We start from the raw sequence: 57,671 nt of genomic DNA, 5'->3' as shown, positions 1-57,671 counted from the left end.
GTCGCGGAACCCGACCACGTGCACCATCCCGTCGCCGTCGAACGGGTGATACTCGGCGATCGCTGGGTGCACGGGGTTCTCGGTGTTGCGCAGATAGACGCCGTCGAGATCGGCGGGCAGCTCGCCGACGACATCGAGATCGGTCGCGGCGCGTTCGACGGTCTGCGGGCGCCAGGGGCCGGTGCGGTAGGGATGGTCGTCGTCGCTGGGCAAGGTGCTCAGCGCGCGACCGAGGATCTCGACGTCCACAGTCCCCCCATCCTTGCCTGGGCCGTGAATTCGAGACTACAACTACACGGGGTCCACCAGGGAGGTGTGGATGAACGAGGTCTATGTGTTGGACTACGTCCGCACCGCGCGCGGACGGGGTACCAGCACCGGAGGGCTGCACCAGCTCAGCGCGTTGGACCTGGTCACAGGCCTGCAGCGGGCGCTGGTCGAGCGGGGCGGGTTCGACCCGGGCACGGTCGAGGACGTGGTGGTCGGCTGCGCGTCGCAGGTGGGCGAGCAGGGCGGCAACCTGGCCAGGACAGCCACGCTGCTCGCGGGCTGGGGCGACCACGTGCCGGGGATCACGGTCAACCGGTTCTGCGCGTCGGGGATCGACGCGGTGGCCCAGGTCGCAGCCAGGGTCAAGGTCGGCGAACTCGGCCTTGCGGTGGCGGGCGGGGTCGAGAGCGTCTCCCGCGTCCCCATGTTCAGCGACCGCGCTCCACTGTGGATAGACGCGGAGGTGGTGGCCAGGACCGGGTCCGTCCACATGGGAATAGCCGCTGATCTCAACGCCACCATCGACGGCTTCACCCGCGACGATCTCGACGCCTTCGCCTTGGAGTCACACCACAAAGCGGCCGCGGCGTGGCGGGCCGACGCGTTCGACCGGTCGCTGGTCCCCCTCGGCGGACTGACCCGCGACGAGTTGGTCCGACCCCGCACCTCGCGCACGACGCTGGCCGCGCTGCCGCCCGCCTTCGCCGCGATCGGCGCGGACGGACAGGACGAACTCGCGCTGTCGAGCCGGGCGTGGCCGGACCGGATCGAGCACCGGCACACCGTGGCCACCTCCCCCGCCACCGCCGACGGCGCCGCCCTGCTGCTGATCGGCGACGCGCGGGCGGCCCGGCGATTAGGCATGACCCCGCGGGCGCGGCTGGTGTCCTCGGCGGTGGTCGCCCACGACCCGGTCACCATGCTCACCGCGGGACAGGCGGCGATGTCGGCGGCCATGCGCCGGGCGAGCGTGCTGCCCGGCGAGGTCGCGGTGTTCCAGTTCGCCGAGGCCTTCGCCGCGCTCTGCCTGCGCCTGCGCCGCGACTTCGACGCCGGACCGGAGCGGCTCAACCCCAGCGGCGGCACCATCGCCACCGGCCACGCCTTCGGCGCCACCGGCGCGATCATGGTCGGCGACTGCGTCGAGGAACTGGAGCGGCGGTCCGGCCGGGTCGGGGTGGCCGGGGTGAGCGGAGCCGCCGGACTCGGCGTGGCGGTCGTGGTCGACCGGGCTATGTGATCACTAGCACTAAGTAGGCGAGCGCCTTCGGTTCCCGCGGTGGCGGCGGGCCGATCCGCCTGGTCAGCCACGTGCCGCCGAGCGCACCACCCGGCGAAATTGGCGTACCGCAGGCCGCCCTGACGACGGGCGATCTCGGCCCGCCGTGTCCCGACCCCGGCCAGGAGAACGTCGACGGGTCGCCGTCGCGGCACGTCGTCGGCCCGGCCGTGAGGGCGTTGTCCGTGGTGAAGGCGTCGGCAGCAACCGCGCGGGCGCCGACCATAACGCCCCGGTCATCGCACCGGACTCGGTAACGAGCTATCCAGACTGCACCGGCCGAACCGTGCGAGTGTTCGACTTCCCCGATTGCTGGGACGGCCGCCCCACCGACAGCCCTGACCGACCACGCGCACCTCGTCAGCGCGCGCTCCGAGGCGCGGATCGCGGCCGTGGTCGACTGCCTCAACGCCAACCGGACCTGCTGACTCAGTTCCAGTTGTCGATCTTGACGTCGTGCGGATCCGGCGCGCCTGTCCCGGTCTCGACCAGCGATTTCAGGCTCATCAGGAAGACCGCCCACTTGGTGCTGCAGTGGTGCATGAACTCCACCGGCTCCTTCCAGCCTCGGTGATGGAAGAGCACGACGGTGTGGTCGTCCACCTGATCGAGGTTCCAGGCCACCTCGGTGCCGATCCACTCCTCGGGCCCGTCGACCACCTCCCACAGCACGCGCTTGCCCGGGTCGAGGTCGAGGACCTTCATGTCGAATCCGCCCGCCCCGAACCGGAACCGGAGCACGCCGCCGAGATCGTCGCCGTCGCCTTGGGTGTCGGTCGTCCACCAGCCCGCGAGCCCCTCGACGGTGGTCAGGGCCGCGTAGACCTCGGCCACCGGCGATTTGATTCCTACCCTGTGCAGGATGTCCACCATTTGACTCTTCCTTCCATGTGCGTTCACTGGTCTTTCCCGCGCTGAATGGCCTCGGCGATCCGCTTGATCCGGCGGAGCCGGGCGTCCCACGCCGCCCCCACCGACGAGAGCTGCGCGACCGCGCGGGCGAGTTGCGCCTCGTCCACCCGGTACCTCCGCTCGCGCCCGGCGGGCGCGGCGTGCACCAGGCCGACGCGGTCGAGCACGCCGAGATGCTTCGCGACGGCCTGCCGGGTCACGGGCAGCCGTTCACTGAGACTGGTGGCGGTGCCGTCGCCGTCGGCCAGGAGCAGGTCGAGCATCCGCCGACGGGTCGGATCCCCGATCGCGGACCACAGGTCGTCGTCGACGGCGGCGGTCATGGAGTCGACACCAGCCGCGCGAGGTACTCGCCGAGCCGGGGAACGAAGGTGTCCCAACCGACACTGTGTTCGCGGTACTGCTCCGCCACCTTCGCCGCCGTCCAGCCCATCTCCCGGAACCCGGTCTCGGTAAGCCGGATCCTGGTGCCCGCGCCCGCCGGGGTGAGCTCGAAGGTGATCAGCAGCGACTGGGCGGCGTCGACCCTGCCATCGGGATGGCACCAGCGGAACGAGAACAACCGAGGCGGCTCAACGTTCACCACCTTGATCGGGACGACGTTGACCCGGTCGCCCCAGACCAGCTCACCCACCGCGCCGGGGGTGGCTTCGACCTCGGCGTCGTCGGTCCACCACTGCGAGATGTGCTCGGGGCGGCTGACGACCTCGAAGACCACCTCCGGCGCGGCGTCGACGTGGATCTCCCGTTCGATGCTGCCGTACTCCATGCTCACACTCTCCTCAATGTGCAACGTTTGGTTGCACATCAAGCTAGCCGACCACGTCGCATCGCGCAACCGTTGGTTGCTAGTCCTGGGACTCGGCCAGCGGGCGCAGCCTGCGGGGCCCCGCGTCCGGCCGGGTGGGCGGCGGGCCGACCTTGGCGTGTCCGCCCGACACATAGGCGCCCGCGGCCGAGGCCAGGATCGGCTCCACCGTGAGGATCCGGACCTCCGGCAGGTCCTCGGCGAGCGCGGCGACCCGCAGCACCAGGTCCTCCAACGCTTTGAGGTCGGCGGGCTCACCGCCGCCGTAGCCCGCCAGCAACGGTGCCGCGCGCGGCGCGCGGACGATCGAGGCGGCGTCGGCGTCGGTGAGTGGGACGGCCCGGTAGGCGCGGTCGCCGAGCAGGTCGCTGATCACGCCCGCCAGCCCGAAGGACAGCAGGGAGCCGAACGACGGGTCGTCCTGCAGCCCGATCGTGCACGAGATCCCCTTGGGCGCCATCCGCTGCACGTACACCGTGTCCACACCGGACACTTCGCGCAGCTGGGCGTGCGCGGCGCGGATGGCGTCCTCCGCGGTCAGGTCCAGGCGCACGCCGACCAGGTCGTTGCGGCGGCGGAACCGGGGGTCGGCGGTCTTCATCACCACCGGCAGCCCAAGGTCCATGCCCGCCGCCACAGCTTCGTCGGCGCTCTCGACCACGCGATACGGCATCACGTCGATGCCGTAGGCGCCCAGCAGCGCGCGGGTCTGCTCGTCGGTCAAGTCCACTTCGGACCCTTCGACGGCCGCCGCGGCCACGACGGCGGCCCCGGCCGCGGCGTCGATCCCTTCTGGCCGCTGGTATTCGCCGAGTGGAGCCGAAGCCCACCGGGCGTACCGGGTGGCGCGGGCCAACGCCGCCACAGCCCGCTCCGGGCTCGGATACGACGGGATCGAGCCCCGGCCCGGACCGCCGCCCGGGCCCGCCACGACCAGTTCGGCGGGGACGCCCTCCACCGCGAGGAACGTCGACACGATCGGCTTTGTCCCCGCCTCGGCGACGTCGGCGGCGGCCTCGCGCAGGGCGCGGGCGAACGCCGTGCCGGGGATGGCCAGCGGGGGCACGAACACCACGATCAGCGAGTCCACGTCGTCGCGGCGCAGTGCGTCGGCGACCGCGGCGGCGAACACCTCGGGCCCGGCCTGCGCGCCGACGTCCACCGGGTCGCCCGCCAGCACGAGGTCCTGGGCCAGCGCGGCGTCAGCGGCGAGCACGCCGATGGCCGACGAGTTGCCGACGACCGCGACCCGCTCCCCCGGTGGCAGCGGCTGATGGGCCAGCAGGAGCGCGGTGTCGAACAGCTGCGCGATCGACTCGACCCGGATCACGCCCGCCTGCTCGAACAGCGCCTGCACGCTGGCGTCGTCGATCGTGACACCGGTCGCGGCCAGCGCGGGCAGCACCGCGTTGCGGCCGGACTTGACCGCCACGATCGGCTTGCTGCGGCCCAGCCTGCGCGCCAGCCGGGCGAACTTGCGCGGGTTGCCGAACGACTCCAGGTAGAGCAGCACGACGTCGGTCGCGGGATCGGTCTCCCAGTACTGCAGCATGTCGTTGCCCGACACGTCGGCCCGGTTGCCCGCCGAGACGAACGTCGACAGACCGAGCCCGCGCGCGGCGGCGTCGGCCAGGATCGCCGTGCCCAGCGCGCCGGACTGACAGAAGAACCCGGTCCGCCCGCGCGCGGGCAGCGTCGGCGCGAGACTGGCGTTGAGCCGCACCTTCGGGTCCAGGTTGATCACCCCGAGCGCGTTCGGGCCGACCACCCGCATGCCGTGCGCGCGGGCCTCGTCGACGAGCCTGCGCTCGGCGTTGGGGCCGGTCTCGGCGTAGCCGGAGGTCACCACGACGAGGGCTTGGACACCCTTGGCCATACACGCGTCCATGACATCGTCGACCCGGGACGCGGGCACGGCGACGACGGCGAGATCGACCGGGTCGGGGATATCGAGGACAGTCGGGTAGGCCCGGACCCCGCGCACGGACCGGTGCTCGGCGTTGACCGGGAACACTGGACCCGCGAACCCAGCGGCGAGCAGGTTCCGCAGGACGGCGTACCCGATCTTGGTCTCGTCGGTCGAGGCGCCGATCACCGCGACGGCGCGTGGGTTGAGCAGGTTGTGCACACTGCGCGCCTCGGCGGCCTGCTCGCGCGACCACGCCACCCGCACCGAGTCCTCGGTCGGGTCGATGTCGAACTCCAGGTGCGCCACGCCCTCCTCGAACTCGCGGCTGACCTGGTACCCGGCGTCGCGGAACACCCGGATCATCTGCGCGTTCTCGGCCAGCACCTCCGCCTCGAACCGGCGCAGCCCCCGCTCCCGCGCGGCGGCGGCCAGGTGCTCCAGCAGGATCGACCCGAGCCCCCGCCGCTGGTGCTCGTCCTCGACCACGAACGCCACCTCGGCCGAGTCCTGGTCCTTCAGGCGCTCGTACCGCCCGACGGCGACGATGTCGTCCCCCAGCAGGGCGATGAAAGCCACCCGATCGTGGTGGTCGACGGTGCTGAATCGGACCAGGTCCTTGGCCGGGATCCGCGGGTACGGCGCGAAGTAGCGGAAGTAGCGGGTGCGGTCGGAGAGCCTGCCATGGAAGGCGAGCAGCGCGTCGGCGTCGCTGGGGACGATGGGCCGCAGATGGACGGTGCGACCGTCGGCGGCCACGACATCGGCTTCCCAGTCGCGCGGATACGCGTAGGGATCGGGCGCGTCAGCTGAATCGGCCACGTCGGTTCCTCGGTCGTCCAGATCGGGCGCGGACTCGGCCCACGCGGTAAGAGCGAACCAGATCGGTCCCACCTTCGCGCGGAGGCGTCAGTCCCGGGGGTCGTCCGGGTCGAGGCCGTGCAGCGGGAACACCGCGCGCCGCACATCGCGGATCACGGCGTCGACGGGCTGGTCGAGCCCGCCGTCCCAGGGTTCGAAGGCGGTGTCCCGGCCGTCGCTCATGGTCAGCGGCAGGTCGGCGTTCGGCGCGATCTTGCGCACCGAGGCGGTCCACTGCGCGGGCACCCGGGTCTCGGGGGCGACGTCGCGGTCGAGCACGGTGGCGATCAGGTGGGTCCACGAGCGAGGCACCACCCGCAGCAGCTGATAGCCACCGCCGCCGGTCGCCAGCCACTTGCCACCCGCGTACCGATCGGCCAAGTCGCGCAGCGTCCGGTAGATCGCGCGGTGGCCGTCGACAGACAGGGCGAGGTCGGCGAGCGGGTCCTCCTCATGGGTGTCGACGCCACACTGGGTGACCAGAATCTGCGGCCGGAACGCCTTGAGCAGCGACGGCACCACCCCGGTGAACGCGCGCAGCCACGCCGCGTCCCGGGTGTACGGCGCCAGCGGGATGTTGACCGCCGACCCCTGCGCGCCCCGGCCGCCGAGTTCGTTGACGAAACCGGTGCCCGGCCACAGCGTCATCGGACTCTGGTGCAGCGACACGGTCAGCACCCGCGGATCGTCATAGAACGCCGCCTGCACCCCGTCGCCGTGGTGGACGTCGACGTCCAGGTACGCGACGCGGTCGAACCCGTTGTCGAGCAACCACGAGATCGCCACAGCGCAGTCGTTGTACACACAGAACCCGGACGCGTGGTCCCGCATCGCGTGGTGCAGACCGCCCGCGATGCTCACCGCCCGGTCGACCGTGCCCTCCGCGATGTGCCTGGCACCCAACAACGACCCGCCGACGACCAACGCCGACGCGGTGTGCATGCGGTCGAACACCGGGTTGTCGGCCGAGCCAAGCCCATGCCCCACATCCCACCCGACCGTCGGCGCCCGCTGCACGGCCCGCACGTAGTCGAGCTCGTGCACGCGCTCGATATCGGACTCGGCGGCGGGCTCCGGGACCTGCAGGGTCACCCCGTCCAACACCCCGAGCGCCGCGGCCAGGCGCATGGTCAGTTCGAGCCGGATCGGGTTGAACGGGTGCTCACCACCCAGGTCGTACCCGAGCAGGGAGGCGTCCCAGACGACGGTGGCTCGATCACCCATGTGTCGACCCTAGTGCTGTGTCCACGAACGTTGCCAGGCTCTCGACGGCCCAGCTTCCCGCCGGCCGCACCGCCGAAACGCCCAAGTACACCCAGTACGAGCGGCATTCCGGCGGCACGCCCAGCGGAAACCTGGATCCGCCGATAGCCCGACAACGTTCATGGACACAGCACTAGTGGGACCGGTTCCCTACCGCGACAACCCCGGTTGGCAGGGTCACGACCCCTGGACCTACGGCCGGGTCGGGCAGGATTAACCGGCTAGGGCTGGTCGCCGGTCGCCACTGGCCTGCCCTGGTCCACGCACCAGTGCGACCACGAACCCGCGTACAGCGCGGCGGGCCGCTCTGGCGTCGTCACCCCGGCCACTTCAAGCGCCAGCACCACCGACGACGCCGTGACGCCGGAGCCGCAGTAGGCGCCGACCGGTTCGCCCGCGCGCACCCCGATCTCGGCGAACCGCTCGGCGAGCGCGCCCGCCCGCTTCCACCGGCCGTCTTCGCCGAGGTGGCCCGCGAACGGCGCGTTGACCGCGCCCGGCACGTGCCCGGCCCGCGGGTCGATCGGCTCCACGTCGCCCCGGTACCGCTCCGGCGCCCGCGCGTCGAGCAGGATCCCGTCGCGCGCCATCGCCGCCGCGTCCCCGGCGTCGAGGACCGGCATCCCGCCAGGACGCACCTCGATGTCACCCGGTCGCGGCACCACCACGGCCGTGTCCACCGGCCCGCCATGCGCGACCCACGCCGCGTAGCCGCCGTCGAGCACCGCCACGTCCTGGTGCCCGGCCCACCGCAGCAGCCACCAGACCCGCGCCGCGACCGACCCGTTGTCGGCGTCGTAGGCCACCACCGGCCGGTCCGCCCGCACGCCCGCGGCCCGCAGGACCCGCTCCAGGTCGGCAGGGTCGGGCAGCGGGTGCCTGCCGCCCTCCCCCGGCTCGGCGGCCAGATCGGTGTCCAAGTCCAGGTAGACGGCACCGGGGAGGTGGCCCGCTGCGTAGTCCTCCCGCCCGGACGGGCCACCGAGCCGCCACCGCACATCGACCAGGACCGGCGCGTTGGGACTGTCGATGGCGGACAGCAGGTCGGCTGTGGAGACGATGGGCTGCGTGAGTGCGGTCACCCCGCCATCCTGCCCGAGCCCCGATCGAGATCATCGACCACCATCGTGTCGCTGTCCTGTCATCCCCAGCGACTACCATGGGAACCGACGTAAGGGGAACGGCGTGAACGATCTCATCGACACCACCGAGATGTACCTCCGCACCATCTACGAGCTGGAGGAGGAGGGCGTCGTCCCCCTGCGTGCCCGCATCGCCGAACGCCTCGGCCAGAGCGGTCCCACGGTGAGCCAGACCGTGGGCCGCATGGAGCGCGACGGCTTGGTCGTGGTCGCGGGCGACCGGCACCTGGAGCTGACCGACCACGGTCGGTCCCTGGCCATCGCGGTCATGCGCAAGCACCGCCTCGCCGAGCGCCTGCTGGTCGACGTCATCGGCCTGGAGTGGGAACACGTGCACAGCGAGGCCTGCCGCTGGGAGCACGTGATGAGCGAGGCCGTCGAGCGCAAGCTGGTGAAGCTGCTCGGCCACCCCACCACCTCGCCGTACGGCAACCCGATCCCCGGTCTCGACCAGCTCGGCGAGGGCGAGCCCGCGCCGCCGGTCGAGGCGGGCCTGGTCCGGGTCGACGAGGTCGCCCGCCGCGGCGGCGGCAGCGTCGAGGTCCGGCGGATCGCCGAGCACGTCCAGCTAGACCCGCACCTGATGGCCGAGCTCAAGCACGTCGGGGTGCTGCCCGGCGAGATGATCGACGTCGCCGCGTCGAAGGGCGACGGCAGCAACATCGCCATCACCGGCGCGGGCAACACCGCCGAGCTGGCCCCGATCGTCCTGCACGCTGTGCTGGCCCGTTCGACGTGAGCCCGGCGGTTCAGGCAGCCGCCGAATTCCGGCGGCTGCACGAACGCGCCCCCGAGGGAGTCTGGTCGGCCCCCGGCCGGGTCAACCTGATCGGCGAGCACACCGACTACAACGACGGCTACGTCCTGCCCTTCGCGCTGCGCCACCGCATCGCCGTCGCCGCGTCGCCCAGAGCCGATGGCGTCCTCACCGCCGTGACGATCGGCTCGGACGGCAACGCCCAGTGGGCCATCCCGACCTCGGTCGCCGACCTCGCTCCCGACCGCACCGGCGGCTGGGCCGCCTACCCGTTCGGCGTGGCGTGGGTGTTGCGCCAACACGGTTTCGCCGACGGCGCCGATCTCGTCATCACCGGCGACGTGCCCACCGGCGCGGGCCTGTCTTCGTCGCACGCCCTGCAGTGCGCGGTGGCGTTGGCCCTGCTCGGCCTCGCGGACGCCACGGTGCCGCTGCCGGAACTGGCCAGGTGGATCCAGCGCTCGGAGAACGACTTCGTCGGCGTGCCCACCGGTCTGTTGGATCAAACAGCCTCCCTTTGCTGCGTCGACTCGCATGTGTTGTTCGTGGACGTGCGCTCCGACGAGCAGGAGCAGATCCCGTTCGACCCAGCCGCCCACGGCCTGGGCGTGCTGGCCATCGACACCCGTGTGCGGCACTCCCTGGCCGACTCGGCCTACGGCGACCGGCGCACGGCCTGCGAACGCGCCGCCGACCTGCTCGGCGTGCCGTCGCTGCGCGACGCGACCGACATCAGCGGCCTCCCCGAGGACCTGTTGCCCTTGGCCCGCCACGTCGTCACCGAGAACGCACGGGTGCTTCGCACGGTGGACTGCCTGCGCGCGGGCAGCCTCCCGCTCATAGGCGCGGCGCTCACCGAGTCCCACGTGTCTCTGCGCGACGACTACCTGGTGTCCTGCCCCGAACTCGACGTCGCGGTGGAGTCGGCCGTCGGCGCGGGCGCGCTTGGTGCCAGGATGACCGGAGGCGGTTTCGGCGGCACGGCCATCGCCCTCGTCCCGGTCGACCGGGACGAGCAGGTACGCGCGGCGGTGACGTCGGCGTTCGCCGAACGCTCGTTCACCGCGCCGCGGATGTTCACCGCGGTGCCGTCCCCAGGCGCGGGACGCGACTACTAGGGCCACCCGGGTGGCCACGCGAAGCAGGAAGGCGAGGACCACGGTGAAGCTGCTGGTGACCGGTGGAGCGGGGTATGTCGGCAGTGTGTGTGCCGCCAGGCTGGTGGAGACCGGACACGAGGTGACCGTTGTCGACGACCTGACGACCGGCCACGCCGACGCGGTGCCTGAAGGCGCCCGCTTCGTCGAGGGCGACCTGGCCGAGGTCGCCCCGGTGCTGCTGGCCGACGGTTTCGACGGCGTGCTGCACTTCGCGGCCAAGTCACTCGTCGGCGAGTCCATGCAGGACCCCGGCAAGTACTGGAACGGCAACGTACTGACCTCCCTTCAGCTGTTGGACGCCATGCGTGAGCACGGCACCCCCCGACTCGTGTTCTCCTCCACCGCCGCGACTTACGGCGAGCCCGAGCAGGTGCCCATCCTCGAGACGGCACCGACCCGCCCCACGAACACCTACGGCGCGACCAAGCTCGCCATCGACCTCGCCATCACCTCCTACGCCAAGGCCCACGGCCTGGCCGCGGTGAGCCTGCGCTACTTCAACGTCGCGGGCGCCTACGGCCGCTACGGCGAGCGGCACACCACCGAGACCCACCTCATCCCGATCGTCCTGCAGGTCGCCATGGGCACCCGCGAGTCCTTGTCCATCTACGGGGACGACTACCCCACCGCGGACGGCACCTGCGTCCGCGACTACATCCACGTCCTCGACCTGGCCGAGGCACACCTGCTGGCCCTGAGCCACACCGTCGAGGGCGAACACCAGATCTACAACCTCGGCACCGGCACCGGGTTCTCCAACCGCGAGGTCGTCGAGACCTGCCGCCAGGTCACCGGCCACCCCATCCCCGCCACCTTCGCCCCGCGCCGCCCCGGCGACCCGGCCACCCTGGTCGCCTCCGCCGACGCCGCCGCCGAGAACCTCGGCTGGAAGCCGGAACGCACCGACCTCCACACCATCGTCACCGACGCCTGGGAGTTCACCCGCGACCGCGGGTAGGAGGACCGCGCAGTACCCGTCAGTCCGATTTGGACAGATCCCGTCCTGGCCAGGCCTGCCTGCCTGGCAGGCAGGCAGGCAGGCAGGCAGGCACCAAGCCCGTTTCGGCCTGTCCACGTCGTAGGTCGAGCGCCGTACGCCTGTCCCACATCGAGTGCCCGGTCCGACACCAGCGGCTTCACTCCGCCGGGGTCGGACCGGAGGCGCGAAAGTCAGCAGCGGAACACGTGCGTAGGAGCGTTCGGTCAGCCCGGTGTGGGATCGACCGGGGTCGGACGGGGTTGGTTCGGTCTGTCTCTCCTTCCGTCGTTCAGGCCGCCGGGTGTGGTCAGGCTGGGGCCGTGGCGGGGATGGGTGGGCCCTCGCGTGGGGAGGGGGTCCGGCCTGCTCGGGTCAGGATGTGGCGGAGTTCCTTCGGCGATATCGCGTGCTGTACCGCGATCTTCAGCATGCCCGCGACCTCGTGGCCGGGGTCGGCCGCCAAGGCGACATCCAAGGCCGCGTTGGCGAGCACGCCGTCGCCCCGTAGGTGGGCGCCGATCGCGAGGAGGCAGGCGGGTTCGGCGCGTTCCGGGGCTGGGGCGCTTCGGGTGAGGCGGGTCCAGAGGCGGGTGGCGGCGTCCGCGTCGGCGGAGAGGACGATCTTGAAGCATTCACCGCGGACGTCCTCCTGGGTCAGGGCGAGGGTGAGGGCGACGAGTCGGTCCTCGTCCAGATCCGGTTCGGCTCGGGTGGCCGAGGCGAACTCGGCGACGGCGGCGTGGATGAGGGCCATGTCGCGGGCGAGCGCGTTCGGGTCGCACTCGCCGTGGATCGCGGCGCGGACTTCGGCGCCCACCAACGTGTCCAACGCCCGCGCGCGCTGGTCGAGGATGTCGGGTGGGTCTGGCGCCAGGCTGGCCACGAGCGCCTCGCGGGTCGGGTAGGTGATCGCACCCTCGACGGCTCTCATCACCGCGAACGGGGTGATGTCCGGGTCGGGGACGACGCCGGAGCACTCGGGTTCGGCGTAGCACCACCACATCTCCCCCGCCGCCCCGGTCCGCACCCACAGCGGATGGTCCACGACCACACCCACCGCGTTGAGGTCGGCGATGAGTTGGTCGACGAAGTCGCGGTGGGACAACCGACCTGGCCCGCCCACGATGACCACCAGCGCCCGCCCGACCCGGTGGCGGGAGCAGGTGTCTGCGAGGTGCGCGGAGAGGCCGACCACCTCTGCCGAAGCGGGAAGGTCGGCCCGGAGGACCGGCCCCACGGCGAAGGTGTCGCCGTCGGGTTCCACCGTGACCACGACAGCGGACTCGCTGGGGTGGAAGCCGAGGAGATGGGGTACGGCGGCCACGAGGTCGCCGCCGTTGTCGAGTTCAAGGTTCATGTGTCCACTGTGCGAGGCGGTGGATCTCTTTGCCAGACAACCATTCCCGGTTGTGGATGAATCGCCCCATGTGGACAAACGGCCCGACAGAACTCGGTTCTGTCGGGCCGTCGCGCTACCCTGCTCAGCCGCAGTGCTCGAACGGGCTGGTGTAAGCCGAGGACCCGACCGACCCGCCCCACTTCACGCACTGGTTCGCGGCCGACTTCTTGACCGGCCCCGCGTAGTAGGAGAAGGACCCCGAGTCCGTCGTCCGGGTGGAGCCTTGGACTTCGAGAAAGGCCGACACCGGCGACGGCGTCCCGATCGACACCACCTTGATCGTCGCCACGCAGTTGGCCCCGGTGCCGGAGTTGTAGAGCAGGTACGTCGTCCCCTGCGACCCCAATGCCGCCGAATCGATCCGAGTGAAGCCGCTGCCGCACACCTCTTCCGGCGAGTACGGGTTGACGCCGCCGCACTTGTTCTGGCTGGTGTAGCCGCGGGTCCCCCAATAGAGGATCTGGCTGCCGTTGAACACGATCCGCTGCGGCACCCCGTTGAGCAGTTCCTCGAAGTGCAGGTGCGGCCCGCTGGACTCGCCGGTGTTGCCGACGTCGCCGATCAGCTGGCCTTGGCTGACGGTCGCGCCGACCGACACCCGCCGCACCGACAAGTGCGCGTAACGGCTGCGCCAGCCGCTGCCGTGGTCGATCTCGACCCAGTTTCCGTAGCTGGCCGCGCCCTCACTCTCCGAGCGCGTCACCCGGCCGCCGAGCGCGGCGACCACCGGGTCGCCGTCGTCGTTGGTCCGGTTGAAGTCGACCGCGTTGGCCGGGCTGTGGTTGGTCCGGGTCTGACCACTCCACACCTGACCGCAGGGGAATGGCATCTGGAAAGCCGGTGCCGCCGCGGCGACGCCCTCACCGAGAACGAGGAGCGCCGCCGCGGCGACGGTGGTGCATGCCAGGGCTGAGAACCTGTTCAACTGCCACCTCCGCGAAGATCCGATTACGTTGATCGGACCACGACAGTCAGTCGGCGGGGAAGCCTTCGGGTGTGAACAGTTTCCGCACTAGGGGTGCACCCCGGTGTCATCCCACCGACGAGCGCAGCGCCGAGTGGCCGCCCACGACCGGCAGAATCAGGCTGCTGCGCGAGAGGTCGACCGAGATCCCCGCACCCGGCTGGGGCCGCAGCGTGTAGTCGTAGTCGCTGGACATGACCACCACGCCCAGGCTGTGCCCGGCGCCCAGCACGTAGTCGTCCGGCACGAGTTCGACCTCGATGTCGTAGGCCTTGCCCGGTCGGATCGGCTGGGTGTGACCCGGCGAGTGCCGGTTCTGCGGGTCGGTCCACCCGCGCGTGATGATCGACGTCTTCCCGTCCGGTGCCCGGTCGACCAGCAGCACTGTCACGTTCGCCGCGGGCCTGCTGAACGACAGCCGCAGGTCGGCCCGCACGCCACCGCTGATGCGCAGTGGCTGCGTGGCCGGGCGCGTGGCGTACGACAGGCGGTGCTCGGAGGCGGGCGCCGCGGCCAACACCTCAGCGGTCTTCGACACGTCGTCGGTCAACGACTCGACCACCGGCCTGCCGAACGACGGGCGCGCGCTGAGTCCGCCGACAGTCGCGCCACCGACGCGCGGGAAAAGCCGCGCGGGCGCGGTGCCCACCGCGGGCCACTCGGCCTCGTCGTGCCAGGTCTTGTCCTCGCGCTGGATCGTGGCCTTCGGCTCGTCCTCGATGCCGTTGTCGATCGAGTACAGGTAGTGCGACATCCACCGGTTGAGGGTGATCAGCCACTCGGCCTGCCGCAGCCGGAAGGGATCGGCGTGGCCGGACTGGTGCAGCCAGATCTTGTGCTCGACACCCTGCCGCTTGATCGCGGAGTACCACTGGTCGACGTGGGTCATCTTGACGTTCCAGTCGTTCAGACCGTGCACCGCCAGCACCGACGCGCGGACCTTGGAGACGTCGCCCAGGTAGTTGCGCTCGTCCCAGAACCGACTGTAGTCGCCGGTGATCCGGTCCTGTCGCGCCACGATGTCGGCGATGACCGGCTTGCAGATCTCCCGGTCCGCGCGGGTGTAGACGTAGTCGGCGAGCACGTCGAGGTCCTCGCCCTGGAACGTCCCCGGCGCCACGACCGCGCCGTCGGCCCGGTAGTAGTCATACCAGCTGGAAATCGCCGCGATAGGCACGATGGTCTCCAGACCGCGGACTCCGGTGGTCGCGACGGCGTTGGGCAGGGTGCCGTTGTACGACACGCCCATCATGCCGACCTTGCCCGTCGTCCACGGCGCGTCGACCGGGTTGCCCGCGGCGTCCTTGGCGCCCGCGCGGCCGTTGAGCCAGTCGACCACCGACTTCGCGCCGATCGTCTCGTTGCGGCCACCGCTGGTCGGGCAGCCGGTCGACAGGCCCGAGCCCAGCGACTCCGCGTAGACCACCGCGAACCCGCGCGCGGTGAAGTAGGACTCGTATCGCCAGGTGATGGCCGGATTCGGGCCGACGGACGCGGCCACGCGCTCGTCACCGAGGCCGCGCGCGCCCGTGCGGCGGTCGCCGTGGCCCGGCTTGCCCGGCACGTACAGCTCCTGGTCGACGCTGTGGTTGGGCACGTCGTTGCCGCCCGCGTAGTACGGGCTGGCCTGGTAGACGACCGGCACCTTCATGCCGAGATCGGTCGCGCGGGGCCGCACGACCTCGACGTGGACCAGGTCGTCCTTGCCGTCGAAGTCGCTGTCGACAGGCGCGGTCACCCACAGCGACTGGCGCACGACATCGGCGGGGTCGAACACGGGCTGGGCCTGGCCGTCGACGAAGACCGGCGCGGGCGGGTCGGTCTGGGCCGAGGCGGGGGTGGTGAGCAGGGGAACCGCGAGCAGGGCGGCCACGGCTGCGACGGCGGATCGCGCACGTCTCATGGTTGGCTCCAATGTGCAGGATGCAGGTCGGGTCCGCACCTTTCCCCCTGGTCCGACAGTGTGTCAATGCCGCCAAAAGGGCGAAGAATCCACTGTGGACACGTGCCGGGAACCCGCGCGATGGGTAGCCTCGCGTCGTGACAAGTCCTCTGGAAGCCTCGATCGTGGCCGTGACCGTCTATCCGGGACAGGCCCGAGTCACCCGCAAGGGCGTGGTCAGCCTCGACGCGGGCGCGCGCCGGGTGCTGGTCGGCGGCCTGCCGCTGGCGCTGCACCCGGACTCGGTCCGGGTCACCGGTCGCGGCGCCGCGACCGTGCTGGGGGTCGACGTGCGCTCCGAGCACCACCCGCGCACCCCGGACGGCACCCTCGCCGAGCTGCAGGAACAGCGTGACCTGATCCGCGCCGCGCTCGACGAGATCAGCGACAAGGAAGCCGTGCTGACCGTCCAAGCCGACGTCGTCAGCGCCCTCGCCAAGCGCGTGGGAGGTACCTTCGCCCCGGCGCTTGCCCGCAACGAGACCGACCCGGCCAGGGTCGCCGACGTCAACGGCGCGCTGGCCAGACAGCTCGCCGACGTCCTGGCCGCCCAGCGCGACCTGGCGAGTCAGCGGCGCAAGACCCAGGAGCAGCACGACGAGATCGAGCGCAAGCTCAACGACCGCTACGGCCACCGCGCCCCCGACCGGATGGCCGTGGAGGTGGAGTTGGAGGTCGTCGAGGCGGGCGACCTGGAGATCGAACTGTCCTACCTGGTGCACGGCGGGCACTGGGAGTCGCGCTACGACGTGCGGCTGGCCGACGGCGCGTTGACCGTGACCTGGTACGGCCTGGTCACCCAGCACACCGGCGAGGATTGGCCGGAGTGCGATCTGCGCCTGTCGACCGCCCAGCCGACCGACGGGATCAACGTCCCCGAGCTGTCGCCGTGGTACGTCGACGTGCTGCGTCCGATCATGCCGAGAGCGGCCCGCGCGTACGGCGCGGCCGACATGGCCGCCCCCGGTGGCGCCATGCCCGCGGCGGCGCCCGCGATGGCCGCCGCGCCGGAGATGATGGAGTCGTTCGCCACCGTCGAGCAGGGCGCCACCGCCGCGACCTACCGGCCCGCGCGGCCGATCGCGGTGCCCGCCGACGGCACGGCCCACCGCACGACCGTCGCCGTGGTCGAGCTGCCAGCGGAAACCGATCACGTGACAATGCCCGTGCGCGGCCCTGAGGCTTATCTGCGCGCGACTGTCACTAACAACTCCGAACACACACTCCGGCCTGGCCGGGCCTCGATCTTCCACGACAACGAGTTCGTCGGCTCGACCGACCTCGACGCGTGGGCACCGGGAGAGGAGGTCGAGCTGACCCTGGGCGTCGACGAGCGCATCCGGGTCGAGCGCGAACTCGTCCGCCGGTCGGCTGGCAAGGCGGTGCTGGGCAGCACGCGCAGGCAGGAGGCCGCCTACCGGATCAAGGTCGGCAACTTCGGCCCGCGCGACGCGCACATCACCGTCGTCGACCAGGTGCCGGTGTCGCGCAGCGAGTCGATCGTGGTCCGCGATGTCACCCTGCGCCCGGAACCGGTCGAGAAGACCGACCTCGGCGAGATCACCTGGAAAACCGACCTGGCGCCGGGCAAGTCCGCCGAGTTCGAGTTGGGGTTCCGCCTCGACATCGCCAAGGGCGTGCAGGTCTCGGGCTGGCGAGACTAGGGAGCGAACGCGGTCAGGGCATCGTGGGCCCGGCGCATCGACTCGGCTGGGTCGGCGTCGGGTGAACCGATCTCGGGGTCGAAGTTCAGGTCGACGAACAGCTCGGTGATGCCCTGCTCGGCGAGCATGGCGAAGTCGCCGCGGATCTGGTCAAGGGTGCCCGTGAGGGTCCGCCGATCACCGTGGGTCGTCTCCCGCACCCGCACGGCGCCGCGGCAGACGAACCGCAGGGCGTCGACGTCGCGGCCTGCCTCCCGCGCGGCCTCGCGAACGATCGCGATCGACGCCCCGATCGACGGAAGATCGGCTCGGCTGCTGCTCACCCACCCGTCGCACAGCCTGCCCGCGCGGCGCAGCGCGGCCGGGGCGGTGGCGCCCAGCAAGATCGGCGGTCCCCCTGCCTGCACCGGTTTGGGATCCATCCGGATCGGCGGCACGCGGTAGAACTCGCCTTCGTGCTCGACGACGCCATCGCTCCAGAACCGGCGCAGCAGCGGCAGGTACTCCTCGGCCCGACGGCCGCGGCCCCGCTGGTCGGCGCCGACGGCGATGTACTCCTCCTCGGCCCACCCGATGCCCAGTCCCGCGTCGAGCCGTCCGCCGGACAGCACGTCCAGCGTCGCCAGTTGCTTGGCGAGCAGTGGCGGAGCGAAGAACGGCAGGTTGAGCACCGCGATCCCGAGCCGGACCCGGCTGGTCCGCGCCGCGAGGAACCCGGTGGTCGCGATCGGGTCCAGCACCGACCGGTACATCTCACCCCAACTGCCGTCCGGCGGGGACAGCAGTCGCTGGAAGGTCCACAGCGAGTGGTAGCCCAACTCCTCGGCCCGCTCCGCGACGCGCACAACATTGTCCGTGGTGGCCCAGGAACCCGACACTGGAACCGCGAATCCGATCAGCACATCCACCACGCTACGGCGCCATGAGTGCGATGGCAGACTGGCGCCCATGACCGACGACCCGTACCTGTGGCTGGAAGAAGTCACCGACGAGACCGCCCTCGAATGGGTGCGGGCCCGCAACGCCGAGACGACCGCCAAGCTGGGCGGCGAGCGGTTCGAGTCGCTGCGCGCGGGCATCCGGGAGGTGCTCGACGCCGACGACCGCATCCCCTACCCGCGCCGCCGGGGCGAGTTCCTCTACAACTTCTGGCAGGACGCGGCCAACCCGCGCGGCCTGTGGCGGCGCACGACGCTCGATCAGTACCGCACCGACGCGCCCGAGTGGGACGTCCTGCTCGACGTCGACGCGCTGGCCGAGCGCGAGGGCGAGAACTGGGTCTGGAGCGGCGCGGCGGTCCTCAAGCCCGACTACCACCTAGCGCTGATCGAACTGTCTCGCGGGGGCGCGGACGCGACCGTGGTCCGCGAGTTCGACTTGCGCACCCGCGAGTTCGTGGCCGACGGGTTCACCCTCCCGGAGGCCAAGTCCCGGGTCGGGTGGATCGACCGCGACCGGGTCTACGTGGGCACCGACTTCGGCGACGGCTCGCTGACCACGTCCGGATATCCGCGTGTGCTCAAGGAATGGCTCCGGGGCACACCCTTGGAAACCGCGACACTGGTGTTCGAGGGCAAAGCCGAGGACGTCTCGGCCTACGCCTTCCACGACTCGACCCCCGGCTTCGAGCGCGATTTCGTCGGACGGCACCCGGACTTCTTCACCTCCGAGGAGTTCCTGCGCACCCCCTCGGGCGACCTCGTGCGGATCGACGTGCCCGACGACGCCACCTCCGACGCGCACCGCGAGTGGCTGCTGGTCCTACCTCGCACCGACTGGACCGTCGCCGACACCACCTACCGCGCCGGTTCGCTGCTGGCCGCGAACTTCGACGCTTTTCTCGCGGGAGACCGTGAGCTGACAGTCCTGTTCGAGCCCGACGAGCACACCTCTCTCTCGGGGTACTCGTGGACGCGCAACCACCTGATCCTCAACGAGCTGCGTGACGTGAAGTCCCAGCTGGAGGTCCTGACCCCAGGCCCCGTGGGCTGGACCCGCGCGCCGCTGCCCGGCGTGCCGGACGTCGGCTCGGCTGACGTTATCGACACCGACCCCGACCACAGCGACGAGTACGTCCTCAACGTCAGCGGCTATCTGCAGCCCGCGACGCTGCTGCGCGGCGAGATCGGCGGCGAGGCCGAGGTGCTCAAGCAGGCGCCGTCGTTCTTCGACACCGACGGCCTGCGCGTCGACCAGCACTTCGCCACCTCCGACGATGGCACCAAGGTGCCGTACTTCGTTGTCGGCCCCGAGAACCCGACCGGTCCGACGCTGCTTTACGGCTATGGCGGGTTCGAGGTCTCCCTGACCCCGGGCTACGCGGGCGGCATGGGCCGCTCGTGGCTGAACCAGGGCGGCACGTACGTCGTGGCCAACATCCGCGGCGGCGGCGAGTACGGCCCGGCGTGGCACCGCGCGGCACTGCGCGAGAACCGGCCGAGGGCCTACGAGGACTTCGCCGCCGTGGCCCGCGACCTGGTGGCGCGCGGGATCACCACGCCCGAGCGGCTGGGCGCACAGGGCGGCAGCAACGGCGGCCTGCTCGCGGGCGTCATGCTGACCCGCTACCCCGAGCTGTTCGGCGCCGTGGTGAGCCAGGTCCCCCTGCTCGACCTCAAGCGCTACCACCTGCTGCTGGCGGGCGCGTCCTGGATGGCCGAGTGGGGCGACCCGGACGACCCTGCGGACTGGTCCTACCTCAAGGAGTTCTCGCCGTACCATAACGTCCACAGTGGACAGGCGTACCCGCCCGCGTTCTTCGTGACCTCGACCCGCGACGACCGCGTGCACCCCGGCCACGCACGCAAGATGGCCGCCAGGATGCTCGAACAGGGCCACACGCCCTACTACTACGAGAACATCGAAGGCGGCCACGGCGCGGCTGCGGACAACGAGCAGCGGGCGTTCATGTCCGCGATCGTCTACGAGTTCCTGCTGCGCACATTGGGTTAGGAGCGGATACGTGCCTGCCCGGCAACCACATATCCTGGCGACCTCCATGGGCTTCAATCGAGCACGGACGCCTTGGCGACCATCGCCCCTTTTCCGCTACGCCTTCGAGTTGGCCGAGACAACCAAACCCCGGTTGTGCTTCATATCAACCGGCACCGGCGACCGGGAAAGCAGCAGTGACGCCTTCTACGCCGCGTTTGACGACCGCGATGTTCAGACAAGCCACGTCGCCTTGTTCGACAAACCCAACGTCGCGGACATCAGGCGCGACACACTGCCGGACGGGTACGCCACGGACGCTGGCGCAGGTTTGCACTTCGCGGGCACCGAGTTGGTTACCGCGATCGCTGATCGACCCGACGCGCAGGCATACAAAGTCGTGAAATCAGCGGACGGCCGGACCGAGGAGACGGCCCTGGACTCGCTACGACTCAGGCGCTAGGACGAAAGCGTTCCATCACCATCCGCACATCGTCACGGCCGCGCCAGTTACTCAGCACGGGCATTGCCCTGCGCAGTTCACTGCGCGCCGACAGGGACACGACTCGCTCGCAGTCGTCAAGGGTGGCCAGGGACAGACGAGCCGCATCTTCCGGCAAACCTAACGCCCGTGGTGGTCTTGCCCACCCCGAAGGATCCGTTGAGCCACACGATCATGTGCCACGGTAGCGCGTCCCGACTCTGTCCGCCCCCACCTGTATGGTCCAGCGCGTGTTGGCGCTGCACTGTCTGGCCACGGCCGAAGGAGAGGTGGCGCTGTGGGCTGAGGACTCGGATCTGGCGCCGAAGCGCACGGGGCGGTCCGACCGAGCCCATCCGTTCGCCGTCTCCACCGACGTCCTCACCGACCGGCTGGGCGTGGCCGCCAAGGCCCGTACCCTGCCGGTGCTGCTGCCGTCGCACCCGTCCACGCCCGTCGACTCCCCCGAGCTGGTCCGCGACCCGTTGGCCGACCACCCCAAACCACGCGGCGCGGTGACGCTGCGGCCCTGGTTGGTCCCGGTACTCGGGTGCGATCCCGGCACGCTCGCAGCGGAGCTGTCCCGGCTGATCGATCACGCCGATGACGTCCGGCCGGGGTCGAGCGTGCGGTTCGTCGCGACTGTCGCCGCGCTGGCCGAGGACCTGGTGGACCGGGGCCGGGTGCTGCCCGCGATCGTCGCCGAGCCTGACGGCCCGGCGGCCCGCTGGCGGCCGGTCCTCTCCGGCGTCGACGCGGCCCGCTTCGCCCGGCTGCGCGACAGCATGCCGCCGGTCCTGCGCGCCGAGCAGCACGAGTCCGACCTGCTCGACGGCCGCGCCGCCGACGATGTGCTGCGCGTTCTGCTCGACTCGTTGGTCGACGCGGCCGTCCGGGTCCGGCTGGTCGATCACCCGATAGCCCCGCCCGGCGGGTTCCGCGCGGTCGAGGAAGCCTCCGGCGCGCTGTTGCACGCGCTCGTCGATGACCCTCGCATCGACGCCGACGCCGGCCAGGTGGATCTGCTGACCCGTCAGCTCGACACGTGGCGGTCCGGCGCGGTGAGCGAAGCGCCGGTCCGCACCTGTCTGCGGCTGAAGTCGCCCGCGCAGGCCGAGGACTGGGAGATCGAGTTCCTCCTCCAAGCCGCCGACGATCCGAGCGTGCTCATCCCCGCCCAACAGGTCTGGGACGGTGAGAGCGTCCTGCACCGCTGGGTGAGCAGGCCGCAAGAACTCCTGATCGCCGACCTCGCCAGAGCGGGCCGGATCTTCCCCGACCTGGACACCGCCCTGCGCGACTCGCGACCACACGGGATGAAAATCGACACCGAGGGCGCGCACCGGTTCCTCAGCCACTCCCCTGCGCTCGACCAGGCCGGATTCGGGGTGCTGCTGCCGAGCTGGTGGCGCGCGTCGTCCGGCCTCGGTCTGCGGCTCACCACCACCTCGCGTGGCGCAGCGGGGACTGTCACGCGCAACACCGTGCTGGGCAAGAACGAACTGGTCGACTACCGGTGGGATCTCGCGCTGGGCGACCTCACCCTCAGCGAGCACGAGATGAAGGAACTGGCGAAGGCGAAGGTCCCGCTGGTCAAGGTGCGCGGCCAGTGGGTGCACCTCGACCAGCGCAGGCTGGCCGCGGGCCTGGCGTTCCTCGAACGGTCCGGCACCGGCCAGATGACCGCGGGCGAAGTGATCGACTTGGCCGGGATGCCCGCCGAGGACGACGCCTTTCCGGTGCCCGTGCTCGGCATCGGCGGCACCGGCTGGCTCGCCGATCTGCTCAGCGGCGCCGCCGAGGCCAAGCTGGAGCCGGTCGACCCGCCTGCCGGGTTCACCGCGCTACTGCGGCCTTATCAGCGGCGGGGCCTGGCCTGGCTGTCATTCCTCGACCGGCTCGGCCTCGGCGCCTGCCTGGCCGACGACATGGGCCTGGGCAAGACGGTCCAGTTGCTCGCGCTGGAAACCGCGTCCCGCACGACGCCCAAGCCGCCGACGCTGCTGGTGTGCCCGATGTCGGTGGTCGGCAACTGGCAGCGCGAGGCCGAGAAGTTCGCCCCGCGCCTGCGGGTGCACGTCCACCACGGCGCCGATCGGATGAGCGGCGTGGACCTGGCCGACGCCGTCGCCGACGCCGACCTGGTGATCACCACCTACGCGCTGGCCGCTCGCGACGCCGCCGAACTGGCCGAGCTGACGTGGGACCGGATCGTGCTCGACGAGGCGCAGAACATCAAGAACAGCGCGTCCCGGCAGGCCCAGGCGGTCCGGGCGCTGCCCGCCCGCCACCGGGTCGCGCTGACCGGCACGCCGGTGGAGAACCGGCTGGCCGAGCTGTGGTCGATCATGGATTTCGCCAATCCCGGCCTGCTCGGGCCGCTCGCCAAGTTCCGCGCCCGCTACGCGGTGCCCGTCGAGCGCTACGGCGACGAGGACGCCGCCGCGCGCCTGCGCCGCGTCACCGGGCCGTTCGTGTTGCGCAGGCTCAAGACCGACCCGGCGATCATCGACGACCTGCCCGACAAGATCGAGATGAAACAGCTCTGCAACCTGACCACCGAGCAGGCCACGCTCTACCGCGCGGTCGTCGACGACATGCTCACCAAGATCGACGAGAGCGAGGGCGTGCAGCGCAAGGGCTTGGTGCTGGCGACGATGACCAAGCTCAAGCAAGTGTGCAATCACCCGGCCCAGTTCCTCGGCGACGGCTCCCGCGTCGGGGGCCGATCAGGCAAGCTCGCGCGGCTCGAAGAGATCCTCGAAGAGGCCCTGGCCGAGGGCGACCGGGCGCTCTGTTTCACCCAGTTCGCCGGGTTCGGCGCGATGCTTGTCCCCTATCTCTCGGCCCGCTTCGACACCGACGTGCTGTTCCTGCACGGTGGCACGCCGAAGAAGCAGCGCGACGCGATGGTCGAGCGGTTCCAGGCGGGCGACGGCCCGTCGATCTTCCTGCTGTCACTCAAGGCGGGCGGGACCGGGCTGACGCTGACCGCCGCCAACCACGTCATCCATCTGGACCGCTGGTGGAACCCGGCCGTCGAGGACCAGGCGACCGACCGCGCCTTCCGCATCGGCCAGCGGCGCGACGTGCAGGTCCGCAAGTTCGTCTGCATCGGGACGCTGGAGGAGCGGATCGACAAGATGATCGAGCAGAAGAAGGCGCTGGCCCAGCTCGTGGTCGGCGCGGGCGAGGACTGGCTCACCGAGCTGTCCACCGCCGAGCTGCGCGAACTGGTCACGCTGTCCGCGGAGGCCATCGGTGAGTGACGAGTGGTGGCGCACCGAGCCGACCAAGACCATCCGGGTGGAGAACGGCATCCGCACGCGCAGCCAGCACGGCGAGATCGCGCGCACGTGGTGGTCCCGCCGGTTCCTGGAAGTCCTTGAGTCGCTGGGAATGGGCGGGCGGCTCGAACGCGGCAAGCGCTACGCGCGCGCTGGACAGGTGTTAAGCCTGTCGTTGTCGACCAGCATTGTCGTGGCGACGGTGCAGGGGTCGCGGCCCGAGCCCTACCGCGTGCGGATCGGCGTCAAGTCGTTCACGCCGGACCAGTGGATCGAGGTGGAGAAGGCGCTGGCCGGGCAGGCGCTGTTCATGGCGAAGCTGCTCGCGGGCGAGATGCCCGCCGACATCGAGGAAGTGTTCGACAAGGTCGGCGTCGCGCTGTTCCCGGACTCCACGCGCGAACTATCGATGGACTGCTCGTGCCCGGACTGGGAGGTGCCGTGCAAACACCTCGCCGCCGCCTGCTACCTGCTGGCCGAGTCCTTCGACGCCGACCCGTTCGAGATCCTGGCCTGGCGCGGCCGCGGTCGGCAGGAGCTGCTGGACCACCTGCGTTCGCTGCGCGACAGCACCGCACTGGAGCCCACCGACCACCGCGAGCCGCTGGCCTCGGTGCTGGACACGTTCTGGGGCAAGCCATCGCCGCGCACCGGCGACCCTCCGACAGCCGCCGACCGGCCAGACGCGCTGCTCGACCAGCTCGACCCGCTGCGGGTGATCGTGCGCGGCAAGCCGCTGGTCGAGTTCCTCCGGCCCGCGTACCGGACCATGGCGGAGGGCTCGTGAGGCTGGCGACCCGGGTGGCGACGGTCGCCGAGGAACTGTTGAGCCGCAAGAAGTACGTCGCGCCCATCGATGTGCTGGTCGGGCTTGGCTGGCTCAGTGGGCGCGTGGTCGCGTCGTGGGAGCAAGGCCGGACCGAGCGACTGGACGCGGTCGCGGCCGTGTCCGGCGACCGGGTGGCAGAGGCCGTGACAATCCTGGCGGACTGGGCCAGGGACAACGGCCTCGCCGAGTCGCAAGTGGACTATATCGCCGCGACCAGGGACCGCCGGTCGCTGCGCTTCACCGCGGGCGACGACAAGGTCTTCCGAACGCATTGGACGGACCCGGCACTGCCCGCCGCCCGGCGCGAGAAGGTGCTGGAACGGCAGCGGAAAGTGCCCGACTTGGTGGTCATCCAGCCGGACAAGCACTGGTATTGCTCGCTCTGCGGCGATACCGGCGACTTCCACTTCCTGGAGAACGACCTGCCGGTGTGCGTCGACTGCGCGGACATGGGCCACCTGGTGTTCCTCCCGTCCGGCGACACAGCACTCACGCGGCGGGCCCGCAAAGCCAGCGGACTCGCGGCCGTAGTGGTCAAGTGGAACAAGTCGCGCAAACGCTTTCTGCGGTGTGGGCTGCTGGTCGAGCACGCGGCGCTGGAGACAGCCGAGGAACAGTGCTTCGCCGACGAGGAGGTGCGCGAGCGGCGCAAGGCCCGCGACCGCGTCCGCCGCGCGGCCCAGGACGTCGAGTTCCAGGCGGCGTTCGCGGACCGGATCGTGGCCCTGTTCCCCAGGCTCGCGGCCGACCGCGCGCAGGCCATCGCCGAGCACGCCGGTACCCGCAGCAGCGGACGCGTCGGCCGTTCCGCGGCAGGGCAGGCGTTGGACGAGGGCGCGGTGACCCTGGCCGTGGTCGCGGCGATCCGCCACGAGGAGACCGACTACGACGCCATGCTCATGTCGGGCGTCCCGCGCGCACAGGCCCGCGAACGAATCCGCGACGACATCGAACGCGTCTTGGCCGAGTGGCGCTTGCCTTAGCTACTCGACCTTGGGCGACGGCGCGGCGAAGGTGTTGCAAGACGCGCTCGACTTGCCGTCGTATCCGGCCATCGCCCACACGAGCTGGTTCTCCCGCGTGCCATGGGTGTCGGTGCCCTGCGTGTCCTCGAAGCTCTCGGCCGACTCCTCGGCGAGGTCGGCGTCGACCGATCCGCGTCCGCCGACAGCGGCCAGGAACATCCCCGCGAAGCAGTTCGCCTGCAACTCCGTGCGCCGGGAGAGCTCCAGCGTCTCGTCCTCGTCGGCCTGTCGCTCCCGCTCGTTGACCGCGCCGAGGATGCCCGCGAGGGCTTGGACGTGGTGGCCGTACTCGTGGGCCAGCACCGCCAGGTGGTAGGCGGTCTCGTCGCCCGCGTCCCGGATCAGCCGCTTGCGCGGCATATAGATGATCTTGTCGCGAGCGCAGTAGAACGCGGTGGCCTCGTCCTCACCGGGCGCGAAGCCGCACTTGCTGCGTGGGGCGTCGTCGATGTTGAGGCCGGGGCTGCGGAACGGCAGGCCCGCCGCGGTCAGCGCGGGGCGCCACGCCTGGTCCAGGCAGGCGATGCCCATCCGGTAGTACGCGTCCAGCTCGCCCGCCTCGGTGCCCAGCTCGGGCAGCGCGCAGTCGACCTGCGGCAGCGGTGCGCCCGGCGTGAGCAGCTTGTTGGCCGCGACGTCGGCCAGCGTGCCCTTGTCGGCCTTCGGGGTGTCGGCGAGGGCCTGCTCCCCCACCGCGAGCGCGTGACCCTCGATCGTGGTCCGGGTGCCGCCCGAGGTCACCTTGCCGACCACCGCGATGGAGAGCACGCCGACCAGGACGATGCTGAGCACGGCCACCAGCACGAACGGCGAGTTGCGCCGCGGCGGAGGAGCGAGGGTGACCACCGAGACCTGCGAGAGGAAGACCTCGTTGTAGTTGACCGGCAGCGTGGGCCCATGGCGCGGGTCACCGTCCGGACTGCTCAATTCCCCCACCTCGTCATCCGAGCCGCGAGTCCGGCGCCCGTGCGGGCGAACGGTCCCCCCGAACCGGCGACACAATCATAGGTGGCCGGTCAGCCGCGTTCGACAACCACTTTCGGCACCACGGTCAGGACTGCCTCAAGAACGCGTCGAAGTCGACCTTGCCGTCGGCGTGCTCAGGGGTGAGGTGATCACCGCGGCGGTAGGCGGCGAACGTGCGGCCCGGCAGCCACAGCGGCACCGTCGGCCTGCGGCTGCCCTTCGACCGCAGGTACGCCCTGGCCAGGTCAAGCGCCGTCTCGATCTTGGGCCCACCCAGGTCGTCGACCCGTCCGGCGGGCGGTGCGGAAGCCAGCTCGATGAGCCGGGCGGCCACGGTCTCGGTGTCGACGGGCTGGAACCGCAGCGCGGGCGCGAACACGACCGGCAACCGCTGCACCGACCAGATCCGCGCGAGAAGCTGGTGGAACTGCGTCGTCCGCAGGATCGTCCAGGGCAGGCCGGAGTCCTGGATCAGCCGCTCGACCGCGAGCTTGGTCTCGTAATACGGCAGCGGCACGCGATCAATGCCGACGATGGAGATGTAGACAAGATGGGCACCGTTAGCCGCGCTTATCAGGTTCTCAGTAGCACGGACGTCCCCGCTGCCCAGCGTTGTCGCGCAGTGGATAACGACGTCCACCCCGGCCATCGCGTCGGTCAGACCGTCACCGGTGAGCAGGTCGACTGAGGGCGTGCTCCGGCGGCTGGCCGACCGGACCGGACGGCCCGCGTCTTCGAGTCGGCGAACCACGACGCTGCCGAGGACGCCCGCTCCGCCGGTCACAAGAATGGTCATCGTTCCTCCAGGGTTGGTGAGTCATCCCTGCAGACCGGACAGCTCCCTGGAACGTGACAGCTGCCCAGCCAGATACCCGAGCTTGTCCGGGTTCGCCTGAATCCGCAGCGCGACGACCTTCCCGTCATCGATCTGCGGCACGATGAGCCCGGCCGCGACGCCGTCGACCCAGCCGAGCACCCCGATGTCGCCGTTGACCTCGACCACCGTGAACTCGGTCGCCTTGGTGAGCCGGGTCGTGATGCCGACCAGGTACCGCGCCACCCGGTTCGCCCCGACCACCGGCCTGCGCGCGCTGTTGACCTTGCCGCCGCCGTCGGCCCACGACACCACGTCGTCGGCCAGCAGCTTCTCCAGGGCCGCGACGTCGCCGAGTTGGGCGGCCGCGAAGAACCGCTCGACCAGCGCGTGGTCCCGATCCGCCGACGCGCGCGGCCGGTGTCCGTCGAGACCCCGGCGGGCCCGGTGGTGGATCTGGCGGCTGTTGACCTCGCTGAGCCCGAGAACGCCCGCGATCTCGGCGTGCGGGTAGGCGAAGGCTTCCCGCAGGACGAACACCGCCCGTTCCACCGGACTGAGCCGCTCCATCAGCAACAACAGCGCGAACGACACCGACTCCCGCCGCTCAACGGTGTCCACCGGCCCCAACGCGCCGTCGCCGGTGGCCACCGGTTCCGGCAGCCACGGCCCGACATACCGCTCCCGGCGAGCACGGGCGGAGGTCAGCTCGGTCAGGCAGAGGTTGGTGACGACCGTCGCCAGCCACGCGCTCGGCTGCTCGACCCCGTCGGCCTGACGCCACCGCAGGTAGGCGTCCTGAACGATGTCCTCGGCCGCCACCGCCGACCCCAACATCCGGTACGCGATCCCGAACAGCCGCGCCCGCTGCGCCTCGAACTCGTCGACCTCGTTCACAACCCTGATCCTGCCCGTACGGCGGCCCGGTGAGCATCGAGTTCTGGCTGACAACCCTTGTCATAGTCATCACGCCGGGCGCCGGCATGGTCTATACAATGGCCGCGGCCCTGTCCCGCGACTCCCGCGCGAGCATCCTGGCCGCCTTCGCCGCCACCGTCGGCATCGTCCCGCACATGGTCGCCAGGTGGGTCACCGCGCGACACCTACGAGCCACTCGCGCAGCTGCTCATCATCACAAAAACTGATCAACTGCACCAATCCCCAGTTGTCACGGTGGTTCGGGGCGTCGAGCAGGTGACGCTGCCAGTCTTCCGCGTACTCCCGCAATGCATCAACCATCTCGGCGATCGCCTCGTCCAACGACGCACCATCAGCAGCAACCGGCAACCCCGGAACGAACACCGACCAGCCATCAGCCGCCGAAACAACCTCGGCGCGCGACGGAACGCTCGACACGAGAAAGCTGCGCAAGCGCTCTACAGCCACAACGGCGGTAGTAGCCGAGTCTCGCCGAACAGTAGCGACTCGCCCCTTCTCCGCGGCATCAAGCAAGTCCTTCAAATGTGCGCGAGCTTCGGTGTAGCTGTCGTAGTGAACCGCGGACATACCAGCCTCCCCGATCAGTCTCCTCCTGTGTCCCCGTCCGATCGAGAACAGACGTCGAGGAGCTGGGGCGCCAATCGGCACCCCAGCTCCTCTGATCAGCGATAACTCGCCCAGCGAGGCGCCCCGAACTCAGCTGCAGCCGGACGTCGACCCGCAGCCCTCACACAGATAGCAAGAGCCCGCCGGTCGCATCTTCGTGCCGCACGTCATGCACAGCGGTGCGTCCGCCACCTTGCCGAGGTGCAGTTCCAGCAGTTCCGTCGAGCTGTGTGCCTCCGGCTTCTCCTCCGCAGCGGCCTCGATCGTCGCCCGCGGGCTCGCGTCGACCGTAGTGCGCAGGCCCTCCAGGTCCACATCCGACTGTCCACTGTAGTCGGACGCGACCTGGGCCGAACGCTCGTCGGCGGTGAAGACGCCCAGTTGGGCGCGCTTCTCGTAGGGCAGATAGTCCAAGGCCAGCCTGCGGAACAGGTAGTCCAGGACGCTCGTGGCTATGCGCACGTCCGGGTCGTCGGTCATGCCCGCGGGCTCGAAGCGCAGGTTCTGGAACTTCGAGACGTAGAACTCCAGCGGGATCCCGTACTGCAGACCCACCGAGATCGACATGGAGAACGCGTCCATGACACCGGCCAGGGTCGAGCCCTGCTTGCCGAGCTTGACGAAGATCTCGCCGAGGCCGTCGTCCGGGTACGAACCGGCGTGCAGGTAGCCCTCGGCGCCGCCGACGGTGAACGACACCGTCTGGGACGGGCGCTTCTTCGGCAGGCGCTTGCGGACCGGGCGGTACTCGATGACCTTCTCGGGCTCCGCGGCCGCGGTCGAGCCGTTGTTGGCGCCCTTGCCCGCCGACAGCGGCTGGCCGACCTTGCAGTTGTCGCGGTAGATGGCCAGTGCCTTCAGGCCCAGCTTCCAGCCCTGGAAGTAGATCTCCTCGACATCCTCGACGGTGGCCGCCTCCGGCATGTTGACCGTCTTGGAGATCGCGCCGGAGATGAACGGCTGCACGGCCGCCATCATCCGCACGTGGCCCATCGGCGCGATGGAGCGCTCGCCCATGGCGCAGTCGAAGACCTCGTAGTGCTCCTTGCGCAGGCCAGGGGCGTCGACGACGTGGCCTTGCTCGGAGATGTACTCGACAATGGCCTCGACCTGCTCGTCCTGGTAGCCCAGGGAGCTGAGCGCGCGCGGCACCGTCTGGTTGACGATCTGCATGGAGCCGCCGCCGACCAGCTTCTTGAACTTGACCAGCGCCAGGTCGGGCTCGATGCCGGTGGTGTCGCAGTCCATCATCAGGCCGATGGTGTTGTGGCTGACGAACCCGTTGGCGACGTAGGTGACGTTGTCCGGCACTGACAGGTCGTAGGTCGGCTGCACGCCGCCGTCCTCGTTGGCCGAGACCGGCTCGAACAGATAGTCCAACGCGTGACCAAGTCGGGCGTCCCGGGTCTCCTGGAATAGCTGATGCGCCCGCATCCGAGGCACGCCGCCGGTCTTCCGCAGAGACTGCGAGATCGCGTCCCGACTATCGTGACCAGCAGGAACCAGCTCATCCCACACGGCGCGCGGTAGGTGAACGAGGTCGCGCTTGGCCGAGTGGCGCGGCTCCAAGGCGACCACGAGCTTCGCCTTGCGCTCTCCGAGGAAGCCCACAACCTCATCGAATGCCAACGCGTGATCGACATTGCGCAGCCGAACCTGGTGCACCGGACCGCCCCAACCGCTGGTCGTCTCGCGAGTGGTGCTCGCCAGCCGCAGTGCCAGCAGCAGGCCGCGCACATCCTCAGCGAACAGCGCCGAAGCGGTGCTCAAGCTTGGCACGCCCTCGGTCACGGTGCCGTCGGCCTCAAACAGCCCCCGCAGGAACGCGCCGTAGATCGCGGCGTTGTTGGTCTCGCGGATGGCGGCGGGCACCCGAGGCGTCCACCCCTTGCCGGTGTGGTCGACTCCGGGCAGGTCCTTGGCGAACCCGGCGGCGGACCACCAGCGGGCCAGCCGCACCGACTGAAGGACGACCTCCTGATACCCATCTGCCTGGTTGACGACCACCTCCAGCCCGAACAACTGCTTGCCCAGGATGCGCAGCCGCTCCACCACGTCGAGGTCGGTGTCGGCGACACACAGCCTGATGCCCTTGCTGTGCATACTGCCGTCGCCCATGAAGTAGCCGACCAGCTCAGCCAGGTCCTCATCGATGACCTCAGGCACCTGGATGTCCCGATCACCGGCGTAGTACGCCTGGTCGAGCACTGGCAGCGGTACCTGGCGCGGATCGCCGACCAATCCGCCCAACTGCAGCGGAACCACGTCGTCGGCCTGGATATCGGCCAGTCGCTTCCATTCCCAGGCCCCGGTTTCGGCGTCCACGACCTTCACCCGGTGGGCCAGCGTCCCCTGAATGGTGTAGCCGCCATCGGTCACGATTCGCCGGGTCGGTTCTTCGCCGTTGACGAAGAACTTCGTGGCGCGCTTCGGCCCCTCGTCGGTGCTGACCGTGAGTTCGATGTCCTGCCACTTGTCGCCGTACAGCTCGCCCAGCTCAGACAGCCTGGCCAGCCCACGATCCGTCGTGACGACTGTGTCACCGACCAAGCAGCCGGTCGGGGCCAACACACTCGCCTGGGCGTTGCGCCAACCAAGGCGCCCGCCGATCTCCAGCGCGGCCTGCCACTCGCGAGTCGCCACGCGCTGCACGGCGGCGTCGGTGGAGTGGTAGGTGCGGACCAGGTCGTTGGCCGCGGAGTGCTTGCGCATGACCCGCTGGTGGGCCTCGGCGTTGCGCGCGTAGCCCTCGAACGGACCGACGACGCCCGCGAGCTCGGCGGACCGGCGGTAGGCGGTGCCGGTCATCAGCGAGGTGATGGCCGCGGCCAGCGCCCGGCCGCCCTCGGAGTCGTAGGCGTGGCCGGTCGCCATCAGCAGCGCGCCGATGTTGGCGTAGCCGATGCCCAGCTGCCGGAACTTGCGGGTGGTGTCGGCGATCGGCTCGATCGGGAAGTCGGCGAAGCAGATCGATATGTCCATCGCGGTGATGACGATCTCGACGGCCTTGGCGAAGGTCTCCGCGTCGAAGGTGCCGTCGTCGCCGAGGAACTTCATCAGGTTGAGCGAGGCGAGGTTGCAGCTGGAGTTGTCCAGGTGCATGTACTCACTGCACGGGTTGGACGCGGTGATGCGGCCCGACTCCGGGCAGGTGTGCCACGCGTTGATCGTGTCGTCGTACTGGATGCCCGGGTCGGCGCACTCCCACGCGGCCTGCGCGAGCTTGCGGAACAGGGACTTGGCCCCGACGTTCTCGATGATCTCGCCGCTGGTCCGCGAACGGAGGCCGAACTCCCCGTCGGACTCCACGGCGTGCATGAACTCGTCGGACACGCGGATCGAGTTGTTCGCGTTCTGGTACTGCACCGAGGTGATGTCGGCGCCGCCAAGGTCCATGTCGAAGCCCGCGTCGCGCAGCACGCGGATCTTGGCCTCTTCACGGGCCTTGGTCTCGATGAACTCCTCGACGTCGGGGTGGTCGACGTCGAGCACGACCATCTTCGCCGCGCGCCGGGTGGCGCCGCCGGACTTGATGGTGCCCGCGGACGCGTCGGCGCCGCGCATGAACGACACCGGGCCGGACGCGGTGCCGCCGGAGGACAGCAGCTCCTTGGACGAGCGGATGCGGGAGAGGTTCAGACCCGCGCCGGACCCGCCCTTGAAGATCAGGCCCTCTTCCTTGTACCAGTTGAGGATCGAGTTCATCGTGTCGTCGACGGCCAGGATGAAACACGCTGACACCTGCTGCGGGGAACTGGTGCCGACGTTGAACCACACCGGGGAGTTGAAGCTGAACACCTGGTGCAGCAGCATCCAGGTCAGCTCGTGCTCGAAGACCTCGGAGTCGGCCGACGTGGCGAAGTAGCCGTGCTTGACCCCCGCCGCGACGTAGGTCTTCACCACGCGGTCGATGAGCTGGCGCAGCGAGTGCTCGCGCACCGCGGTGCCCACGGCGCCGCGGAAGTACTTGCTGGTCACGATGTTGGTGGCGTTGACCGACCAGAAGTCGGGGAACTCGACGCCGCGCTGCTCGAAGTTCACCGACCCGTCACGCCAGTTGGTCATCACCACGTCGCGGTGCTCCCAGGTGACCTCGTCGTAGGGATGCACCCCCTCGGTGGTGTAGACGCGCTCCACCCGCAGTCCGCGCTTCGGCGAGCCGTTGCGCTCCGCGTGCTCGCTCGCCGCGGGGGTCCCCACGGTTTCGGTCATGACAAGTCCCTCTTCCTCATCACTGGCCTGTACTGGTGTGGCCACGTCCGGGCTCCCCGTCCGATGCGGCCTGAGTTTGTGGTGGTGGTGCCTGCTCCCGCGTCCGCGAGATTGCCGTCTAGTGCTCATCGGGCGTCGATTCACCCGCCATCGCCGCGCGCAGGTCGGCGATCTCCTTCTCGAAGTCCTCGACCGAGGAGAACGACCGGTAGACGCTGGCGAAGCGCAGATAGGCGACGCCGTCGAGCTCACGCAGCGGTCCGAGGATGGCCAGGCCGACCTCGTGGCTTGGGATCTCGGCGCCGCCGGTGGCCCGGATCGTCTCCTCGACCTTCTGGGCGAGCAACTGGAGCTGGTCCTCGTCGACCGGCCGCCCCTGACAGGCCCGCCGAACACCGGTGACGACCTTGTCCCGGCTGAACGGCTCCGTCACGCCCGACCGCTTCACCACCGCGAGGATCGCCTCCTCGACCGTGGTGAACCGGCGGCTGCACTGCGCGCACGACCGACGCCTGCGGATCACCTGACCCTCGTCGACCTCGCGCGAATCAACGACCCGGGAATCGGAGTGGCGGCAGAACGGGCATCGCATGAACTCTCATCCTCCCTCTCCTGCTCCGACCATCCGAGTGGCCGCTTGACGGTCGTCCACGACCACGGCTGGTGATCAATCTGTGGATAAAGGGTGGATAACCCACCCCAACCTGTGGACGAACTACAACGGCGTAACTACTAGATGTTGGGGTCGACCGTATGCCTGGACGCCACATCATGCAACTCCGACACGCGACGGCCACCCCTACTGTCGGCGGTTCCACGTGCAGTAGTTCCAACATCACACTGCGCCGAGTTATTCACCCGTTCGGTGGATTCGTGAACTCGTCTGATCGAGCCGGTGAACAACGAAGTCCCCACACGCGAACCGCGTGCGGGGACTCGGGGCGAAGACGCGAAGGTGTGGGATACGCGACACTCGTCGCGCGCGGGGTTCAGCGGGAGAAGGGCACCGTGAGCGGTTGGCCGACCCGCACCATGGAACCGGTCAGACCATTCAGTTCGCGGATCTTGGCGACGACGGCGGTCACATCGCTGTCCGGCGCCATCCTGGCGGCCAACTCGGACAGACTCTCACCTGGTTCGACCCGGACGACCGTCGTCGTCCGCGGCACGTCGGCGCCCGCCATCGACCCCGCGAAGGCACCGAGGCCGAGGAACGCCAGCGCCACCACCGTCGCGACGCCCAGCAGCACGACGACCGGCAGCGGAGCGCGCCGCGGGGCGCATTCCGGCCCGGCGACGACATGCGCGACGTTGACCCGGCGCCTGCGCGTCGGGGGGCGGAGCCTGCCCTGGCCGATCGGCCGCGCCGGGCGCACCACGGGCAGCGGAGGTGCCACCACGTGCGCGGATCGGCTCGTCGCCGAGCCGGTGGACCGGGATGCCAGTGTCGCCGCCATCGCAACCTCCTCGAACGGCCGTTCGATCGAACGCCCGTGCGAATGTCTACCACCAGGCACCGACAAAATCGATACCCGATCGGCGTGTCGCTCGAACAGGTGTTTGATCTGCCCAGGTCGGCGGACTAACGTCGAGGTCGGAGAAGATCGAAGACGATCCACCACCGGGACACGAGCCGCTGTCCCGGTTTCGCAGGGAGGCAGCGCAGTGGCAGGCACGAGTGGTCGCAAGCCCGCAGGGGCACCGAAGCGGAAGCCCTTGTCGGGGGGCAACGTGCGCAGTTTCCCCGAGCTGGACCAAACCCCGGACGGTGCCGAGCTGCCCTTGCGGCAGCGCCAGGTGCTCGAGGTGATCCGCTCTTGGGTGCAGCGCTTCGGCTACCCGCCGAGCGTGCGGGAGATCGGCGAGGCAGTCGGCCTCACTTCGACGTCATCGGTGGCCTACCAGCTGCGCGCGCTGGAGGAGAAGGGCTATCTGCGCCGCGACCCGAACCGCCCGCGGGCGATCGGCGTGCTCCCGGCCGACGCGACGCCCGCGCAACTGCGCGGCGAGCAGATCACGCCGGTGATCATCGAACAGGCCGCCCAGGGGCCCACGCCGACGTATGTCCCGGTGGTCGGCCGCATCGCCGCCGGTGGCCCGATCCTGGCCGAGCAGGCCGTCGAGGACGTCTTCCCGCTGCCCAAGGAGCTGGTCGGCGAGGGTTCGCTGTTCATGCTCAAGGTCGCGGGCGACTCGATGATCAACGCCGCCATCGCCAACGACGACTGGGTCGTGGTCCGCCAGCAGCCGACGGCGAACAACGGCGAGATCGTGGCGGCGATGATCGACGGCGAGGCGACGGTCAAGACGTTCAAGCTGCGCGACGGACACGTGTGGCTGCTGCCGCACAACGACGCCTACGAGCCGATCCCCGGCGACGAGGCCACCATCCTGGGCAAGGTCGTCGCGGTTCTGCGCCGACTCTGACTACCCGCGTTTGGCGGATCGGCGGTGCATGTAGAGCAGTACGCCGCCGACCGCCACCACGGTCAACCCGATCGCGGGAAGCGCAGGCAGTCCACTGTCGCCGGAGCCTGACGCGGCCGCCGCCTGACCGCTCGCCTGCGTGCCGTCAGCGGAGTCGGGCTTCGGCGCCACCAGTGCGGCCGCGCCCGCCACGGTGCGCACCGGCTCGCCGACGCCCTCCGACACCGATACCAGCGTGCCGTCCGGTTCCAGCGCGATGGCCTCCCCCTGCTTCTCGTTGGGCAAGGGGATCCGCACCGGCTCGGACTTGAACGCACCCAGCAGGTCGCCGTCACGTACCGGGTACAGATAGGCGTCGGTGTAGGTGCGCAGGGCGACGACGCTGCCGTCCGGGTTGGACGCCGCGCCGGTCACCACCACTGAGCCGATGGCCGGGTTGACCGGACCGCCCTGGGTGTTCGTGCTGGTCAGCTGCACGGTGCCGACCTTCTCCAGCGTCGTGGGGCCGGGGCTGGTCAGCGCGGCGGTCGGCCGGTAGATGTCGGCGCGGCCGAACGGGTTCTTGGTGAGCAGGTACGGCGTGCCCGAACGGTCGAGGATCAGGGCCTCGGTGTCGTGGGCGCCGTCGGGATAGGTCAGCCGGTGGACCTTGGTCTTGCCGTCCGGGGTGAGCGAGATCAGCGCGATGGTCTCGCGCTTCTTGTCGTTGTCGCCGGTGTCGGCCAGCCAGAACGTGCCGTCGGCGGCGCGGGCGAGGTCCTCGACGTCGAACGGGTCGGTCGGGCCGTTGATCACCTTCTCGACCTTGCAGTCCTTGGTGAGCACGTAGACCGTCGACTTCGTGCCGCCGTCGTTGACCGCGTACCAGCGCTTCCCGTCGGCGACGAGCCCCGAGAGCTCACCCAGCCGTTTGTCAGCGGTGACGCACGCGTCGGCGGGCGCCGGTTGGGCCGACGCGACCGCCGGTCCCCATCCCAGCAGACCAGCCACGATCGCAGCGGTCACCAACACCCGCACAGGCACCTCCCAGTCGCCGACAACCCCCACCCACGGTAGCCGTCGGGAGGCACACAACAGCTAAGACGTCTCCGACCACGCCGCGTTCACCCGGACGTGCGACGGCGGCCCGGTCTCGTCCGGACCGCCGTCGTCGCTGTGCGTGTCGTGCCCTCAGGCTGAGGTGCCGTTGACGGCGAACCCTTCGAGCACCCCGGCCAGGTCAGCCTTGACCCTGGCCCGCAGCTGCGTGCCCGCCTCGGTGTGGTCCTCGAACAGGACATCACCCTCGCGGTGCACTCTGGCCACGAGTTCGCCGCGCGCGTACGGCACCAGCACGTCGATCTCCGTGCTCGGCCTGGGCAGCAGCTCGGCGACGCGCTCGCGCAGCTCGGCGATACCGGCCCCGGTGTGCGCGGAGACGAACATCGCGCCGGGCAGCAGGTGGCGCAGCCTGGCCATCGCGAACTCGCTGGTCGCGTCGACCTTGTTGACCACCACCAGCTCGGGCGGCATCTTCAGGTCGCGCCGCTCGCCGATGTCGTTGAGCACCTCGCGCACGGCCGTCACCTGCCACTCGGGCATCGGGTCGGAGCCGTCGACCACGTGCAGGACCAGGTCGGCGTCGGCCACCTCGTCCAGCGTCGTGCGGAACGCCTCGACGAGCTGGTGCGGCAGGTGCCGCACGAACCCGACCGTGTCGGTCAGCGTGTAGGTGTGGCCGTCCGGGGTCTCGGTGCGCCGCGTCGTCGCGTCGAGGGTGGCGAACAGCGAGTCATCGACGAGCACTCCCGCGCCGGTGAGCGCGTTGAGGAGACTCGACTTGCCCGCGTTCGTGTAGCCCGCGATCGCCACGCTGGGGATCTCGTTGGCCATCCGACGTCCGCGCTTGGTGTCGCGGACCGTGCTCATCGCCTTGATCTCCTTGCGCAGCTTGGAGATCTTGGCCCGGATCCGGCGCCGGTCGGTCTCGAGCTTGGTCTCACCGGGACCACGCAGACCCACACCACCGTTGCCGCCACCCGCACGGCCACCGGCCTGCCGGGACAGCGTCTCACCCCACCCTCGCAGGCGCGGCAGCAAGTACTGCAGCTGCGCGAGCTCGACCTGGGACTTGCCCTCTCGGGACCGGGCGTGCTGGGCGAAGATGTCGAGGATCAACGCGGTGCGGTCGATGACTTTGACCTTGAGCCTGGCCTCTAGCTGCTGCAGCTGGCTCGGCGAGAGCTCACCGTCGCAGATCACCGTGTCCGCGCCGGTCGCGCGCACGATGTCGCCCAGTTCGGCGACCTTGCCGGAGCCGATGTACGTCGCCGAGTCCGGCTTGTCACGGCGCTGGACGAGGCCGTCGAGCACCTCGGATCCAGCGGTTTCGGCCAGCCTGGCCAATTCCGCGAGCGATGCCTCGGATTCCAAGGCGGAGCCGTCGGTCCAGACCCCGACAAGGACGACCCGTTCGAGTCGCAGCTGCCGGTATTCGACCTCGGTGATGTCCTGGAGTTCGGTCGACAGACCGGCTACTCGGCGTAGCGACGACCGCTCTTCCCGCTCCAGGTCACCGAGGGAGAACTCAGCCGGGTCGGCCACCGCGCCGTTGATTTCCTGCTGAGTGAATTCCTCTGTCACCTGGTGAACCCGTCCTTCGTGTCGCGGGGAATCGGTCGATTCCGTCTAATCCATGGTCGCACGTCTGAGCAACCAATACGACCCGGTTATTCCCCTGGGTAGAACGCGACGTACACGGCGGTGCGCTCGGCACCGGGTTCGATGGGCCGCTGAACGTACTCGTCGAGCACCGCGCCGATGCGCTCCATCAGCTCCGCCCTGCTCGCTTCATCGACCTGGACGACCAGCCGGGTCTGCTGGAGTTTGCCCAGGCCCGCGTCGGAAACCTCGCCCAGATAGGCCTGCAGCATGGCCTGCGCCAGGTCGACCCGCTCGTCGCCGCGGAACCTCAACCCCCAGGACACACCGGTCGCCCGATACGGGATCTCCTTGGCGCCGCGATTGCCCCGCCGCACCGGCAGGGCCTCGAGAAATCCGGCCGCGACGAGCTTGCGCACGTGGTGCAGGGTGGTGGCCGGATCTTTGTCCAACCGCTCGGCTATCTCCTTGTTCGTCAGTGGCCGCTGATAGGCAAGGCGGATGATGCGCAGCCGGATCGCCGAGCCCAAGGCTTCGAGCTCGATCGGGGTGGCGTCCCGCTTCACGGTCACGGCGCAAGCCTAGATCACCGCCTGTGGACAACTGATTGACGGTTTCCAATCACTCGGGCACTCTCGAACCATGACCACCGCGCTGCACACCCACCCCGACTTCCGCCGCCTCTGGATCGGCGACACGATCGCCCAGTTCGGCACCAACATCGGCCACATCGTGCTCCCACTGCTCGCGATCGCGGTGCTCAACGCCTCGCCGTTCCAACTCGGCGTGCTGACCGCGGCCGAGACCGCCGCGTTCCTGGTCATCGGCCTTCCAGCGGGTGCCTGGGTCGACAGGGTCCGCCGCAAGCCACTGATGGTCCGCATGGACCTGGCCAGAGCCGCCCTGCTGCTCACGGTGCCGTTAGCGGGGTGGCTCGGCTGGCTCACCTTGAGCCAACTCGTCGTCGTGGCCCTGCTGGTCGGGGCCTGCACGGTGTTCTTCGATATCGGCTACCAGGCCTATCTCCCGTCCCTCGTCGGTCGCGATCGGCTCGTCGACGGCAACGCCAAGCTGCAGGCCAGTCAGTCAGTCGCCCAGTTGAGTGGCCCCGCGGTGGGCGGGGCGCTGAGCCAGGCGATCGGCGCCGCCAACGCGATGTTCGCCACCGGAGTCGGCTACCTGGCCTCCGCCCTGATGCTCAGCCGAATCAAGGCCGTCGAACCAGTCCCGGACCGACCGGCCGAGCGCGACTTGCGCGCCGAGGTCCTCGAAGGTCTGCGGTTCGTCCTGCACAACCGCTACTTACGCCCGATCGCGCTCTGCACGGCGTCGTGGAACCTGTTCTTCGGCGTCGAGGCCGCCGTGTTCGTCTTGTTCCTGGCGAAGACGATCGGCCTGAACCCCGGACAGATCGGGATGGTCGCGGCGCTGGCGGGCGTCGGCTCCATCCTCGGCGCTGTCGCGGCGACCCGGGTGAACTCGGCTATCGGCACGGCCCGCGCGATCTGGCTCGTCCCGCTGGTCTGTGCCCCGTTCGGCCTGCTCATCCCGCTGGCACGGCCTGGTTGGCCGATGGTGTTGCTGGTCGTCGGTTTCCTGGTGGTGAACTTCGCCGTGGTGATCTACAACATCGCCCAGGTCAGCTTTCGCCAGGCCATCTGCCCCGACCACCTGCTCGGCCGGATGAACGCCAGCGTTCGCTTCATCATCTGGGGAACGATGCCCCTCGGCGCTCTCTTGGGCGGCACCCTGGCCTCGACCATCGGCGTCCGCGAAACCCTCTGGATCGCGGTGGCGGGCTGGGCCGTCTCCTCGCTCTGGGTGCTCCTGTCGCCTTTACGTGGCCTACGAGACGCCCCATCCGCCCCGGAGCCCTCCCCGCTGCCCGCGACGACTGACTGAGACCGACGCTCCTCGCCGCAAGGAGGCCGCCAAGGACACCATGCCAAGAAACGGGTGAAGGCCACCCCCGGGGATTTCCCGACGATGGCCTTCAACCGAACCTGGACTAGCGGGACGCGACCGCTTGCTCGGCGGCGGCGAGCCACTCGCGCCACTGGGCGGCCTGCGCCTCGGCCTGTTCGGCGCGGCGCTTGTCGCCCGCGGCGCGGGCCTTGGCGGCCTGGGCCTCGAACTGCTCGACCCGCTCGCGGAACTGGGCGGCGCGGGCCTCGGCCTCGGGGTCGGTCCGGCGCCACTGGGCGTCAGACGCGGTGCGGACCTTCTCCTCGACGGCGCGGAGCCTGCCCTCGAGTTCGCGGATGCGCTCGCGCGGGACCTTGCCGACCTCTTCCCAGCGCTCCTGGATCTTGTGCAGGTGCGCGCGGGCGGCGTCGAGGTCGCCCTGGGGGTTGATCTTCTCGGCCTCGGCGAGGAGGTCTTCCTTGAGCTTGGCGTTCTCGGCGAACTCGGCGTCCCGCTCATCGAACACGGAGGAACGCCTGCTGAAGAACTTGTCCTGCGCGGCACGGAAACGCTGCCAGAGTGCGTCGTCGGCGTCCTTGGGCGCGCGGCCCGCCGCCTTCCACTCCAGCATCAGTTCCTTGTAGCGGCCCGCGGTCGGACCCCAGTCGTCCGACTCGGACAGCCGCTCGGCCTCGTCGACCAGTTCCTGCTTGCGACCCTTCGCGGTCGCGCGCTGGCGGTCGAGGTCGGCGAAGTGCGAGCCGCGGCGGCGGTTGAACGTGTCGCGGGCCTTGGAGAAGCGGCGCCAGAGCTGCTCGTCGGTCTTGCGGTCGACGCCCTTGATCGTCTTCCACTCGTCGAGGATGGTGCGCAGCCGGTCGCCTGCGACCTTCCACTGCGTCGACTCCTCGGCCATCGCCTCGGCTTCCTCGACCAGCTGCTGCTTGCGCGCGATCGACCCGGCCCTGGCCTCCTCACGCGCGTGCTTGGCGTGGTCCAACGCGACCGCGGCGTGGGCGATCACCTGGTCTAGCCGCGCCTCCAGGCCGACGAGGTCACCCACGACGTGCGCCTCGGCCAGGCTGTCCTTGATGTGCTTGGCGTTGGTCGCGGCGTGCTTGGGGTCGCCCGACCCGGACACGAGCCGGGTCTCCAACAGCTCGACCTCGGTCCGAATGTCATCGAACCGCCGGGCGAAGTGCGCCAGGCCTTCGGCGGGCTCACCTGCCTGCCACGACCCGACCGCGCGCTCGCCGTCGGCGGTGCGCACGTAGACGGTGCCGTCAGCGTCGACCCGACCCCACTTGCCCGGGTCCACCGACGCGACCGCCACCGGCGGAAGCGCGTCCACCATCGGCACCGGCACCGGAACAGCGGCGGCGGGCGCCTGCGCGGCGGCCGCGGGCGCGGGCGTCGCGGGGGACGCCGGGGCGGGGGTGGCCTTGGGGATGGCGGTGGGCAGCACGGACGGCTTCACCGGGGAGGGCTTGGGGACCTCGACGGTTCCGGCCGAGGCCTCGCTCGCCTGCGCGGCTTTCGCCGAGTCGCCTGCTTCGGCTTGGCCCGCGTCATCGTCCGCGACGACCTCGGCACCCGACGCGTCGGCGCTCTCGCCCGCATCGACCTCGGACACGCCTGCCTCGGCCGAGGCCGGCTCGGCCGGTGCGGACTCAACGGCGCCCGACGTGCCTGCCTCGGGGCTAGCGGCCTGCTCGGCGGTGGCCGGGGTGGGCTCGGCGGCGATCGCCTCGGCGGGCTCGACCTCCGGCGCGGCGGTCACATCCTCGGCAGGCTCGGCTTCAGGCGCGGCGGTCACGACCTCGGCGTGCTCAGCCGCCGGGGCGGCGGTCGCGGTGGGCTCGCTGTCCTGGGTCGCGGACGCCTCAGCGGACTCGGCCGACGGCGTGGCCGCCTCATCGGACTCGGGCTCCGTGGGGGCTGCGACAGCCTCCGTGGGGGCGGTGGCCGCTTCAGCGGGCTCGGTGTCCGGGGCCGCGGCGATCGGCTCGGCGAGCGCGGCCTCCATGAGCTGAGTGTCCGGGGTCGCGGCGATCGGCTCGGCGGGCGCGGCCTCCGTGAGCTGAGTGTCCGGGGTCGCGACGATCGGCTCGACGGCCGTGGCCTCCGCTTCGGCGGGGGCCGCCTCGGTGGGCTGAGTTACCGGGGTGGCGGCGATCGGTTCGGCGGGCGTGGCGGCCGGGGTGGTAGGGGCCGCCGTCGGGGCTTCTCCCGCGGCTCCGGGGGAGGTGGGGGCGGGCGGAACTCCCGTTGTCCCGGTCTCCGCGGCATGCACCACGCCGTTTTCCTGCTCCGTCACCGTCTCGGCGCTCATGTCCCTGTCCGTCATGGCCGGCTCCTCCCGCCTGCGTTGCCCGTGTTCCCACGGGCGCCCCGCTCGCGGCGGGGCCCAGCACTGTGCGTACGGCCTCGGGCCGTGCGGCTTTACCCGCGCGCATTCAAACAGGTCAAGCGCCGCGTCGGTACTCCGAGGGCCGCAATGGTCATCATGGTGCCGCAAACTCGGCCGTTCGTGGGCCGCCAACGGCAAGTTTGTTCGACGGACAGTAATCTCGACCGCGTGATCTCCCGTGTTGCCGTGCTCCCCCATCCCCCTTTGCTGGTCCCCGAGCTTGTCGTCGGGGATGACGCCGACGTGGCGGTCGTTCGGGCGACGGCCTTGGCCGTGGCCAAGGAGCTGACCCAGGTCGCGCGACGGTGGACGGTGGTGGGGGTGGGTCCGGCCGTCACGGGCCGTGCGGGCACGTTCCGGGGATTCGGCGTCGATGTGCGGGTCGAGTTGGGGCCGGACGCCGCCGACGAGGCCGCCGACCCGGACATGCCGCTGCCCGCCTTGGTGGCGGGGTGGCTGCGGGAGCAGGTGGGCGCTGAGGAGGTCACGGTCAACCTGGTCCCGGCCGACCTCTCGCCCGCGGACTGCCTGGAGCTGGGCGCTCACCTCACCGACACCGCATTGCTGGTGCTCGGCGACGGATCGCACCGCCACGGCGAACGGGCGGTCGGCAGGCCGGACCCCCGTGCGGAAGCGTTCGACAACACTGTCGCCGACGCGTTCGCCCAGGTGGATCTCGATGCTCTCGGCGCGCTGGATCCAGAGGTGGCCGGCGAACTGGGCGCGGTCGGTCGGGCCCCATGGCAGGTGTTGGCCGGTGCGATCGCGGCTGACGGGCGGGCGTGGCGGTGCGTCGAGTCGAGCCTGCTGATCCCGTTCGGCGTGGCCTATCACTTCGCTGTCTGGGACCCGGCGTGACACGGGCCGTCGCCGTCGTCGGGCCGACGGCCACCGGGAAGTCCGACCTGGGCGTCGCGATCGCCGAGCGGCTGGGTGGGGAGGTGATCAACGCCGACGCGATGCAGCTCTACCGGGGGATGGACATCGGCACCGCCAAGATCACCGCCGAGGAACGCCGAGGCATCCCCCACCACCAGCTCGACGTGCTCGACGTGCGGGAGACCGCCTCGGTCGCCGCGTACCAGCGGCAGGCGAGGGCGACCATCGAGGACCTCATCAGCCGCGACCGGGTGCCCGTCCTCGTGGGAGGGTCCGGTCTGTATGTCCAAGCGGTCATCGATGACCTCGACTTCCCCGGCACGGACCCCGACATCCGGCTGAACCTGGAGTCCGAACTCGACCGCCACGGCCCGACCCGGCTCTACACCCGCCTTCAGGCCGCCGACCCCGTCGCGGCCGAGTCGATCCTGCCCACCAACGGCAGGCGGATCGTGCGGGCGCTGGAGGTCATCGAGCTGACCGGCAGGCCGTTCTCGGCGACGATGCCCAAACCAGGCCCGGCCCGCTTCGGCATGATCCTCATCGGGCTCGACCGCGACCCGGCCGCGCTCGACGAGCGGGTGGATCTGCGGGTGGCCCGGATGTTCACCGCGGGCTTGGCCGACGAGGTCCGCGACCTGGAGAACCAGGGCCTGCGGGAGGGCCGCACGGCCTCCCGCGCGCTGGGCTACCAGCAGGTGCTCACCGCGTTCGACGGCGACCACGACCTTGATGCCGCCGCGGCCGAGACCGCGCGGGCGACCCGCCGGTTCGTCCGTAGGCAGCGGTCGTGGTTCCGCCGCGACAAGCGCGTGACCTGGCTCGACGCCGCCCGGACCGACCTGGTCGACGCCGCGGCGGCGCTGCTCGACCGGTAGCCTTGGGACCGTGGCGATCGCGTTTCTCAAGGGGCATGGCACGCAGAACGACTTCGTCGTGCTGCCCGACCCCGACGGCGACCTGGACCTGACTGACAGCCGGGTCCAGGCCCTCTGCGACCGTCAGCGCGGTCTCGGCGCCGACGGCGTCCTGCGAGTCGTGCGCACCAAGGCCCTGCCGGACGCGCCCGCGGACATCGACGGCGACGTCTGGTTCATGGATTACCGCAACGCCGACGGCTCGATCGCGGAGATGTGCGGCAACGGGGTCCGTGTGTTCGCCCGCTACCTGCTCGACGCGGGCCTGGTCGATGCCACGGACTTCCCCATCGGCACCCGCGCGGGTCTGCGCCCGGTCGTGGTGCGACCCGACGGCGCGGTCACCGTCGACATGGGACCGGTCCGCAGGCTGGGCGAATCGACCACCACGGTCGCGGGCCAGTCGTTCACCGGCACCGGGATCGACGTCGGCAACCCACACCTGGCCTGCGTCCTCGACGGCGTCGACCTCGACTCCCTCGACCTGACCAAGCAGCCAGGGTTCGACAGGGCTGTCTTCCCCCACGGCGTGAATCTCGAGTTCATCACCCGCCAGGCGCCGGGCGAGATCCGCATGCGGGTGCACGAACGCGGCGTCGGCGAGACCCGTTCCTGCGGCACCGGCACGGTCGCCGCCGCAGCCGCCGCGCTAGGCGGCGAGGGCGCGCTGACCGTCCACATCCCCGGCGGAACCGTCCATGTGACGATCACCGAGGACTCCAGCACCCTCACCGGCCCCGCCGTCTTCGTCGCAGGCGGCGAACTGGACCAAACCTGGTGGGACTCGGTCTAATCGCGTGACCAGGCAGTCCGGAACCAGAGGACGCCGAGGGTCACCATCGCGATCTCGCTGATGATCAGCCCGATCCCTGGGCCCGGCGAGGCAAGGCCCGCGCTCGACTGGCGGGTCCAGATCGCGAGCAGGCCGTCGACCGAGGCGAACCATGAGCCGAGCGCGCAGACCCAGGTCAACCCCCAGCGGCGGGTGATCAGCGCCAGGGCCGAGGCGCCCACGCCGAAGGCCAGCGACGTAGCCGCGAACAGTCGCGGGACCATACCCGCCTTGCCCGCCGCGTCGCCTTGGTGCAGCAGGACTTCCCAGCCCGACGCCGAGCCCATCCACGGCAGCAGGTAGCCGATGATCAGCACGAACACCGCCACGGAGATGACCACCGCACGCGCGCCGAGGTCGACCGTGCGGGACATCTTGCGTTCGACGGCGTCGATCTCGCGACGCAGGCCGGTCTCGTCGTCTTCGGTCATGAGGTGGCGCAGCCTGTCGACTCGGGCAGCGGGGCGGGGACACCGAAGGCGGGCAGGCCGAGGCCGACCCCAGAGGTCTTCGGCCGGAGGCCCGCCTCGTGGTTGTCCCCCGCGCGGGTGCGGCGGTGGGACAGGACCGGGCCGTCGGCGACGAGGTGGTGCGGCGCGGCGTAGGTGATCACGGTCTCGACCACGTCGCCCGGCCGCGGGTCGGCCCCGGCGGGCGAGAAGTGCACCAGGCGGTTGTCGCGCGCGCGGCCGCTCATGCGGCGGGTGTCGGCGTCCTTGCGCCCCTCCCCCGCGGCCACGACGACCTCGACCGGACGGCCGACCAGTTCCTTGTTGAGGTCCCAGGAGATCGCCTCCTGCACCTCCAGCAGGCGGTCGTAGCGCTCCTGGACGACCTGCTTTGGCACCTGGTCGGCCATCGTCGCCGCAGGCGTGCCGGGGCGCTTGGAGTACTGGAAGGTGAACGCGCTGGCGAAGCGGGACTGGCCGACCACGTCGAGAGTGGCCTGGAAGTCCGCTTCGGTCTCGCCGGGGAAACCGACGATGATGTCGGTGGTGATCGCCGCGTCCGGCATGGCCGCGCGGACCTTCTCGATGATCGAGAGGTAGCGCGCCGACCGGTACGAGCGGCGCATCTCGCGCAGCATCTTGTCCGAGCCCGACTGCAGCGGCATGTGCAGCTGGTGGCAGACGTTGGGCGTCTCGGCCATGGCGGCGATGACGTCGTCGGTGAAGTCCTTGGGGTGCGGCGAGGTGAACCGCACCCGCTCCAGGCCGTCGATCTCGCCGCAGGCGCGCAGCAGCTTGCCGAAGGCGAAGCGGTCGCCGAACTCGACGCCGTAGGAGTTCACGTTCTGGCCCAGCAGCGTCACCTCGAGCACGCCCTCGGCGACGAGCGCCTTGACCTCGGCCAGGACGTCGCCGGGCCTGCGGTCGCGCTCGGTGCCGCGCAGCGACGGGACGATGCAGAACGTGCAGGTGTTGTTGCAGCCCACCGAGATCGACACCCAGCCGGAGTGCGCGGAGTCGCGCCGGGCGGGCAGCGTGGAGGGGAAGACCTCCAGCGACTCCAGGATCTCCACCTCGGCGCGCTGGTTGTGCCGGGCGCGGTCGAGCAGGGCGGGCAGCGAGCCGATGTTGTGGGTGCCGAAGACGACATCGACCCAGGGCGCCTTGCGGACGATCTCGCCGCGGTCCTTCTGCGCCAGGCAGCCGCCGACGGCGATCTGCATGTCGGGGTTGGCGGTCTTGACCGGCGCAAGGTGGCTCAGGTTGCCGTACAGCTTGTTGTCCGCGTTCTCGCGGACCGCGCATGTGTTGAAGACGACGACATCGGCCACCTGGCCACCGTCGACGGCGACGTAGCCTGCGTCCTCCAACAACCCGGACAGCCGTTCGGAATCGTGGACGTTCATCTGGCACCCGTAGGTGCGTACTTGGTAGGTGCGCGCGCTCATCTCGCTGTCCGAGGGTACGCGGCCGTCAGCGTCCCGCCGAAAGCAGGCTTCTGGCACGATCGGCGCATGGCACGGACCCGGCTCGGCGGCATCCTCCTCGCGCTGCTCAGCGTCGCGGGTCTGGTCACCGGATGCGACAGTGAGTTCACGGGTGTGCGGCTGCGCATCGCCGCCGGGGTGAAGGACGGCGTCTACCACACATTGTCGGTGTCGCTGGCGGGCTCGTGGCAGGCACAGCTCGGCATCGATCGGCCCGATGTGCTGGAGACCGGCGGGTCGCCGGACAACCTGCGCAAGCTGTGCGCGGGCGACGCCGACATCGCCTTCAGCGCCGCCGACGTGGCCGCACGGCCCACCACCGGCACGCGTCATCCGCGCGCGCTCGCGCGCATCTACGACGACTACCTCCACGTCGTGGTGCGCGGCGACGGCCCGATCCGGAGCCTGGCGGGTCTGCGCGGCACCAACGTCGCGATCGGCTCGCCCGAGTCGGGCGTGGCCTTCATCGCGAACCGGCTGCTCGACATCTCCGGCCTGTCCGCCCCTGGCGTGCTGACCAAGCACAACCTCAACCTCACGGATTCGATCAACGCGTTCAAGCGTGGCGAGGTCGACGCGTTCTTCTGGTCCGGCGGCCTGCCGACCAGGCCCATCACCGGGCTCGCCGCCGTCGTGCCGCTGCGGCTGCTCGACCTCACCGACGAGTTGCCCGCGATGCGCAACCAGTACCCGGTCTACAACACCGCGTCGATCCCCGTGACGACCTACAACCTGGCGGGCGGACCAGTGACGACCCTGGCCGTGCCGAACTTCCTGCTGGTCACCGACGCGATGCCGGACGCCATCGCCGAGGCACTGATCGGCGGACTGTTCGACTCGCACGCGGAGCTGATCAAGGCCAACCGCGCGGCGTTGTCCATCGACATCCACTCCGCCATCGAGACCGACCCGATCCCGCTGCACCCCGGCGCGGCCCGCTACTTCCGCGACCGCAAACCCTGACCTAGTGTCCCGAGTCGATCGGCAGGCAGATCGACGGTCACCCGCAGGCCGCCGCCCTCGGGCAGGTCGAGCCGCAACTCGCCGCTCGCCTTGGCCACGATCCGGCTCACGATCGCCAGGCCGAGGCCGGACCCAGGCACGTTCTGGTGGCTGTGGCTGCGCCAGAAGCGGTCGGTGGCCCGCTCCAGTTCGTCGGCCTTGAGCCCGGGCCCGTGGTCGCGCACGGCCAGCCGGACCCGGTCGCCGACCAGGTCGACGGTCACCTCGACCGCGCTGCCCGCCCCGGTGAACTTCAGCGCGTTGTCCAACAGCGCGTCGAGGATGCCGTCGACCCCGCGCGGTGGGGACATGGCCCATGTGTCGCCCGCCGCGCCGACGCGGTTCAGCGCGATGTCCCTGGACACCGCGACCACCCGCCAGTCGGCGACCCGCTCGGCGACCACGGTGTCGATGTCGGTGGGCACCAGTTCGCCACCCGCGCTCTCGGCCCTGGCCATCGACAGCAGCTCGTCGAGGATCTGGTTGAGCCGGTCGGCCTCGGCCGACGCGGCGACCCGGTGGGTCTCGGCCTCGGCGTCGACGTGGCCTTCGAGGTTCACCAGTCGCAGCTTGAGCGCCGTCAGTGGGTTGCGCAGCTGGTGGGACGCGTCGGCGACGAAGGCGCGCTGGGCGGCGAGGGTGTCGCCGACGCTGGCCGCCATCCGGTCGAAGGAAGTCCCGAGTTTGCGCAGCTCAGGTGGCCCATGGGTGCCGCCGACGCGCTCGGCCTCGCGCCCGCTGACCACGGCGGCCACCAACGACCCGGTGGCCTCGTCGAGCCTGCGGACCGGTCGCAGGATCCACTGGATGACCGGCACAGCCAGCATGAGCGCCAGTCCGAAGGCGAGCACCCCGCCCGCGGCGATGAGCAACCACCACCACAGCATCCGTGACCGGCTGCGATCGGTCGGCGACACCGAGACCACAGCGCCGCGCACCTCGCCGTCGACGAGGACCGGCCCGGCGAGCACCAGCGGCTCAGCGTCCCACGGCAGCAGCAAGGCCCCCGCCTCCGGGCGCCTGCCCGCCAGCGCGGCATCGATCCGCTCCCGCACCTTGGGGTCGGCCAGGTCGACGGGCATCGAACTCCCGGCGCTGGCGGAGCTGACCGCCGGATTGCTGTCCCTGTCGACGATGACCACGCTGATGCCGTAGAGCTCGGCATAGCGCTGAAGTTCCTCGCGCAGTGACTCCGGCCGGGCGTCGGTGAGCGGGCGCTGCGCCAGCGAGGCGAACCGGGTCGTGTCGGTCAGCCGGTCGAGGAACAGTCGCTGCTGCTCAGCGCCCGCCACCGACAGCGCCAGCGGCACGCCGAGGCCGAACACCAGGAGCGCGACCAGAAACCACACCATGCCCAACAACCGCGTCCGCACGAACTACCTCCCCAGGTCGCTAGGTGAGTTTGCCTGGTTGGTTGGCCAGGCGGTACCCGACCCCGCGAACCGTCTCGATCAGCGCGGGCCTGCCGAGTTTGGTGCGCAGCGTGGCCACGTGCACGTCGAGCGAACGGTTCTCCGCCGAGCCCGCCCGGCCCCACACCTCGGCCAGGATCTGCTCGCGCGTGCACACTGAGCCCTGCGCGCCCACGATCAGGGCCAGGACATGGAACTCCTTGCGGGACAACGCGACCGCGGCTCCGTCCACAGTGACCTCATGGCGATCCAGGTCGACCCGCACGTCACCCACCTCGGTGACACCGGCCAGGCCGGGCGCACCGGGCACCGGTGACTTGCGCCTGCGCACCGCGTGCACGCGGGCCACCAGCTCGTCGACGTCGTAGGGCTTCACCAGGTAGTCGTCGGCGCCCGCGCGCAAGCCAAGGATGCGGTCGTCGATCTCGCCGCGGGCGGACACCACGATGACCGCGACGTCGCTGGCGGCGCGGATCTGTCGACAGAGGACGATCCCATCCATGTCCGGCAGGCCCAGGTCGAGCAGGACCACGTCGACCTCGGGCACGATGTCGAGCACGCCGGTGCCCCCGGCGAGGCGCTTGATCGTCAGGCCGCGGCGCACCAGGGCCGGGATCAGCGCCTCGGCGACCCGGTCGTCGTCTTCCACGAGCAGCACTCGCACGCGTGTCCTCCGGTTCAGCAGGCGCCTGTGTGACAGAGTTGAGACCCTAAGTGTTGCTCAAGCGGCATCGACATCGACGTGCGCCGGAGTAGGTTTCCCGCCATCGCGTGCCCGCCGACCACCGCACTGTCACACGAACGCGCTCGTGGAGGACTCAATGACCGCCTCGAACCCCGCCCCAGCGATGATCCGGATGGAGGGGGTCGACAAGTACTTCGGGACGTTGCACGTCCTCAAGGACATCAACCTCGAGGTGCCCCAAGGCCAGGTCGTGGTCGTTCTCGGGCCGTCGGGGTCGGGCAAGTCGACGCTCTGCCGGGCCATCAACCGGCTCGAACCCATCAACTCGGGCGTCATCGAGGTCGACGGCCGGGTGCTGCCCGCGGAGGGCAAGCAGCTCGCGCAGCTGCGCGCCGAGGTCGGCATGGTGTTCCAGTCGTTCAACCTCTTCGCCCACAAGACGATCGCCGAGAACGTCACCCTCGCCCCCATCAAGGTGCGCAAGCAGCCCGCCGAGGTGGCCCGCAAGACCGCGATGGAGCTGCTCGAACGGGTCGGGATCGCCGACCAGGCCGACAAGTACCCCGCCCAGCTCTCCGGCGGCCAGCAGCAGCGCGCGGCGATCGCCCGCGCGCTGGCGATGAAGCCCAAGGTCATGCTCTTCGACGAGCCGACCTCCGCCCTGGACCCTGAGATGGTCCAGGAGGTGCTCGACGTGATGACCTCACTGGCGGGCGAGGGCATGACGATGCTGGTGGTCACCCACGAGATGGGCTTCGCCCGCAGGGCAGCCCATCGGGTGATCTTCATGTCCGACGGCGAGGTCGTTGAGGACTCCACCCCCGACGAGTTCTTCACCGCCCCCAAATCCGGGCGGGCGAAGGATTTCCTTGGCAAGATCCTCACGCACTAGGTAGTCCCCCGAGTGTTCGGCTGGACAGCGGCCGAATCGAAAACCGAAGGAGCACGACATGCGATTCCGGGGCCTTGTGGTTGGCACCGTGACCGCCGCTCTCGCACTCTCGATGACCGCGTGCGGTAAGTCCGACACCGGGACGGGCACGAACCCGCCCGTCGAGACCGCGGCGAAGTTCGAAGCGGGCACGACGATGGAGAAGCTGCAGAAGGCGGGCGCGGTCAAGGTCGGCACGAAGTTCGACCAGCCGCTGTTCGGTTTGAAGGGCCTCGACGGCAAGCCCGCGGGCTTCGACGTCGAGATCGCGAAGCTGATCGCGTCCAAGCTCGGCATCAGCGCCGACAAGGTCGAGTTCATCGAGACCCCGTCGAAGGTCCGCGAAGAGGTCATCGAGCAGGGCAAGGTCGACTTCGTCGTGGCCACCTACACGATCAACGACAAGCGCAAGGAGCGCATCAGCTTCGCCGGCCCGTACTACGAGGCGGGCCAGGACCTGATGGTCAAGAAGGACGACTCGGCGATCACCGGGCCGGACTCGCTCAAGGGCGCCAACGCCAAGGTCTGCTCGGTCACCGGCTCCACCCCGGCCGAGAAGATCAAGACCTACGTCGACGCCGCGAACATCGTGCTGTTCGACGTGTACTCCAAGTGCGCTGACGCGCTGCGCACCGGCCAGGTGCAGGCCGTCACCACCGACAACGTCATCCTGCTCGGTCTCATCGACGCCTCGAAGGGCGAGTTCAAGCTCGTCGGCAAGCCCTTCACCAAGGAGCCGTACGGCATCGGCGTCAAGAAGGCCGACGTCAAGTTCTGCGAGTTCATCAACAAGACCCTGACCGACAACGCCGCCGCGTACGAGAAGGCGTGGAAGGACACCGCGGGCAAGGTCTCGCCGGACACCCCGAAGCTGCCGACCACGGCCGCCTGCAGCTAGTCGACTGACCCGCGCTCGGGGCGCCTGCGCACAGCAGGCGCCCCGAGCCACAAACGGGAGTCCCTGTGAACGCCATCTTCGACAACTTCGCGCTCTACCGAGACGGGTTCTTCAAAACGCTGCTGATCTGTGCCTACGCCATGGCGGGTTCGCTGGTGCTGGGCACGGTCATGGCCGCGTTCCGGGTGTCGCCGGTCCCGCCGCTGCGCTGGATCGGCACGTCGTGGGTCAACGTCTTCCGCAACTGCCCGCTGACCGTGGTGCTGTTCTTCTGCGCCTTCGGTCTGCCGGAACTGGGCATCAACGGCGCCTACTTCTGGTTCGGCGTGACGGGTCTGGTGCTCTACACCTCGGCGTTCGTCTGCGAGGCGGTGCGCAGCGGTATCAACTCGGTGCCCGCCGGACAGGCTGAGGCGGCGCGAGCGGTCGGGCTGACGTTCAGCCAGTCACTCTCCAGCGTGATCCTGCCGCAGGCGCTGCGCACGGTCGTGCCGCCGCTGGGCAGCGTCATCATCGCGATGATCAAGAACTCGGCCATCGTCGGCGCGTTCGGCGTCGGCGGGGAGCTGTTCGCCGTGTCGGACACGCTGACCAGCGCCCGCGGTGAGGCCGCCCTGCCGGTGCTGACCGGTGTCGTCATCGCCTACTTGCTGATCACGATCCCCGGCGGGCTGTTCCTCGGCTGGCTGGAGCGGAAGGTGGCGATCGCCCGATGAGCACGTCGGTCCTCTACGACACCCCCGGGCCCAAGGCCAAACGCCGGGTACTGTTCTTCAGCGTCCTCGCGGCGGTCGGCCTGCTCGCGGTCGGATACATCGTCTACCGCCAGTTGGACAAGCAAGACCAGTTCGACGAAACCAAGTGGAGTCCGCTGTTCGACCCCAGCGACAAGGACTTCGAACTGGTCTGGCAGCGCCTTGGCGAGGCCTTGGTCGCCACGCTGGTGGCCGCCGCGCTCGCCGTGGTGTTCTCGCTGATCATCGGCACGCTGCTGGCGGTCACCCGGGTCACCGCCGCGCGGTCGTACCGGTGGGCGGTGGTCGGCCTGATCGAGCTGCTGCGCGGAATCCCGGTCGTCATCATGATCTTCTTCGTGGCCCGGGTGCTGCCGGAGTACGGTGTGGACGTGGAACCGCTGTGGTTCCTGGTGATCGGCCTGACGCTATACAACTCGGTCGTCATCGCCGAGATCGTCCGCGCGGGCATCAACTCGCTGCCGCGCGGCCAGCGGGAGGCCGCCGAGTCCCTCGGCCTCACCCGCGGCCAGACGCTGCGACTGGTGCTGCTGCCGCAGGCGTTCCGGGCGATGCTCCCCGCGCTGATCAGCCAGCTCGTCGTGGTCCTCAAGGACACGTCGCTGGGCTTCATCATCAGCTACGAGGAGACCGTCCGCGTCGCGGGCCAGATCGTGCAGGTCCTCGGCAACCCGATCCAGACCTACCTGTTGATCGCGGTCATCTTCATCCTGGTCAACTACGCGCTGGGCAGGCTCGCCGTGTACGTCGAGCGCAGGCTCAGCCGCGGCAAGAAGACCGCCAAGACCAAAGAGGGCGCCGCGACGCTGCACGCGGACGACCTCGCGGGCGCGGGCGCGACCAACGTCGGCTGACCAGTACGCGCTCCGATGGCCGTCTCCCGACTCGGGAGGCGGCCATCAGCGTTTCGTGGGCAAAGAGAGGCCCGCGCGGACCGGGTCGAGGACGAACATGGTGGTGTAGCGCTGGATGTTGGGCGCGTCCTTGAGCAGGCGGTCGGCGACCTCGCGGTGGTGGGCCATACCGGTCGACGCCAGTACGACGACGTAGTCGGTGTCGCCGGAGACGCTGTAGAGCTGCTGGACCTCCGGCGCGGCGAGCAAGCGGCGGCGGAAGGCCGCGTGGATGGCGTTGGACTCCTTCGCCAGGGTCACCAGGCACACCGCGAGCAGCGCGTCGGCCTTCACCGGGTCGAGTACGGCGACCTGCCGGTCGAGCAATCCGGCCTTGCGGTAGCGGTCGACCCGGCGCTGGACGGCACTGGGCGAGAGCGAGATCACCTCCCCCAGCTCGGCGAGCGTGCGGCTGGAGTCTTTCTGCAGCAAGGCGAGCAGGTGGTGGTCCGTCTCATCGAGACGCAAGGCTGTCACGCAATAATCTTGCGCCATAGCGGGAGAACTTTCAATCGGCGCCACCGGCCGCCCGGTTAGCGTCGCCGCCATGAGACGTGGATTGGCACTGGGCGCGGCGAGCGCGTTCGCCATGGGTGGGTCGGCCCCGGCGTTGAAGGTCCTGGCCGGCAGCGAACTCTCCCCGGTGAACGTCATCCAGGCGCGAATGGCGATCGGCGCGGTCACCTTGCTGGTCCTGGCGCTGGTGACCAAACGGGACCTTCGGGTCCGCCGCGCGGACTGGTGGCTGATCGGCCTCTATGGCGGGTTCGGCCTGGCGCTCAACCAGGTCGTCTACACCGCGGCGCTCACTCGAATGCCCGTCGGACTCACACTGCTCATCGAGTACCTCGCGCCCGTACTGATCGCGCTGTGGATCAGGTTCGTCCGCCGAGAACACCTGCCCGCACGGCTGTGGTTGGGCATCGCGGCGACGCTGGCGGGCTTGGCGCTGATCAGCCAGGTGTGGACGTCGGTCCGCCTCGACAGTCTCGGAATGCTCGCCGCGCTGGCCGCCGCCGTCACCTACGCGGGCCGGTTCCTGTTCGCCGAGCGCGCGCTGCGCACCCATGACCCGCTCGTGCTGGCCACCTGGGGCGCGGGATTCGGCACGATGGTGCTCGTCCCGCTGGAGCCGTTCCCGTTCGACCAGGTGGGCACTCAGGAGGCCTGGCTGCTGGCCTGGGTGGGCATCGTAGGGCTCGCCGCGGCGGTCCTGCTGACCGTCCTGGCCCAGCGCACATTCTCCTCGACGGCCGCGAGCCTGATCTCGTGCGTGGAGATCGTCATCGGCGGCGCGCTCGCCGCGGTCCTGCTCGGCGAACACCTGACACCGGTCCAACTGATCGGCGCGGCGGTCATGCTCGCGGGCATCGTCGTCGCTCAACTGGCGCTGGCCTCCGGGCGCCGCGAACAGCTCCCGGAGGCCCGCGACCTCACGCCTTCGAGCGCTTGAACAGCTTGTTGCCCAACCACACCACGGGGTCGTACCTGCGGTCGGCGACGCGCTCCTTCATCGGGATGAGCGCGTTGTCGGTGATCTTGATGTGCTCGGGGCACACCTCGGTGCAGCACTTGGTGATGTTGCAGTAGCCAAGTCCGTGCTCGTCCTGCGCGTCCCGGGTCCGGTCGGCCGCGTCGAGCGGGTGCATCTCCAGCTCGGCGATGCGCATGAGGAACCGCGGACCGGAGAAGTTCTCCTTGTTCTCCTCATGGTCGCGGATGACGTGGCACGTGTTCTGGCACAGGAAGCACTCGATGCACTTGCGGAACTCCTGCGAGCGCTCGACATCGACCTGCTGCATCCGGTACTCGCCCGGCTCCAGCCCCGGCGGCGGGGTGAAGGACGGGATCTCGCGGGCCTTGGTGTAGTTGAACGACACGTCGCACACCAGGTCGCGGATCACCGGGAACGTGCGCATCGGGGTGACCGTGATGACCTCGTCCTCGGTGAAGGTCGACATCCGGGTCATGCACAGCAGCTTCGGCATGCCGTTGATCTCCGCGGAGCACGAGCCGCACTTGCCCGCCTTGCAGTTCCAGCGGACCGCGAGATCGGGCGCCTGGGTCGCCTGCAGGCGGTGGATGATGTCGAGGACGACCTCGCCCTCATTCACCTCCACCAGGTAGTCGAACAGCTCGCCGTCCTGGTCGGTGCCGCGCCAGACCTTGAACTTCGCTTTGTAGGCCACCTCAGGCCGTCCTTCCGGGATGGTTGGCCAGCTCGCCGTCGGTGTAGTACTTCTCCAGCTCCGGCAGCTCGAAGAGCTCCAGCAGGTCCTGCCGCATCGGGTCCTGCTCCTTGGGCGTGACCTCGATGGCAGGCACGATCTCGGTGCTCTCCTTCGCGCTGCACACCAGCAGCGTGTTGCGCCACTTCGAGTCGAGCCGCGGGTGATCGTCGCGGGTGTGGCCGCCGCGGCTCTCGGTGCGCAACAGGGCCGCGCGGGCGACGCACTCGCTGACCATCAGCATGTTGCGCAGGTCGATCGCCAGGTGCCAGCCCGGGTTGAACTGCCGGTGGCCCTCGACGGTGACGTTGTGGACGCGACCGCGGATCTCGGCCAGCTTCTCCAGCGCCGCCTCGACCTCCTCGGCCTTGCGGATGATGCCCACCAGGTCGTTCATCGACTGCTGCAGCTCGGTGTGCAGGGTGTACGGGTTCTCCTCGACACCCTCGGTCGGCGGGTCGAAGGGCGAGAGCGCCATCTCCGCCGCGGCGTCCACATCGGCCTGCGCCACGGCGGGCCGCGACACCAGCGACTCCACATAGGACGCCGCGCCCAGCCCCGCCCGGCGGCCGAAGACCAACAGGTCCGACAGCGAGTTGCCGCCGAGGCGGTTGGAGCCGTGCATGCCGCCAGAGCACTCCCCCGCGGCGAACAGGCCGGGGACGGTCGACGACGCGGTGTCCGGGTCGACCTCGATGCCGCCCATCACGTAGTGACAGGTCGGGCCGACCTCCATCGGCTCCGCGGTGATGTCCACATCGGCCAGTTCCTTGAACTGGTGGTACATCGAGGGCAGCCGCTTGCGGATCTCCTCGGCGGGCAGCCTGCTCGCGATGTCGAGGAACACGCCGCCGTGCGGTGACCCGCGACCGGCCTTGACCTCGGAGTTGATCGCGCGGGCGACCTCGTCGCGGGGCAGCAGGTCAGGCGTGCGGCGGTTCTGTTCCTGGTCGGTGTACCAGCGGTCGGCCTCGGCCTCGCTCTCGGCGTACTGCCCCTTGAACACCTCAGGCACGTACTCGAACATGAACCGGTTGCCGTCGGAGTTCTTCAGCACGCCGCCGTCGCCGCGCACGCCCTCGGTGACCAGGATGCCCTTCACGCTGGGCGGCCAGACCATGCCGGTCGGGTGGAACTGGACGAACTCCATGTTGATCAGGGTCGCGCCCGCGCGCATGGCCAGCGCGTGGCCGTCGCCGGTGTACTCCCAGGAGTTCGACGTGACCTTGAACGACTTGCCGATGCCGCCGGTGGCCAACACGACCGCAGGGGCCTCGAACAGCACGAACCGGCCGGTCTCCCGGTAGTAGCCGAAGGCGCCCGCGATCCGGCCGTCTTCCTTCAGCAGCTCCGTGATCGTGCACTCGGCGAAGACCTTGATCTTGGCCTCGTAGTCGCCGTGCTCGGCGAAGTCCTCCTGCTGCAGCGAGACGATCTTCTGCTGCATGGTGCGGATCAGTTCGAGTCCGGTGCGGTCGCCGACGTGGGCCAGCCGCGGGTAGGTGTGGCCACCGAAGTTGCGCTG

General features: G+C 70.0%; 50 protein-coding genes (2 of these 50 running past the window's edge). 21 read left to right on the top strand and 29 right to left on the bottom strand.

Features of this window, described 5'->3' with window-relative positions:
• Window positions 1-249, bottom strand: the 5' portion of a protein-coding gene (locus BN1701_RS03900) for a carotenoid oxygenase family protein (RefSeq protein ID WP_054045560.1). Its footprint begins 1,269 nt before the window's first position; only the first 249 of its 1,518 coding nucleotides appear in the window; its start codon is at window positions 247-249; the stop codon falls past the left edge of the window.
• A 70-nt stretch (window positions 250-319) separates the two neighbouring features.
• Between BN1701_RS03900 and BN1701_RS03895 the strand changes: the two genes are divergently transcribed.
• Window positions 320-1,510: an acetyl-CoA C-acyltransferase gene (locus BN1701_RS03895; RefSeq protein ID WP_054045559.1), complete on the top strand. Its 1,191-nt coding sequence runs from the start codon at window positions 320-322 to the stop codon at window positions 1,508-1,510.
• Between the two features lie 468 nt (window positions 1,511-1,978).
• Here BN1701_RS03895 and BN1701_RS03890 read toward each other — a convergent pair whose 3' ends face one another.
• The 6 genes from BN1701_RS03890 to BN1701_RS03865 all read right to left on the bottom strand — a co-directional run bounded on the left by BN1701_RS03890 (window position 1,979) and on the right by BN1701_RS03865 (window position 8,381).
• A complete protein-coding gene (locus BN1701_RS03890; RefSeq protein WP_231949472.1) occupies window positions 1,979-2,383 on the bottom strand; it encodes an SRPBCC domain-containing protein in 405 nt (134 codons plus the stop codon).
• A 62-nt stretch (window positions 2,384-2,445) separates the two neighbouring features.
• The gene (locus BN1701_RS03885) at window positions 2,446-2,784 is read right to left on the bottom strand and encodes a metalloregulator ArsR/SmtB family transcription factor (protein ID WP_054045555.1); all 339 of its coding nucleotides are present in this window, start codon (window positions 2,782-2,784) and stop codon (window positions 2,446-2,448) included.
• On the bottom strand, window positions 2,781-3,230 hold the full coding sequence (locus tag BN1701_RS03880; RefSeq protein WP_054045553.1) for an SRPBCC domain-containing protein: 450 nt from the start codon (window positions 3,228-3,230) through the stop codon (window positions 2,781-2,783). The genes BN1701_RS03885 and BN1701_RS03880 overlap by 4 nt, the downstream gene beginning before the upstream one ends.
• 79 nt (window positions 3,231-3,309) lie before the next feature.
• Entirely contained in the window at window positions 3,310-5,997 is a 2,688-nt protein-coding gene (locus BN1701_RS03875; RefSeq protein ID WP_054055596.1) for a bifunctional GNAT family N-acetyltransferase/acetate--CoA ligase family protein, read from the bottom strand.
• A gap of 87 nt (window positions 5,998-6,084) precedes the next feature.
• Entirely contained in the window at window positions 6,085-7,260 is a 1,176-nt protein-coding gene (locus BN1701_RS03870; RefSeq protein ID WP_054045550.1) for an acetoin utilization protein AcuC, read from the bottom strand.
• A 260-nt stretch (window positions 7,261-7,520) separates the two neighbouring features.
• On the bottom strand, window positions 7,521-8,381 hold the full coding sequence (locus BN1701_RS03865; protein WP_054045549.1) for a sulfurtransferase: 861 nt from the start codon (window positions 8,379-8,381) through the stop codon (window positions 7,521-7,523).
• 103 nt (window positions 8,382-8,484) lie between these two features.
• Between BN1701_RS03865 and BN1701_RS03860 the strand changes: the two genes are divergently transcribed.
• The 3 genes from BN1701_RS03860 to galE are packed head-to-tail and all read left to right on the top strand — an operon-like array spanning window position 8,485 to window position 11,316.
• Window positions 8,485-9,180 (top strand): metal-dependent transcriptional regulator, encoded by a 696-nt coding sequence (locus tag BN1701_RS03860; protein WP_054045547.1) that lies wholly within the window; start codon window positions 8,485-8,487, stop codon window positions 9,178-9,180.
• Window positions 9,177-10,316 (top strand): galactokinase, encoded by a 1,140-nt coding sequence (gene galK / locus BN1701_RS03855; protein WP_054045545.1) that lies wholly within the window; start codon window positions 9,177-9,179, stop codon window positions 10,314-10,316. The genes BN1701_RS03860 and galK overlap by 4 nt, the downstream gene beginning before the upstream one ends.
• A gap of 43 nt (window positions 10,317-10,359) precedes the next feature.
• On the top strand, window positions 10,360-11,316 hold the full coding sequence (galE, locus tag BN1701_RS03850; RefSeq protein ID WP_082859640.1) for a UDP-glucose 4-epimerase GalE: 957 nt from the start codon (window positions 10,360-10,362) through the stop codon (window positions 11,314-11,316).
• Window positions 11,317-11,644: 328 nt separating this feature from the next.
• Here the strand turns inward: galE and BN1701_RS03845 are convergent, their stop codons facing one another.
• The 3 genes from BN1701_RS03845 to BN1701_RS03835 all read right to left on the bottom strand — a co-directional run bounded on the left by BN1701_RS03845 (window position 11,645) and on the right by BN1701_RS03835 (window position 15,603).
• Window positions 11,645-12,694, bottom strand: coding sequence for a DUF4192 domain-containing protein (locus BN1701_RS03845; RefSeq protein ID WP_054045541.1), 1,050 nt, complete (start codon window positions 12,692-12,694; stop codon window positions 11,645-11,647).
• 124 nt (window positions 12,695-12,818) lie between these two features.
• Window positions 12,819-13,661 carry a M23 family metallopeptidase gene (locus tag BN1701_RS03840; protein ID WP_231949471.1) on the bottom strand — a complete coding sequence of 281 codons (843 nt, stop codon included), beginning with the start codon at window positions 13,659-13,661 and terminating at the stop codon, window positions 12,819-12,821.
• A 106-nt stretch (window positions 13,662-13,767) separates the two neighbouring features.
• Complete coding sequence (locus BN1701_RS03835) at window positions 13,768-15,603, bottom strand: Xaa-Pro dipeptidyl-peptidase (protein ID WP_054045537.1); 1,836 nt, start codon at window positions 15,601-15,603, stop codon at window positions 13,768-13,770.
• 137 nt (window positions 15,604-15,740) lie between these two features.
• Between BN1701_RS03835 and BN1701_RS03830 the strand changes: the two genes are divergently transcribed.
• Window positions 15,741-17,306: a mucoidy inhibitor MuiA family protein gene (locus BN1701_RS03830; protein WP_197672040.1), complete on the top strand. Its 1,566-nt coding sequence runs from the start codon at window positions 15,741-15,743 to the stop codon at window positions 17,304-17,306.
• Here the strand turns inward: BN1701_RS03830 and BN1701_RS03825 are convergent.
• On the bottom strand, window positions 17,303-18,208 hold the full coding sequence (locus BN1701_RS03825; protein ID WP_054045536.1) for a TIGR03619 family F420-dependent LLM class oxidoreductase: 906 nt from the start codon (window positions 18,206-18,208) through the stop codon (window positions 17,303-17,305). The two genes, BN1701_RS03830 and BN1701_RS03825, sit on opposite strands and share 4 nt — an antisense overlap.
• Window positions 18,209-18,254: 46 nt before the next feature.
• Here BN1701_RS03825 and BN1701_RS03820 point away from each other — a divergent pair, with 46 nt between their 5' ends.
• The 5 genes from BN1701_RS03820 to BN1701_RS03800 all read left to right on the top strand — a co-directional run bounded on the left by BN1701_RS03820 (window position 18,255) and on the right by BN1701_RS03800 (window position 25,817).
• A complete protein-coding gene (locus tag BN1701_RS03820) occupies window positions 18,255-20,258 on the top strand; it encodes a prolyl oligopeptidase family protein (RefSeq protein ID WP_054045534.1) in 2,004 nt (667 codons plus the stop codon).
• A gap of 109 nt (window positions 20,259-20,367) precedes the next feature.
• Window positions 20,368-20,700 carry a hypothetical protein gene (locus BN1701_RS03815; RefSeq protein WP_054045532.1) on the top strand — a complete coding sequence of 111 codons (333 nt, stop codon included), beginning with the start codon at window positions 20,368-20,370 and terminating at the stop codon, window positions 20,698-20,700.
• Between the two features lie 269 nt (window positions 20,701-20,969).
• Window positions 20,970-23,987 (top strand): DEAD/DEAH box helicase, encoded by a 3,018-nt coding sequence (locus BN1701_RS03810; protein ID WP_054055594.1) that lies wholly within the window; start codon window positions 20,970-20,972, stop codon window positions 23,985-23,987.
• Entirely contained in the window at window positions 23,980-24,792 is an 813-nt protein-coding gene (locus BN1701_RS03805; RefSeq protein ID WP_054045530.1) for an SWIM zinc finger family protein, read from the top strand. The genes BN1701_RS03810 and BN1701_RS03805 overlap by 8 nt, the downstream gene beginning before the upstream one ends.
• On the top strand, window positions 24,789-25,817 hold the full coding sequence (locus tag BN1701_RS03800) for a DUF2293 domain-containing protein (protein WP_054045528.1): 1,029 nt from the start codon (window positions 24,789-24,791) through the stop codon (window positions 25,815-25,817). Before BN1701_RS03805 ends, BN1701_RS03800 begins: the two co-directional genes overlap by 4 nt.
• On the opposite strand, the gene BN1701_RS03795 is transcribed toward BN1701_RS03800, so the two are convergent.
• The 7 genes from BN1701_RS03795 to BN1701_RS36725 form a co-directional block, all read right to left on the bottom strand.
• A complete protein-coding gene (locus tag BN1701_RS03795) occupies window positions 25,818-26,786 on the bottom strand; it encodes a neutral zinc metallopeptidase (RefSeq protein WP_054045526.1) in 969 nt (322 codons plus the stop codon).
• A 124-nt stretch (window positions 26,787-26,910) separates the two neighbouring features.
• Entirely contained in the window at window positions 26,911-27,621 is a 711-nt protein-coding gene (locus BN1701_RS03790) for an SDR family oxidoreductase (RefSeq protein ID WP_054045525.1), read from the bottom strand.
• 21 nt (window positions 27,622-27,642) lie between these two features.
• Window positions 27,643-28,536, bottom strand: coding sequence for an RNA polymerase sigma-70 factor (locus BN1701_RS03785; protein ID WP_054045523.1), 894 nt, complete (start codon window positions 28,534-28,536; stop codon window positions 27,643-27,645).
• 192 nt (window positions 28,537-28,728) lie between these two features.
• Window positions 28,729-29,145: a type II toxin-antitoxin system HicB family antitoxin gene (locus BN1701_RS03780; protein ID WP_054045520.1), complete on the bottom strand. Its 417-nt coding sequence runs from the start codon at window positions 29,143-29,145 to the stop codon at window positions 28,729-28,731.
• A 129-nt stretch (window positions 29,146-29,274) separates the two neighbouring features.
• Window positions 29,275-33,396 (bottom strand): vitamin B12-dependent ribonucleotide reductase, encoded by a 4,122-nt coding sequence (locus BN1701_RS37080; protein ID WP_054045518.1) that lies wholly within the window; start codon window positions 33,394-33,396, stop codon window positions 29,275-29,277.
• Between the two features lie 118 nt (window positions 33,397-33,514).
• Window positions 33,515-33,988, bottom strand: coding sequence for a transcriptional regulator NrdR (gene nrdR, locus BN1701_RS03770; protein WP_054045516.1), 474 nt, complete (start codon window positions 33,986-33,988; stop codon window positions 33,515-33,517).
• A 397-nt stretch (window positions 33,989-34,385) separates the two neighbouring features.
• Window positions 34,386-34,853 carry a LysM peptidoglycan-binding domain-containing protein gene (locus BN1701_RS36725; protein WP_054045514.1) on the bottom strand — a complete coding sequence of 156 codons (468 nt, stop codon included), beginning with the start codon at window positions 34,851-34,853 and terminating at the stop codon, window positions 34,386-34,388.
• A 208-nt stretch (window positions 34,854-35,061) separates the two neighbouring features.
• On the opposite strand from BN1701_RS36725, the gene lexA reads away from it, so the two are divergent.
• Window positions 35,062-35,823, top strand: a complete 762-nt coding sequence (lexA, locus tag BN1701_RS03760; protein ID WP_082859638.1) for a transcriptional repressor LexA — start codon at window positions 35,062-35,064, stop codon at window positions 35,821-35,823.
• Here the strand turns inward: lexA and BN1701_RS03755 are convergent, their stop codons facing one another.
• The 3 genes from BN1701_RS03755 to BN1701_RS03745 form a co-directional block, all read right to left on the bottom strand.
• Window positions 35,824-36,840, bottom strand: a complete 1,017-nt coding sequence (locus tag BN1701_RS03755; RefSeq protein ID WP_054045510.1) for a hypothetical protein — start codon at window positions 36,838-36,840, stop codon at window positions 35,824-35,826.
• Window positions 36,841-36,993: 153 nt separating this feature from the next.
• The gene (hflX, locus tag BN1701_RS03750; protein WP_054045507.1) at window positions 36,994-38,445 is read right to left on the bottom strand and encodes a GTPase HflX; all 1,452 of its coding nucleotides are present in this window, start codon (window positions 38,443-38,445) and stop codon (window positions 36,994-36,996) included.
• Window positions 38,446-38,531: 86 nt separating this feature from the next.
• Entirely contained in the window at window positions 38,532-39,035 is a 504-nt protein-coding gene (locus BN1701_RS03745; protein ID WP_054045506.1) for a transcriptional regulator, read from the bottom strand.
• A gap of 70 nt (window positions 39,036-39,105) precedes the next feature.
• Between BN1701_RS03745 and BN1701_RS03740 the strand changes: the two genes are divergently transcribed.
• A complete protein-coding gene (locus BN1701_RS03740; RefSeq protein WP_054045504.1) occupies window positions 39,106-40,365 on the top strand; it encodes an MFS transporter in 1,260 nt (419 codons plus the stop codon).
• Window positions 40,366-40,471: 106 nt separating this feature from the next.
• Here BN1701_RS03740 and BN1701_RS03735 read toward each other — a convergent pair whose 3' ends face one another.
• On the bottom strand, window positions 40,472-41,722 hold the full coding sequence (locus tag BN1701_RS03735; protein WP_082860254.1) for a DUF349 domain-containing protein: 1,251 nt from the start codon (window positions 41,720-41,722) through the stop codon (window positions 40,472-40,474).
• A 1,224-nt stretch (window positions 41,723-42,946) separates the two neighbouring features.
• Here BN1701_RS03735 and BN1701_RS03730 point away from each other — a divergent pair.
• Genes BN1701_RS03730 through dapF form a run of 3 tightly spaced genes read left to right on the top strand, consistent with a single transcriptional unit; the run spans window position 42,947 to window position 45,367 of the window.
• On the top strand, window positions 42,947-43,636 hold the full coding sequence (locus BN1701_RS03730; protein ID WP_054045501.1) for an aromatic ring-opening dioxygenase LigB: 690 nt from the start codon (window positions 42,947-42,949) through the stop codon (window positions 43,634-43,636).
• Complete coding sequence (miaA, locus tag BN1701_RS03725; RefSeq protein WP_054045500.1) at window positions 43,633-44,535, top strand: tRNA (adenosine(37)-N6)-dimethylallyltransferase MiaA; 903 nt, start codon at window positions 43,633-43,635, stop codon at window positions 44,533-44,535. Before BN1701_RS03730 ends, miaA begins: the two co-directional genes overlap by 4 nt.
• Window positions 44,536-44,545: 10 nt before the next feature.
• Window positions 44,546-45,367, top strand: coding sequence for a diaminopimelate epimerase (gene dapF / locus BN1701_RS03720; RefSeq protein ID WP_082859637.1), 822 nt, complete (start codon window positions 44,546-44,548; stop codon window positions 45,365-45,367).
• On the opposite strand, the gene BN1701_RS03715 is transcribed toward dapF, so the two are convergent.
• Complete coding sequence (locus BN1701_RS03715; protein WP_054045498.1) at window positions 45,364-45,837, bottom strand: hypothetical protein; 474 nt, start codon at window positions 45,835-45,837, stop codon at window positions 45,364-45,366. The genes dapF and BN1701_RS03715 overlap by 4 nt on opposite strands.
• Window positions 45,834-47,303, bottom strand: coding sequence for a tRNA (N6-isopentenyl adenosine(37)-C2)-methylthiotransferase MiaB (gene miaB / locus BN1701_RS03710; protein ID WP_054045496.1), 1,470 nt, complete (start codon window positions 47,301-47,303; stop codon window positions 45,834-45,836). The genes BN1701_RS03715 and miaB overlap by 4 nt, the downstream gene beginning before the upstream one ends.
• 66 nt (window positions 47,304-47,369) lie before the next feature.
• On the opposite strand from miaB, the gene BN1701_RS03705 reads away from it, so the two are divergent.
• The gene (locus tag BN1701_RS03705; RefSeq protein WP_054045494.1) at window positions 47,370-48,305 is read left to right on the top strand and encodes a TAXI family TRAP transporter solute-binding subunit; all 936 of its coding nucleotides are present in this window, start codon (window positions 47,370-47,372) and stop codon (window positions 48,303-48,305) included.
• On the opposite strand, the gene BN1701_RS03700 is transcribed toward BN1701_RS03705, so the two are convergent.
• The gene (locus BN1701_RS03700) at window positions 48,281-49,717 is read right to left on the bottom strand and encodes a HAMP domain-containing sensor histidine kinase (RefSeq protein WP_054045492.1); all 1,437 of its coding nucleotides are present in this window, start codon (window positions 49,715-49,717) and stop codon (window positions 48,281-48,283) included. The two genes, BN1701_RS03705 and BN1701_RS03700, sit on opposite strands and share 25 nt — an antisense overlap.
• A 19-nt stretch (window positions 49,718-49,736) precedes the next feature.
• Window positions 49,737-50,420 (bottom strand): response regulator transcription factor, encoded by a 684-nt coding sequence (locus BN1701_RS03695; protein WP_054045490.1) that lies wholly within the window; start codon window positions 50,418-50,420, stop codon window positions 49,737-49,739.
• Window positions 50,421-50,604: 184 nt separating this feature from the next.
• Between BN1701_RS03695 and BN1701_RS03690 the strand changes: the two genes are divergently transcribed.
• The 4 genes from BN1701_RS03690 to BN1701_RS03675 all read left to right on the top strand — a co-directional run bounded on the left by BN1701_RS03690 (window position 50,605) and on the right by BN1701_RS03675 (window position 53,879).
• Window positions 50,605-51,333 carry an amino acid ABC transporter ATP-binding protein gene (locus BN1701_RS03690; protein ID WP_172803382.1) on the top strand — a complete coding sequence of 243 codons (729 nt, stop codon included), beginning with the start codon at window positions 50,605-50,607 and terminating at the stop codon, window positions 51,331-51,333.
• Between the two features lie 58 nt (window positions 51,334-51,391).
• Window positions 51,392-52,270: a glutamate ABC transporter substrate-binding protein gene (locus tag BN1701_RS03685; protein WP_054045487.1), complete on the top strand. Its 879-nt coding sequence runs from the start codon at window positions 51,392-51,394 to the stop codon at window positions 52,268-52,270.
• Between the two features lie 65 nt (window positions 52,271-52,335).
• Window positions 52,336-52,986 carry an amino acid ABC transporter permease gene (locus BN1701_RS03680; protein WP_054045485.1) on the top strand — a complete coding sequence of 217 codons (651 nt, stop codon included), beginning with the start codon at window positions 52,336-52,338 and terminating at the stop codon, window positions 52,984-52,986.
• Complete coding sequence (locus tag BN1701_RS03675) at window positions 52,983-53,879, top strand: amino acid ABC transporter permease (protein ID WP_054045483.1); 897 nt, start codon at window positions 52,983-52,985, stop codon at window positions 53,877-53,879. The genes BN1701_RS03680 and BN1701_RS03675 overlap by 4 nt, the downstream gene beginning before the upstream one ends.
• 45 nt (window positions 53,880-53,924) lie before the next feature.
• On the opposite strand, the gene BN1701_RS03670 is transcribed toward BN1701_RS03675, so the two are convergent.
• The gene (locus BN1701_RS03670; RefSeq protein WP_231949469.1) at window positions 53,925-54,395 is read right to left on the bottom strand and encodes an Lrp/AsnC family transcriptional regulator; all 471 of its coding nucleotides are present in this window, start codon (window positions 54,393-54,395) and stop codon (window positions 53,925-53,927) included.
• 70 nt (window positions 54,396-54,465) lie between these two features.
• Here BN1701_RS03670 and BN1701_RS03665 point away from each other — a divergent pair, with 70 nt between their 5' ends.
• Window positions 54,466-55,371, top strand: coding sequence for a DMT family transporter (locus BN1701_RS03665; RefSeq protein WP_082859636.1), 906 nt, complete (start codon window positions 54,466-54,468; stop codon window positions 55,369-55,371).
• Here BN1701_RS03665 and BN1701_RS03660 read toward each other — a convergent pair.
• Both BN1701_RS03660 and BN1701_RS03655 read right to left on the bottom strand, forming a co-directional pair.
• Window positions 55,352-56,107 (bottom strand): succinate dehydrogenase/fumarate reductase iron-sulfur subunit, encoded by a 756-nt coding sequence (locus tag BN1701_RS03660; protein ID WP_054045478.1) that lies wholly within the window; start codon window positions 56,105-56,107, stop codon window positions 55,352-55,354. The genes BN1701_RS03665 and BN1701_RS03660 overlap by 20 nt on opposite strands.
• A gap of 1 nt (window position 56,108) precedes the next feature.
• Window positions 56,109-57,671, bottom strand: the 3' portion of a protein-coding gene (locus BN1701_RS03655) for a fumarate reductase/succinate dehydrogenase flavoprotein subunit (RefSeq protein WP_054045476.1). 351 nt of this gene lie beyond the right edge of the window; the window shows 1,563 of its 1,914 coding nt (coding positions 352-1,914); the start codon falls outside the window, past its right edge; it ends in the stop codon at window positions 56,109-56,111.

This window comes from Alloactinosynnema sp. L-07 (assembly GCF_900070365.1).
In the GTDB taxonomy this organism is placed as follows: Bacteria; Actinomycetota; Actinomycetes; order Mycobacteriales; family Pseudonocardiaceae; genus Actinokineospora.
The sequence above is the reverse complement of the archived record's forward strand: the minus strand, read 5'-3'. Positions and strand labels throughout refer to the sequence as shown.

Bases quoted from the DNA above. Each gene is read 5' to 3' on its own strand.
- BN1701_RS03690 (WP_172803382.1), top strand. From the start codon at position 50,605: ATGATCCGGATGGAGGGGGTCGACAAGTACTTCGGGACGTTGCACGTC.
- BN1701_RS03780 (WP_054045520.1), bottom strand. From the start codon at position 29,145: ATGTCCGCGGTTCACTACGACAGCTACACCGAAGCTCGCGCACATTTG.
- BN1701_RS03675 (WP_054045483.1), top strand. From the start codon at position 52,983: ATGAGCACGTCGGTCCTCTACGACACCCCCGGGCCCAAGGCCAAACGC.
- BN1701_RS03715 (WP_054045498.1), bottom strand. From the start codon at position 45,837: ATGACCGAAGACGACGAGACCGGCCTGCGTCGCGAGATCGACGCCGTC.
- BN1701_RS03790 (WP_054045525.1), bottom strand. From the start codon at position 27,621: ATGACCATTCTTGTGACCGGCGGAGCGGGCGTCCTCGGCAGCGTCGTG.
- BN1701_RS03820 (WP_054045534.1), top strand. From the start codon at position 18,255: ATGACCGACGACCCGTACCTGTGGCTGGAAGAAGTCACCGACGAGACC.
- nrdR (WP_054045516.1), bottom strand. From the start codon at position 33,988: ATGCGATGCCCGTTCTGCCGCCACTCCGATTCCCGGGTCGTTGATTCG.
- BN1701_RS03845 (WP_054045541.1), bottom strand. From the start codon at position 12,694: ATGAACCTTGAACTCGACAACGGCGGCGACCTCGTGGCCGCCGTACCC.
- BN1701_RS03735 (WP_082860254.1), bottom strand. From the start codon at position 41,722: ATGGTGGACGCGCTTCCGCCGGTGGCGGTCGCGTCGGTGGACCCGGGC.
- BN1701_RS03835 (WP_054045537.1), bottom strand. From the start codon at position 15,603: ATGAGACGTGCGCGATCCGCCGTCGCAGCCGTGGCCGCCCTGCTCGCG.
- BN1701_RS03705 (WP_054045494.1), top strand. From the start codon at position 47,370: ATGGCACGGACCCGGCTCGGCGGCATCCTCCTCGCGCTGCTCAGCGTC.
- BN1701_RS03685 (WP_054045487.1), top strand. From the start codon at position 51,392: ATGCGATTCCGGGGCCTTGTGGTTGGCACCGTGACCGCCGCTCTCGCA.
- BN1701_RS03895 (WP_054045559.1), top strand. From the start codon at position 320: ATGAACGAGGTCTATGTGTTGGACTACGTCCGCACCGCGCGCGGACGG.
- BN1701_RS36725 (WP_054045514.1), bottom strand. From the start codon at position 34,853: ATGGCGGCGACACTGGCATCCCGGTCCACCGGCTCGGCGACGAGCCGA.
- BN1701_RS37080 (WP_054045518.1), bottom strand. From the start codon at position 33,396: ATGACCGAAACCGTGGGGACCCCCGCGGCGAGCGAGCACGCGGAGCGC.
- BN1701_RS03880 (WP_054045553.1), bottom strand. From the start codon at position 3,230: ATGGAGTACGGCAGCATCGAACGGGAGATCCACGTCGACGCCGCGCCG.
- miaB (WP_054045496.1), bottom strand. From the start codon at position 47,303: ATGAGCGCGCGCACCTACCAAGTACGCACCTACGGGTGCCAGATGAAC.
- BN1701_RS03740 (WP_054045504.1), top strand. From the start codon at position 39,106: ATGACCACCGCGCTGCACACCCACCCCGACTTCCGCCGCCTCTGGATC.
- BN1701_RS03665 (WP_082859636.1), top strand. From the start codon at position 54,466: ATGAGACGTGGATTGGCACTGGGCGCGGCGAGCGCGTTCGCCATGGGT.
- BN1701_RS03885 (WP_054045555.1), bottom strand. From the start codon at position 2,784: ATGACCGCCGCCGTCGACGACGACCTGTGGTCCGCGATCGGGGATCCG.
- BN1701_RS03870 (WP_054045550.1), bottom strand. From the start codon at position 7,260: ATGGGTGATCGAGCCACCGTCGTCTGGGACGCCTCCCTGCTCGGGTAC.